Origin of the sequence: Janthinobacterium sp. GMG1 (assembly GCF_034427795.1) — a bacterium.
Taxonomy (GTDB): Bacteria; Pseudomonadota; Gammaproteobacteria; order Burkholderiales; family Burkholderiaceae_D; genus Janthinobacterium.
Genome location: NZ_JAXQNT010000003.1, coordinates 399,685 through 457,355, shown reverse-complemented (window position 1 = coordinate 457,355; position 57,671 = coordinate 399,685). Strand labels below are relative to the sequence as shown.

Annotated in this window: 42 protein-coding genes (2 of these 42 only partly in view); 27 read left to right on the top strand and 15 right to left on the bottom strand. The window is 65.6% G+C overall.

Annotated elements, in window-relative coordinates; all coding sequences use genetic code 11:
• A protein-coding gene (locus SJI03_RS10765) for a LysR substrate-binding domain-containing protein (RefSeq protein WP_322427174.1) crosses the window boundary here: on the bottom strand, positions 1 to 71 show its 5' portion. The gene continues 790 nt to the left of window position 1, outside the view; only the first 71 of its 861 coding nucleotides appear in the window; its start codon is at positions 69 to 71; its stop codon lies off the left edge, out of view.
• A gap of 142 nt (positions 72 to 213) precedes the next feature.
• On the opposite strand from SJI03_RS10765, the gene SJI03_RS10760 reads away from it, so the two are divergent.
• From SJI03_RS10760 to SJI03_RS10745, 4 genes are all read left to right on the top strand, one after another.
• Positions 214 to 1,731, top strand: coding sequence for an MFS transporter (locus SJI03_RS10760; RefSeq protein WP_322427173.1), 1,518 nt, complete (start codon positions 214 to 216; stop codon positions 1,729 to 1,731).
• Positions 1,732 to 1,792: 61 nt separating this feature from the next.
• Positions 1,793 to 2,587: a TOTE conflict system archaeo-eukaryotic primase domain-containing protein gene (locus tag SJI03_RS10755; protein WP_322427172.1), complete on the top strand. Its 795-nt coding sequence runs from the start codon at positions 1,793 to 1,795 to the stop codon at positions 2,585 to 2,587.
• A gap of 53 nt (positions 2,588 to 2,640) precedes the next feature.
• Entirely contained in the window at positions 2,641 to 3,090 is a 450-nt protein-coding gene (locus SJI03_RS10750; RefSeq protein ID WP_322427171.1) for a VOC family protein, read from the top strand.
• A gap of 109 nt (positions 3,091 to 3,199) precedes the next feature.
• The gene (locus SJI03_RS10745; RefSeq protein ID WP_225241018.1) at positions 3,200 to 3,640 is read left to right on the top strand and encodes a PDGLE domain-containing protein; all 441 of its coding nucleotides are present in this window, start codon (positions 3,200 to 3,202) and stop codon (positions 3,638 to 3,640) included.
• Between the two features lie 148 nt (positions 3,641 to 3,788).
• Here SJI03_RS10745 and SJI03_RS10740 read toward each other — a convergent pair whose 3' ends face one another.
• Positions 3,789 to 4,850: a nitronate monooxygenase gene (locus tag SJI03_RS10740; RefSeq protein WP_322427170.1), complete on the bottom strand. Its 1,062-nt coding sequence runs from the start codon at positions 4,848 to 4,850 to the stop codon at positions 3,789 to 3,791.
• Positions 4,851 to 4,937: 87 nt separating this feature from the next.
• On the opposite strand from SJI03_RS10740, the gene SJI03_RS10735 reads away from it, so the two are divergent.
• From SJI03_RS10735 to SJI03_RS10685, 11 genes are all read left to right on the top strand, one after another.
• On the top strand, positions 4,938 to 5,810 hold the full coding sequence (locus SJI03_RS10735) for a LysR family transcriptional regulator (RefSeq protein WP_322427169.1): 873 nt from the start codon (positions 4,938 to 4,940) through the stop codon (positions 5,808 to 5,810).
• Positions 5,807 to 6,946: a YbfB/YjiJ family MFS transporter gene (locus SJI03_RS10730; protein WP_322427168.1), complete on the top strand. Its 1,140-nt coding sequence runs from the start codon at positions 5,807 to 5,809 to the stop codon at positions 6,944 to 6,946. The genes SJI03_RS10735 and SJI03_RS10730 overlap by 4 nt, the downstream gene beginning before the upstream one ends.
• Positions 6,947 to 7,100: 154 nt before the next feature.
• Positions 7,101 to 7,427 (top strand): hypothetical protein, encoded by a 327-nt coding sequence (locus tag SJI03_RS10725; RefSeq protein WP_322427167.1) that lies wholly within the window; start codon positions 7,101 to 7,103, stop codon positions 7,425 to 7,427.
• Positions 7,428 to 7,502: 75 nt separating this feature from the next.
• Positions 7,503 to 8,804 carry an EAL domain-containing protein gene (locus SJI03_RS10720; RefSeq protein WP_322427166.1) on the top strand — a complete coding sequence of 434 codons (1,302 nt, stop codon included), beginning with the start codon at positions 7,503 to 7,505 and terminating at the stop codon, positions 8,802 to 8,804.
• Positions 8,805 to 8,999: 195 nt separating this feature from the next.
• Positions 9,000 to 9,668: a response regulator transcription factor gene (locus tag SJI03_RS10715; protein WP_322427165.1), complete on the top strand. Its 669-nt coding sequence runs from the start codon at positions 9,000 to 9,002 to the stop codon at positions 9,666 to 9,668.
• Positions 9,665 to 12,037 (top strand): ATP-binding protein, encoded by a 2,373-nt coding sequence (locus SJI03_RS10710; protein ID WP_322427164.1) that lies wholly within the window; start codon positions 9,665 to 9,667, stop codon positions 12,035 to 12,037. Before SJI03_RS10715 ends, SJI03_RS10710 begins: the two co-directional genes overlap by 4 nt.
• Positions 12,038 to 12,057: 20 nt before the next feature.
• On the top strand, positions 12,058 to 13,302 hold the full coding sequence (locus SJI03_RS10705) for an MFS transporter (RefSeq protein WP_322427163.1): 1,245 nt from the start codon (positions 12,058 to 12,060) through the stop codon (positions 13,300 to 13,302).
• A gap of 305 nt (positions 13,303 to 13,607) precedes the next feature.
• Positions 13,608 to 14,162 (top strand): fimbrial protein, encoded by a 555-nt coding sequence (locus SJI03_RS10700; RefSeq protein ID WP_225241027.1) that lies wholly within the window; start codon positions 13,608 to 13,610, stop codon positions 14,160 to 14,162.
• A 102-nt stretch (positions 14,163 to 14,264) separates the two neighbouring features.
• A complete protein-coding gene (locus SJI03_RS10695) occupies positions 14,265 to 14,999 on the top strand; it encodes a molecular chaperone (protein WP_322427162.1) in 735 nt (244 codons plus the stop codon).
• A 124-nt stretch (positions 15,000 to 15,123) separates the two neighbouring features.
• The gene (locus SJI03_RS10690) at positions 15,124 to 17,958 is read left to right on the top strand and encodes a fimbria/pilus outer membrane usher protein (RefSeq protein WP_322427337.1); all 2,835 of its coding nucleotides are present in this window, start codon (positions 15,124 to 15,126) and stop codon (positions 17,956 to 17,958) included.
• Positions 17,955 to 19,106 (top strand): fimbrial protein, encoded by a 1,152-nt coding sequence (locus SJI03_RS10685; protein WP_322427161.1) that lies wholly within the window; start codon positions 17,955 to 17,957, stop codon positions 19,104 to 19,106. The genes SJI03_RS10690 and SJI03_RS10685 overlap by 4 nt, the downstream gene beginning before the upstream one ends.
• Positions 19,107 to 19,170: 64 nt before the next feature.
• Here the strand turns inward: SJI03_RS10685 and SJI03_RS10680 are convergent, their stop codons facing one another.
• The 5 genes from SJI03_RS10680 to SJI03_RS10660 form a co-directional block, all read right to left on the bottom strand.
• Complete coding sequence (locus tag SJI03_RS10680; protein WP_322427160.1) at positions 19,171 to 19,449, bottom strand: hypothetical protein; 279 nt, start codon at positions 19,447 to 19,449, stop codon at positions 19,171 to 19,173.
• Between the two features lie 10 nt (positions 19,450 to 19,459).
• The gene (locus SJI03_RS10675) at positions 19,460 to 20,383 is read right to left on the bottom strand and encodes an EAL domain-containing protein (protein WP_322427159.1); all 924 of its coding nucleotides are present in this window, start codon (positions 20,381 to 20,383) and stop codon (positions 19,460 to 19,462) included.
• An 88-nt stretch (positions 20,384 to 20,471) separates the two neighbouring features.
• Complete coding sequence (locus SJI03_RS10670; RefSeq protein WP_322427158.1) at positions 20,472 to 21,509, bottom strand: serine hydrolase domain-containing protein; 1,038 nt, start codon at positions 21,507 to 21,509, stop codon at positions 20,472 to 20,474.
• Positions 21,500 to 22,306, bottom strand: coding sequence for an alpha/beta hydrolase (locus SJI03_RS10665; protein ID WP_322427157.1), 807 nt, complete (start codon positions 22,304 to 22,306; stop codon positions 21,500 to 21,502). Before SJI03_RS10665 ends, SJI03_RS10670 begins: the two co-directional genes overlap by 10 nt.
• Positions 22,303 to 23,319, bottom strand: a complete 1,017-nt coding sequence (locus tag SJI03_RS10660; RefSeq protein ID WP_322427156.1) for a M14 family zinc carboxypeptidase — start codon at positions 23,317 to 23,319, stop codon at positions 22,303 to 22,305. The genes SJI03_RS10665 and SJI03_RS10660 overlap by 4 nt, the downstream gene beginning before the upstream one ends.
• Before the next feature lie 209 nt (positions 23,320 to 23,528).
• On the opposite strand from SJI03_RS10660, the gene SJI03_RS10655 reads away from it, so the two are divergent.
• From SJI03_RS10655 to SJI03_RS10605, 11 genes are all read left to right on the top strand, one after another.
• Entirely contained in the window at positions 23,529 to 24,251 is a 723-nt protein-coding gene (locus tag SJI03_RS10655; protein ID WP_322427155.1) for a hypothetical protein, read from the top strand.
• Positions 24,248 to 24,823, top strand: a complete 576-nt coding sequence (locus SJI03_RS10650) for an RNA polymerase sigma factor (protein ID WP_322427154.1) — start codon at positions 24,248 to 24,250, stop codon at positions 24,821 to 24,823. The genes SJI03_RS10655 and SJI03_RS10650 overlap by 4 nt, the downstream gene beginning before the upstream one ends.
• A gap of 8 nt (positions 24,824 to 24,831) precedes the next feature.
• Positions 24,832 to 25,806, top strand: a complete 975-nt coding sequence (locus tag SJI03_RS10645) for a FecR family protein (RefSeq protein WP_322427153.1) — start codon at positions 24,832 to 24,834, stop codon at positions 25,804 to 25,806.
• A gap of 157 nt (positions 25,807 to 25,963) precedes the next feature.
• Positions 25,964 to 38,572: a filamentous haemagglutinin family protein gene (locus tag SJI03_RS10640; RefSeq protein WP_322427152.1), complete on the top strand. Its 12,609-nt coding sequence runs from the start codon at positions 25,964 to 25,966 to the stop codon at positions 38,570 to 38,572.
• Positions 38,569 to 39,291, top strand: coding sequence for a sigma-70 family RNA polymerase sigma factor (locus SJI03_RS10635; protein ID WP_322427151.1), 723 nt, complete (start codon positions 38,569 to 38,571; stop codon positions 39,289 to 39,291). Before SJI03_RS10640 ends, SJI03_RS10635 begins: the two co-directional genes overlap by 4 nt.
• A gap of 76 nt (positions 39,292 to 39,367) precedes the next feature.
• Positions 39,368 to 40,027 carry an aldehyde dehydrogenase iron-sulfur subunit PaoA gene (gene paoA, locus SJI03_RS10630; protein ID WP_322427150.1) on the top strand — a complete coding sequence of 220 codons (660 nt, stop codon included), beginning with the start codon at positions 39,368 to 39,370 and terminating at the stop codon, positions 40,025 to 40,027.
• On the top strand, positions 40,024 to 40,983 hold the full coding sequence (locus tag SJI03_RS10625; RefSeq protein ID WP_322427149.1) for a xanthine dehydrogenase family protein subunit M: 960 nt from the start codon (positions 40,024 to 40,026) through the stop codon (positions 40,981 to 40,983). The genes paoA and SJI03_RS10625 overlap by 4 nt, the downstream gene beginning before the upstream one ends.
• Before the next feature lie 4 nt (positions 40,984 to 40,987).
• On the top strand, positions 40,988 to 43,186 hold the full coding sequence (paoC, locus tag SJI03_RS10620) for an aldehyde oxidoreductase molybdenum-binding subunit PaoC (protein ID WP_322427148.1): 2,199 nt from the start codon (positions 40,988 to 40,990) through the stop codon (positions 43,184 to 43,186).
• Positions 43,187 to 43,331: 145 nt separating this feature from the next.
• Positions 43,332 to 44,969: a response regulator gene (locus tag SJI03_RS10615; protein WP_322427147.1), complete on the top strand. Its 1,638-nt coding sequence runs from the start codon at positions 43,332 to 43,334 to the stop codon at positions 44,967 to 44,969.
• A complete protein-coding gene (locus SJI03_RS10610) occupies positions 44,966 to 45,994 on the top strand; it encodes an NrtA/SsuA/CpmA family ABC transporter substrate-binding protein (RefSeq protein ID WP_322427146.1) in 1,029 nt (342 codons plus the stop codon). Before SJI03_RS10615 ends, SJI03_RS10610 begins: the two co-directional genes overlap by 4 nt.
• A 10-nt stretch (positions 45,995 to 46,004) precedes the next feature.
• Entirely contained in the window at positions 46,005 to 48,521 is a 2,517-nt protein-coding gene (locus SJI03_RS10605; RefSeq protein ID WP_322427145.1) for an ATP-binding protein, read from the top strand.
• A gap of 62 nt (positions 48,522 to 48,583) precedes the next feature.
• Here the strand turns inward: SJI03_RS10605 and SJI03_RS10600 are convergent, their stop codons facing one another.
• The 4 genes from SJI03_RS10600 to SJI03_RS10585 form a co-directional block, all read right to left on the bottom strand.
• Positions 48,584 to 49,138: a hypothetical protein gene (locus SJI03_RS10600; RefSeq protein ID WP_322427144.1), complete on the bottom strand. Its 555-nt coding sequence runs from the start codon at positions 49,136 to 49,138 to the stop codon at positions 48,584 to 48,586.
• A 161-nt stretch (positions 49,139 to 49,299) separates the two neighbouring features.
• Positions 49,300 to 51,720: a TonB-dependent siderophore receptor gene (locus SJI03_RS10595; protein ID WP_322427143.1), complete on the bottom strand. Its 2,421-nt coding sequence runs from the start codon at positions 51,718 to 51,720 to the stop codon at positions 49,300 to 49,302.
• Between the two features lie 62 nt (positions 51,721 to 51,782).
• Complete coding sequence (locus tag SJI03_RS10590) at positions 51,783 to 52,739, bottom strand: FecR domain-containing protein (protein WP_322427142.1); 957 nt, start codon at positions 52,737 to 52,739, stop codon at positions 51,783 to 51,785.
• Positions 52,736 to 53,248, bottom strand: a complete 513-nt coding sequence (locus SJI03_RS10585; protein ID WP_322427141.1) for a sigma-70 family RNA polymerase sigma factor — start codon at positions 53,246 to 53,248, stop codon at positions 52,736 to 52,738. The genes SJI03_RS10590 and SJI03_RS10585 overlap by 4 nt, the downstream gene beginning before the upstream one ends.
• Before the next feature lie 188 nt (positions 53,249 to 53,436).
• Here SJI03_RS10585 and SJI03_RS10580 point away from each other — a divergent pair, with 188 nt between their 5' ends.
• On the top strand, positions 53,437 to 54,423 hold the full coding sequence (locus SJI03_RS10580) for a magnesium and cobalt transport protein CorA (protein WP_099377023.1): 987 nt from the start codon (positions 53,437 to 53,439) through the stop codon (positions 54,421 to 54,423).
• 9 nt (positions 54,424 to 54,432) lie between these two features.
• Here SJI03_RS10580 and SJI03_RS10575 read toward each other — a convergent pair whose 3' ends face one another.
• From SJI03_RS10575 to SJI03_RS10560, 4 genes are all read right to left on the bottom strand, one after another.
• Entirely contained in the window at positions 54,433 to 55,131 is a 699-nt protein-coding gene (locus SJI03_RS10575; protein ID WP_322427140.1) for an alpha/beta hydrolase, read from the bottom strand.
• 80 nt (positions 55,132 to 55,211) lie between these two features.
• Positions 55,212 to 56,279 (bottom strand): alpha/beta fold hydrolase, encoded by a 1,068-nt coding sequence (locus tag SJI03_RS10570; protein ID WP_322427139.1) that lies wholly within the window; start codon positions 56,277 to 56,279, stop codon positions 55,212 to 55,214.
• Positions 56,280 to 56,380: 101 nt separating this feature from the next.
• Positions 56,381 to 57,226 (bottom strand): universal stress protein, encoded by an 846-nt coding sequence (locus tag SJI03_RS10565; RefSeq protein WP_322427138.1) that lies wholly within the window; start codon positions 57,224 to 57,226, stop codon positions 56,381 to 56,383.
• Between the two features lie 24 nt (positions 57,227 to 57,250).
• Positions 57,251 to 57,671, bottom strand: partial view of a PHA/PHB synthase family protein gene (locus SJI03_RS10560; RefSeq protein WP_322427137.1) — the end only. Its footprint extends 1,382 nt past the window's final position; 421 of the gene's 1,803 nt are visible here — the last part of the coding sequence; its start codon lies off the right edge, out of view; the stop codon is at positions 57,251 to 57,253.

The following is a 57,671-nucleotide window of genomic DNA, read 5'->3' as shown; positions in this document are numbered from 1 at the left end:
GCGGCGCGCGTAAAGCCGCCCGTGTCCTGCACCGCCACAAAGGCGCGCAGCAGGGCGGTATCGAAGTCCATGGGGTTCCTGTGATTCATGATGAAAATGAATGAATTGTACAAAATTTTATCATTTCCCTCATGAGTCCACGTTTTCTAGAATGGTCGCTTGCAGTGCTCCGGCACTACGCATCCCTCCATGACTACCGAAAGCAAAGCTTCGATGCACCTGACTACTTCGCAACAAAACGCACTGACCCTGGCCGCCGTCTGCCTGGCCTCGCTCATGTTTGGCCTGGAAATTTCCAGCGTGCCCGTGATCCTGCCCACCCTGGAAACCGTGCTGCATGGCGACTTCAAGGACTTGCAATGGATCATGAACGCCTACACCTTGGCTTGCACCACCGTGCTGATGGCAACCGGCACCCTGGCCGACCGCTATGGCCGCAAGCGCTTGCTGCTCGCCAGCCTGATCCTGTTCGGCCTCAGTTCGCTGGCATGCGGCTGGGCCGGCAGCACGGGCGTGCTGATCGCCGCGCGCGCGCTGCAGGGCATGGCTGGCGGCGCCATGCTGATTTGCCAGGTGGCCGTGCTGTCGCAGCAGTTTCCGGACGGCGCCGCGCGGGGGCGGGCGTTTGGCGCCTGGGGCATCGTGTTTGGCCTGGGCCTGGGCTTCGGTCCCATCATCGGCGCTGCCATCGTCGCGCTGTCAAACTGGCAGTGGGTATTTCTCGTGCACGGACCGCTGGGGCTGGCGGCGTTGCTGCTGGTGGCGCTGGGCGTGAGCGAATCGCGCGACCCGCAGCGGCGCAAGCTGGACGTGGCCGGCATCGCCACCCTGTCGCTGGGCGTGTTCAGCCTGGCCTGGTGCCTGACGCAGGGGCCGGCGCTGGGGTTCAGTGATCCGCGCAGCGTGGCCAGCCTGGCCGTGGCGCTGATCAGTCTGATGCTGTTTGTCATGATCGAACGGCGCCAGGCCGAACCGATGATCGACTTTTCCGTGTTCCGCATCCGCCGTTTCTCGGGAGCGCTGCTCGGTTCGGCGGGCATGAACTGCAGTTTCTGGCCGTTCATGATTTATCTGCCCCTGTACGTGCAGTATGGCCTCGGCTACAGCAGCCTGGACACGGGCCTGACCTTGCTGGCCTACACCTTGCCCACCTTGCTCGTGCCGCCGCTGGCCGAGCGCCTGGCGCTGCGCTACCGGGCCGATGCCGTCATTCCTGCCGGCTTGCTGGTCATCGGCGTGGGTTTTTTGCTGATGCTGTGGGGCAGCCGTGTGGATGCCGCCAGCTGGCTGACGATCCTGCCCGGCTGCCTGCTGGCGGGCACGGGCCTGGGCCTGACCAACACGCCCGTCACCAATACGACGACGGGCGCCGTACCGGGCGAACGGGCCGGCATGGCTTCCAGCATCGACATCAGCGCGCGCATGATCAGCCTGTCGGTGAATATCGCGCTGATGGGCTGTATTCTCGTCGCAGCCATCCAGTCCGCCTTGCGGATGCAGTTGCCCGGCGGACTGGACGCGGCCACCTTGCGCGCCATGGCGGAAGGTTTGTCGGCAGGCAAGGGCGCCGGCGCGCTGCCGGACGGCGTGGCGAAGCTGGTGCTGGCGCAGGGATTTGGCGCCGTGATGCTGTACGGCGGCGTGGCTGCCTGCCTGTTCGCCGTGGCCAGCTGGCTGGTGTTTGGCGCCGGGCGGGCGCGGCAGGCAGCCGGGTTGCCAGTGAGGGAATAGCCAGGAGGCTATAATCTGGGCACGTTGACAAGTCTTGCTCAACGTTATTACGAGGCCGCCCATGCATAAACTGATTTCCGAACTCACCCGCCTGTACCTGTTCGAAGAACAGCAGCAATACGTCGATGCGGAGGGCGGCGCGCAGCCGCTGACGCCAGCCGTGCTGGCGCGCCATCTGTCGGGCGAGCAGACGGTGGCGGTGCAACTCGTGACCGGGAGCGGCCTGACGCGCGCCTTGGTGCTGGAGTTTGGCGGCAAGGGTGGCGGCGAGGCGCACTGGGGCGCGTTGTGCACGATCGCCAATGCCGTGCAGCACGAGCTGGACTTGCCGGCGCCCGCCGTCAGCATCTCGGGCAGTGCATTCCAGCTGTGGCTGTCGCTGGCCACGCCCGTGCCCGTCGCGCAGGCGCGCCAATTCGTCCAATTGCTGCGCTCGACTTTCCTGCCAGCATCGACCGACATCCTCGCTATCGCGCCGCCAGACTACGTGGAGCAGGCGGCGCTGCCGCCGTGCCTGCAGCCGACGGGCAAGTGGGCCGCCTTCATCCACCCCAGCATGGGCGCCGCCTTTGTCGATGAGCCGGGCCTGGACATGCCGCCGCCGCCCGCCGCCCAGCTGGGTTTCCTGGAAAGCTTGCGCAGCATCAATCCGGGACAATTCGCGCAAGCGCTGGCGAAGCTGCAGGGACATGCGGGCCTGCTTGACGCCGTGCCCGCTCCAGTCGCCGCCGTATTGCCGGTGGCAACATCCGCCGCTGCGCCGGGCTTGCTGCTGCAGGACGCCAGCCTGGAAGACATCGTGCGCTGGCTGCATGCGCGTAATATCGAACCGACTTTCCGGCACCGGCTGCCGTAGCGGGGCGCTCGTTCTCCCTGATTGCAGACTACGTTAGACACCCAGGAGGCAACATGACAGTCAAGCGCATGGACAACGTCGGCATCGTGGTAGAAGACATCGATGCCGCCATTGCATTCTTCACCGAACTTGGTCTCGTTCTCGAAGGGCGCGCCCCGGTTGAAGGAGAGTGGGCAGATGGCGTCACCGGACTGCACGGCATGCGCGTCGAGATTGCCATGATGCGTACGCCGGACGGTCACAGTCGTCTGGAGTTATCCCGCTTCCTCGCGCCGCCCGTGGTCGCCGATCACCGCAACACCCCAGTGAACGCGCTCGGCTACCTGCGCGTCATGTTTACCGTCGAGAATATCGACGATACGCTCGTCCGGCTCGTCAAACGCGGCGCGAAGCTGGTCGGCGAAGTAGTCCAGTACGAAAACATGTACCGGCTCTGCTATATTCGTGGTCCGGAAGGAATCCTCATCGGGCTTGCCGAACAGCTTGTGCAGAAAACGGCCTGAGGGGATCCCACCGGATTGGCGTCTAGCCCGTTAGTGAAACGACGGCAGCCGGCCAGCAGCAGTCGTTGAATATCCAATCAATCTTGTGCAAAAAACTGGGAGAACTACATTGGGAGTAATTGCAGACTTCTTTATCGCCGGTCCAGCCGAGGCCATCCGATATGCAAATCGGATTGAAGAGCCTGACGAAGGCGAGGAAATTGCGCTTTTGTTGAATCCGGTCCAATTCAATGGCATCACAGACCTGGAAATCGGTACTCTTTGGGCCATCTTGGAAAGCAGGGAGTGGGATATAGAAAAACACATGCCTGAAGACATTTACGTTGAGGAGGACGGCGAGTCCTGGCTGCACCGATTTCCGGACGAGCTGACAAGCCTTCTTGCAAATTCAAATGCGGACGGGTTGGAGAGCGCATCGGAGCAATGGGCAAAAACTGAAGAGATGGAGTGCGATGCAGCAGATTTGCGGCCGCTATTAAAGGATTTGCAATCGCTCGCACGGCAAGCCGCCACCACGGGACAGTCCATTTATCTTTGGGGCTGTCTCTAAGGCTACTTCGTGGCAAGCGTATCATCGCTGAAAGGTCCGCTTCGCGCCTGAAGCGGATACTGCAATGCCGTCGCAGCGTCTAGCCAAGACGGCATGCGACCAAGGGCTTCCTTGTCCTGGCCGCCCGCATGTCAGCGGCGTGCTGAAATCAGCGCGCCATTCCCCTGGCCAAAGTCAACATCAATTCCTCCGCCCCCATTTCCCGCGCCAGCGGCGCGCCTTGGCCAGCCCATTGCGCGGCAAATTCGCTGTTGCCGTGCTGGCTGGCCAGCGCGTTCAATTGTTTGGCGGCATCGTAGGCGACGGGATAATCGGCCGGTGGCGGGCTGCCTGGCGCTTCGCCGTAGTCGATCAAGCGGTTCACCATGCCGCGCGCCAGGCGGCCCGACAGCACGCTGGTCAGGCGCGTGGCCGATGCCCGCTCGCTTTTCAGGTTGGCGCGGTAGCCTGCATTGGCCGACGATTCCGGGCATAGCACGAATGCCGTGCCCAGCTGCGCGGCCGCCGCGCCCAGGTCCAGCGCGGCGCGGATGCCTTGCCCATCCATGATGCCGCCGGCGGCGATCAGGGGCAGGGCGGTGCGGCCCGCCAGCAGGCGCAGCAGCACGCCCGTGCTGTGGCGCTCGTCCGGCGCTTGCGGGTCGAAGACGCCGCGATGGCCGCCCGCTTCCACGCCTTGCGCCACGATGGCGTCGACGCCGGCCTGTTCGATCAGGGCCGCCTCGCGCAGATTGGTGGCCGTGGCCATGGTGTAGATGCCGGCCTGACGCAGGGCCTGGACTTGCTGCGGCGTCGGCAAGCCGAAATGGAAGCTGACGACGGCGGGCCGCTGTTCCAGCAACAGATCGAATGCCGCGTCATTGCCGATGAACGTTGCATAGATTTCGTCCAGTTCCACGGGCACGCTTGCCCCCAGCTCCGCAAACAGGGGCGCAAGATGGGCCAGCCAGGCCGCTTCGCGCCGCGCATCCCGCACGGCCGGCGCATGGCAAAACACATTCACATTGAAGGGACGATCCGTCAGCGCACGGGTGTCCATGATCACCTGACGCGCCTGCGCCACCGTGCCCGCGCCGATGGCCAGCGAACCGAGGCCGCCCGCGTTCGAGACGGCGGCGGCCAAGCGCGGCGTGGAGACGCCGGCCATCGGCGCCTGGATGATGGGCAGTTGCAAGCCGAGACGGTCGAGGAAGGGCTGGATTGAAGTCATGATGTTTCCTTCATGAAGTTGAGGATACTGCATTCAATTCGTATTTTGAGAATATAATAGCATAATCATTTTCAAATGGAGAATACGATGGAGTTGGAATCATTGCGGATTTTTTGCTCTGTCGCCAGTGAGCTGAGCGTCACCCAGGCCGCAGCCAGGTTGGGCCGCGCGCCATCCAGCGTCACCACGCGCCTCCAGCAGCTGGAAGCCGATATCGGCGCCGAATTGTTCGTGCGCACCAATAAACGCATGGCCCTGACGGCGGCCGGCGAGCGCTTTCTCGAGTATGCGCAGCGTTTGCTGGCGCTGGCGGAAGAAGCGCGGCACGTCGTCACGGGCGGGCGCGAGGGCGGCACCTTGCGCGTCGGCAGCATGGAAAGCACGGCGGCCAGCCGCTTGCCGGCCCTGCTGGCCGCATATCACGCCCGCCATCCGGCCACGCGCCTGGCGCTGAGCACGGGGCCGTCGCGCCCCCTGATCGAGCAGGTGCGCACGGGCTTGCTCGACTGCGCTTTCGTCGCCTTGCCGCCCGCGTTCGGAGGCGCCGCCGCATTGGAAGAGCTGGGCCTGGCATCGATGCCCGTGTGGCGCGAGGAACTGTGTTTGCTGCTGCCGGCCAGCGAAGGGCAGGCGCGCCGCGCTGCGGACGTGCGTACGCGCTCGCTGGCGGCGTTCCCGCAGGGCTGCACCTATCGCGGCATCGCCGAAGAGCTGCTGGGCGTGGCCGGCAGCACGCAGTGGCGGGTGCAGGAGCTGAGTTCGTATCACACCATGATCGCCTGCGTGGCGGCCGGCGCCTGCGTGACCCTGCTGCCGGCCAGCGTGCTGGCGCTGTCGGATGCGCCTGCCACCTTGACCACCTTGCCCGCAGGGCAGATTGACACCGTGCTGGTGTGGCGCGCCGGATTCGACGTGCCTGCCTTTCAGCATTTGCTGGCGCAGCTCGGCGAGGCGCCGTGAACGCGCCTGCCAGGCTGCACGCGGCCATCGCCGCGGCGGTCATCCTCGCCATCGGCATGGGTTTCGGCCGCTTCGCCTTCACGGCCATCTACCCGCACATGGTGGGGGAAGGCGTCTTGAGCTTGCGCGACGGCAGCCTGGCCGCCTCGGCCAACTATGCCGGTTACTTGCTGGGCGCCATCCTGGCCATGCGCGCGCGGGCGCACAACGCGCACCGGCTGTGCCTGTGGTCGGTGGCCGGCACGGCCATCTGCCTGGGCGTGCTGGCCTTGACTATGCCCGTCTGGCTCATCGTCACGGTGCGCGGCGTGGCGGGCGTCTTCAGCGCCCTGGCCATGGTGGCCGCCTCATTATGGTTGCTGGTGCAGCGCCGGCAGGCGCGCGGCGCGCCGCTGCTGTACGCGGGCGTGGGCGCCGGCATCGCCGTGTCGGCCGAATTGCTGGTGCTGGCGTCGCACCTGGGCTGGCACAGCGCCGGCATGTGGTTGCTGCTGGCCGGCGTCACCGTGCTGGCGGGGCTGGCGGCCGCGCCCGCCATTGCCGCCAGCGGCCAGCCGGCGCCGGATGCGCCGGCGCAAGTTGGCGCAACCGCGCTGGCGCCCGTGGCGCCGTGGCCGCTGGTGCTGATTTACGGACTGGCGGGACTCGGCTACATCGTCACGGCCACGTATTTGCCCGTGCTGGTCGGCGCGGCCTTGCCCGGACTCAACTCCGCCCACGTGTGGGCCGTGTTCGGCCTCGGTGCGGCGCCCTCGTGTTTCCTGTGGCACCGGCTGCACGAGAGACTTGGCACGCGCCAGGCGCTGAGGCTCAATTTGCTGCTGCAGGCGCTGGGCGTGGCCTTGCCCGTGCTGGTGCCCACGGTCGCCGGCTATCTGCTCAGCGCCATCCTCGTCGGCGGCACGTTTGTCGGCACGGTAACCATCGCCATGCCGGCCGCGCAGCGGGCCGCCGGCAAGGCGGGCAAGTTTGGCGCCAACATGATGGCCATCATGACGGTGGTGTATGGCATCGGCCAGATCATCGGCCCCGTGCTGGCCGGCAGCCTGTATGCGCAGTCACACAGTTTCAACAGCGCATTATTGGCGGCGGCCGGCGCGCTGCTGCTGGCGATTGTCGTCAGCCTGCGGCTGTAGGCCGTCGCTTTAAATGCTCACTGGGAATTTTTAGGACTGTTCTGATTTCGGTCAAGAAAGTCTGTCGCTACACTTCAAGTCATCACCGGTACGCGCCAGCCGCCATGCGCATGGCGTGGCCGGTTCCTGATCTTCCTTATTGAAAGTAGCGGCTATGACAAAGCAAATACAGCAGCATTCCCCACGCGTGACGGGATTACGCAACCGGCTTCCTCAGAATGCTGCAAGCGGTTTTCGCAACGCCGACCTGCTCGACGTGCTCATCGATTTCCTGGGCTTGAAGAACGATGCGGCCCTGGGGCGGGAACTGCAGGTATCGGCTCCCATCCTGTCCAAAATCCGACATGGCTCGCTGCCAGTCAGCGCCGCCATCCTCATACGCATGCACGAGGTAAGCCGGCTGAGTATTCATGAGCTGCGGGCATGCATGGGCGATCATCGCACGCGTTTCGGCATGCCCGATGACGAGGATAGCAAGTAAGAAGTTTGCCGCCCGTCATTTCTGGCGCCCCCAAGTCTTTGTCCACCCATGCGTCTTAACCCAAGGAAAACTTCCGTGAAAACTCTCAGCTCCCCTGTGCGTAGCGAATTTCATTCCCTGCGTGTGCTGACCTTGACGCCTGACGCGGACAAGGGCGGTGCGCGATGGCTGGGCACGATGCTGGGTGCCATCGATATCGCCAATGTGAAAAGCATCAATTCCTTGAGCCTGATCCCCTCGCTCCTGCGCGAAGGGGAGGTCGATGTGATCGTCGCGGATGTCGAACACGGTGGCTTGATGGTACCGACCATGCTCAAGACGCTCGATGCGGCCAGTCCGCTGACGCGTTTCCCGCATGTGCTGTGGGTGGGCCAGCCAACGCTGCTCAATTTGCTGCATGGGCAAGCGGCGGCGATGCTGGAAAGGCCGGCGGTGCCCCGCATCGGCGGCCTGTCCGTGACGGCGTTATTGGCGCATGCCCGCCTGGCGCATCGCGTCGGCATCAATGTCGGCATGGTCTACGGTGGCGGCAATGCCGCGTTTACCGAGGCCTTGCGGGCCTTGCTGCTGGTCCCGTCGATCAAGCGGCAGGCATCCTGTTGCGCGCCAGCCGATGGTCCGACGGAAGCCGATGTGATCGAGGCGTTGACGACAGGCAAGAATCTGCGCGTGATGCTGCAGCCGCAGTACGATTTGCGTACCCGGCGCATCATCGGCGCCGAGGCGCTGCTGCGCTGGCGTCATCCCGGCGTTGGCGAAGTGCCGCCATCGGTGCTGATTCCGATGGTCAATCGCCTCGGCCTGCACCTGCTGCTGTTCAGCTTTATCGAGACGCGCGTGATCGACGTCCTGCTGGTGCTCAAGAGCCGCCAGGTGACGTTGCCCATCGCCCTGAATGCTTCCGCCGAAACGGTGTGTACGCCTGGTCTCGCGCAGCGGCTGGCTGAAAAAATGCGGCGGGCAGGCGTGCCGCCGCAGTTGCTGAAAATTGAATTGACTGGCGATCTGCCGGTCGCTGATGAGCTGTTGCTGTCCGCTTCGCTCAATACGCTGCGGGCGAAAGGGTTTCCCGTTTCGCTTGATGATTTTGGGCAAGGTTCATCGACCCTGAATCTGCTGGCAAAGATGACCTTTGACGAGGTCAAGATCGATGGCGCGTTTGTGCGCGACATGAAAACCAGTGCTTCCGCGCAGGCCGTGATTACCGCCACGGTGAACCTGGCACGGCTGATGAATCTGAAAGTGGTGGCGGAAGGGATCGAAGACGCGTCGTGCATCGAGGCGCTGTGCCAGCTTGGCTGCCCCACGGGGCAAGGCTATGCACTGGCGCGCCCTCTGGAGCTGCGCGATTTTTTTGCCAGCGTCAGCAATAAATAAGGCGTATCTTTGGATGATGCATTGTAGGCAACTTCATGGCGATGTGCGTCTGCAGCAGGGCGTAGTGAAGCATTTTTGTTGCACAGGAGCACCTATGTTAATAAACTGCATCTCGTATGGCGGTCGTGGCATAAATAGGAGTAATCTCATCAAAAGAAACTTTTTTCATACAGCGTCCGGTCCTTGCCCATGCCTATGAAACGCTTACGTATTGCCTTGCTCGACGATCACGCCGTGGTGCGGCACGGTCTCGTCGCCCGCCTCACGGCCGAACAGGATATTGACGTGGTGGGTGCCTACAGTACCAGCCGCGAGCTGATCGCGGGCTTGCTCGCGGCACCGGCCGACGTCATTTTGCTCGACTATGCGCTGGGCCCGGACGAGCTCGATGGCGTGTCGCTGATCCGCGCACTGCGGGCCAAATTCCCCGATTGTCCCATCCTCGTGTTGTCCACGCATCATGAACCTGCCACGGTGGCGCTGGCCTTGCGCGTCGGCGCCCGCGGTTTTGTCGGCAAGGGCGAGGAAATGGCGGAGCTGGTCAAGGCGCTGCGCAAGGTGGTGTCGGGCGCCGTGTACCTGAGCGCCGAGATGTCCTACCGGGTGGCGGAAGCGAGCACCACCTTCGATGCGCGAGAGGGCGAAGACGGCGCGGATGCGCTGCTGCTGGGGGCGGCGCTGTCGGCGCGCGAGCGCGAGGTGATCCGTTGTTATCTGGCGGGGATGACGGTGACGGAAATCGCCGAAAAATTCAAGCGCAGCATCAAGACCATCAGCTCGCAAAAGACCACCGCCTTCCGCAAGCTCGGCGTCACGTCGAACAATGAACTGTTCAAGATCAGGCATACCATAGGGGAAGCATGAGGCGCTGGCGCGCCGGCATCGCCGCTTTCCTGCTGGCCGTCTGCTGCATGGCGGCGCAGGGAGAGGAAAGGGCGCACGCGCTCAGCGTCGCGGAGCAAGCCTGGGTGCGCGCGCATCCCGTGTTGAAGCTGGGCCTGCTGCAAAACCGGCCACCATTTGAAATCGTCCAGCGTGGCGCGACCGGGGTTGGCATCGCCGCCGATTACATCAAAGTCATTCAACGGCATAGCGGCCTGGACTTTGACATCGTGACCTTGGCCGACACGGACAACGGCCTGGCTGCGCTGCGTGAAGGCAGGGTCGATTGCCTGCCCGCGGTGCGCAGCATCGGCACGCCGGAGCAGGTGCCCGGCATCAGCTACAGCTTGCCCTACCTGTCGACTGCGGCCATCGCCGCCACGCGTGAACAGAGTGAACCTGGTGCCGATGGCATCGCATTCGATGGCAAGACCGTGGCGCTGCCGGCCGCGGAAGCTGGCCTGTTCGGTCCCTTCCTGCGTGAACGCCACGACGGCATGCGCATCGTTGTCAGCCCCACCATGCGTCAGGCGCTGGCGCTGCTGTCGAAAGGCGGCGCCGACGTCGCCATCGGCAGCAAGGCGCAGTTATTACCAGGATTGATGCGCGAGGAAGGCGCGGACCTGCATTTTACGGAACTGCCCGTGGCGATGACGTCGGACGTGCGCATGGCGCTGCGCGATAGCGATCCCTTGCTGGTATCGATCGTGAACAAGTCGCTGGCCGCGATGACCCCGGCCCAGATCCGGCTGGTACGCCAGGATTGGCTGGGAGCGCCGGACGATGATCACTCGGGCATGCTGTTCTCGGCGGACCACTTTGGCGAGCATGTGGGCCTGGCTGTGGCCTTGCTGCTGATCCTGGCGGGCCTGGCGTACCAGGCCTACAGCGCGCACCGGCGTGCCTTGCGCAACGAGCGCCGGGCGGCCATGTTCCTTGCCGTGATGAGCCATGAAATCCGCTCGCCCATGAATGCCGTGCTGGCCGCCGTGGAATTGCTGCGCTCCACGCCCATGAATGCGGAGCAGCGTCACTTTGTCGACCTGGCCAGCAACGGCGGAAATATCCTGCTGCGCTTGCTCGACGACGTGCTCGATGTTTCCAAGCTGGAGGCGGGGCAACTCACGCTCAGCCTCGATGCCGTCGATGTCGCGGCCCTGGCCAACGACGTAGCGGCCCTGCAGCAGCTGCGGGCGCGGGAGAAGGGCATTGCGCTCGATGTGGTGCTGCCCATGGCGGTGCCGCTGCTGATGCTGGACGAGGCCAGACTGTTGCAGGTGCTGCACAACCTGGTCTCGAACGCCATCAAGTTTACGGCGACAGGCGGCGTCGAGATACAGATCGCCATGCTGGACGACGGGCAGGGGCAGGCGCGGCTGGAAATTGCCGTTGCCGATACGGGCATCGGCATCGGTGCCGCCATGCAGGCGACCCTGTTCCGGCCGTATGTGCAGGTGGAGGGCACCTACAAGCGTTCGGGCGGCACAGGTCTGGGTCTCGTCATTTGCCGCGAATTGGTGACACTGATGCAGGGCACGATCACCATCGACAGCGAGATGGGGAGGGGCACGCGCATGCTGATTTCCTTGCCTGCGCAGATAGCGTCCGGGGCCGCTCCGGCGATAGACGCGGTCGTTGCGCGGCCCGTCCCGGTAGGTGGCACGGCGGCGCAGCGCCTGTCGATCCTGGTGGTTGAGGATGTGCCGGCCAACCAGGCCGTGTTGCGGGCCCAGCTCGCCAGCCTGGGCTGCGATGCCGACATTGCCGAGAATGGCGCCAGGGCATTGGCCTGTTTCCAGCTGCGCGAATATGACCTGGTGCTGATGGATTGCGACTTGCCCGACATCGACGGCTACAGCCTGACGGCCGAATGGCGCAGGCGCGAAGCGGATCTGGAACAGGCGCGCTGTCCGGTCATCGCGATTTCCGCTTCGACGGGCGAAGATCATGCGGAACGCTGCTTCGAGGCAGGCATGGATGGCATATTGAGCAAGCCGATCCGGTTGGCGAAACTGCAGGATATCGTCGAACTGTGGTGCGACGTGACCTTGGCGCTGCATGCGCCGCCGATGGAAACCCTGGCGGTATTCGATATGCCGCAAGTGCGCGCAGCGTTCGCCAACGATATGGGCGAGTTGCTGCAGGCCATGGTCATGCACGAACGGGATGGTGCGGTGCGCGCCGCGCATCGCCTGCATGGCGCGGCGCTGGCCATGCAATGGACGGATCTGGCGCAGCCGGCAGGGCGGTTGGAGAGCCTGTTGCGCGGTGAGGCAGTGCTCGCCGATGCGCGTTGCGAGCAGCTTTTGCAGGACGTCGTGGCCGCCTGGCGCAGCCGCGGCCAGCATTGATTTCAATTTGAAGGAGCATCATGTTGCGCACGATGAACAAGAATAAAAAAGAGGCCATGGGGATGCTGGCGTTGATGTTGCCGACCACCTTGCTATTCCTGGTACTGTCCGGCATGGATCCGACGAAGTTGCCGTTGGCATCCCAGCCTCTGCCATTTGGCCTGCCTGCGGCGCTGGGCAATTTCCCCATAGCGGCCGTGATCTTTTACATCAGCATGGGGTTGACTGGGCTGGTGCTGGCACTGCTACCGGAAACCCTGTCGCGCAAGAAAACCTTGCTGGCGGGCTTCCTGTTGCTGGCGGTCGCTGCGTTGATGGGCATGTTTTCCCGCTCGCTATTTGAACTGTGCTGCTGGAGCTTGCTGGGCGGCATCGGATGCACGATGAATATCTGTGCCTGGATCAGTATCGGGGCCACGTATTTCCCCCGCCATTGCGCCTTGGTCGTGGGACTCATGATTTGCCTTACCGCAGCCAGTAACATAGTCGCGAACAAACTCAGCGCCATTCAGCATGCCATCAATGAACAGGGGAAACTGCCCCTGTTGCCCGCCCTGGCGGGCATGCTCATCCTGATCCTGCTGTATATCCTGATCTGGCATTTTTTCCAGCAGATCAGCGCCGCCGGCGAGCGGCGTTTTATCCGTCCTGAAGCCAGGAGCCAGGTGGGGTCGGTCTGGTCCCGTGGCCCGTTGCTGCTGTTTCTGGCAGCCGTATGCCTGCCATTGAGTGCGGGTAATTTCGACTACCTGTATAGCGTGTACATGCGCGAGATACTGGGATTTCCCCTCAGGACGGTAGAGATGGCGATCGGCATGGCCATGAGTGCAACCTTGCTATCGCCACTGGGCGGCTGGCTGGGGGACCGCCACGGCGCCATGAAAATACTGTTGATCACGCTCCCCATCACGGCGGCTATCGGCGGCCTGATCGCGTTGGAATGGCATCTGCCCGTGGATATCCTCATGTTGCTGGTATTCCTCCTGGGCTTTGGCTTGAGCGCCGTGTTTTATATCAACATCCTGGCGGCCCTGATCCAATCGGTGCCGCCCATGCAGAGCATGCGGGCGGCGGGCTTGTTCTATGTCGCGTTCAACCTGGGTATTCCTGCCGCGGATGTGCTTTTCACCCATCTGAAAGAGAGGGTGGGCTGGACGACACTGGTGTTATTGCAGCTTGTCTTGCCCCTGGTGCTGGCGGCCGTTCTGGTCTGGCTGGCGCAGCGCATCTTGACGCCTGCCGATCAGGCGGTGCTGCCCGGCTGACCGGCAGGCCTTTACCTTGCCTGCAAGCGCCGCCTTGCAGGTTTTCCCATCGCTTTCATCCCCGCACTGCCTCCCCATTCTCTCCAGCCACGCCGCAACGCCAGCTTGCCAGGCCGCTTGCATCCTGTGCGTGTTGTTGTCGATGTGTGCATCTATTTGTACATGTCTCATCCGGCGGCACGGATTTTTAAGACCATTCTCATATCGACAAGTATCGCGGCTCTGTAAAGTACGAATCTGCATCAACAGCCGCGTTCCTACATTAACTGGTGCGCATTTACCTTTATCTTTCAGGAGTAGTCTCAATGAAATCCCAAGTCCGTATCCTCGCCGTTCTGCTGGCCGCCGCTGCAACCCAATCCGCTTTCGCTTCCGATGGCACGATCAATTTTGAAGGCCAACTGCTCGATTCGACTTGTACCGTGAATGTTAACGGCACGGTTGGCCCTGCTGCTGCGACCGTGACATTGCCGAAAGTCTCGGCTGCCCAGCTGAAAACGGCTGGCACCATTGCAGGTCAGACAGGTTTTAACATTACGTTGAGTGCTTGTAGCGGTACGACCACCAAGGCCGCTGCATTTTTCGAAGCGGGTGCCAACGTTGACCCACTGACCCATAATCTGAAAAATAACGACAAGACTAAAGACGGCGCCCAGAATGTTCAGCTGCAGCTGGTCGATGCCAATAACGGTCAGGTGATCAAGGCTGGTGATTTCTCGCAAGTTGCGAATACCAGCAAGGTCACGAAAGATGCCAGCGGCGGTGCGGTTCTGCCGTATGCCGTGCAATATATTTCCACCGGCGTTGCCGCTGCCGGTCTGGTGAAGGGTGCCGTTACCTACTCCATCACTTACGAGTAATCCACTCGCCAGGGAAGCACGTCCTCGCCGCATAGGCGGGACGCGCTTCCGGTCTACATTCTGAGGTCTTCCATGCTCCCCTATCATTCATTGCAAAGTTCGTTGTTGCTCAGTCTCGCCTTGCTGTTTTGTTCTTCCTCCATGGCCAGCGTCGTGATCACGGGCACGCGACAGATTTATCCGGCGAAGCAAAAAGAAATCACGGTCAAGCTCAATAACGATGGCGCAGTGCCGGCGCTGGTGCAGGCATGGGTCGATGCTGGCGATGTCGCATCGACACCGGCTGCGGCCCAAGTGCCTTTTGTGCTGACGCCGCCGCTGGCCCGCATCGATCCGGGCAAGGGCCAGAGCCTGCGCCTGATGTTTGTCGGTCCGGCCCTGCCGGCGACGAAGGAATCGGTGTTCTGGCTGAATGTACTGGAGATTCCGCCCAAGTCGCAAGACGCTGATGTGAACAGCCTGCAGATGGCGTTCCGCTCACGCGTCAAGATTTTTTACCGCCCCGAGGGACTCGCTGGCAATCCTGTCGACGCGATCGAACAAGTGCAATGGCGTGCCGTTTCTGCCAGCAGTGGCAAGGGCTTTGCCCTGGAAGCATATAACCCGTCCGCCTTTCACGTGTCGGTGGCGTCGCTGTCGCTGGTGGCCGGCGCTCAGCGCAGTGAGAGTGATGGCGGCATGGTGGCGCCAGGCGAGACGAAACAATTTGCGCTGCCCTCCCTGAAGGCCTTGCCTGCCGCAGGCGCACAGGTGGAGTTTAGCGCCATCAATGATTACGGTGTCCCGATGCCGGCACGGCGTAGCCTTTCTGCGCCGGCCGCCCGGCCCGCTCCTTAAGGTTTGAATCATGAATAATCATCGCCACGTCTTCTATTATCCTCAAGCAAAGCCTGGTCCAGGCGTCAATGCGCTTGTTGGCAGTATGCTCAAGGCGGTGGCGTTCAGTTCATGTGCCTTGACCGTGCCAGCTGCGCATGCGGACCAGGTCGAGTTTAATAATGTTTTCTTGCCGGAAGGCTCGCGCAGCCTGGATCTCGCCATTTATCAAAAAGGCAATCCTGTCTTGCCGGGCACGTATCGCGCCGATATCGCCCTCAACGGCGAGCTGAGAAATCGTCAGGATATCCGCATCAATGCCAACGATGACGGCAGTAATCCCGTGGTGTGCGTATCGCGCAAACTGCTTGAATTGCTGGGCGTGAATATATCACTGCTGTCGCCGGAAGCCTTGACCTTGCTGGCAGAAGGGCAGTGTGTCGAACTGGGCAAATTGATAGCGAATGCCACGGCCGTGTTTTTGCCGGAGATTCAGCAGGTCAGTATCAGCATTCCCCAGGCGTCGCTGCGGCGCAATGCGCGCGGTTATGTCAGCCCGGAACTGTGGGATAGCGGTGTCACTTCTGGCATGTTGGGTTACAGCTTTAACAGCTATCACAACAAGAGTGGCGGTACGTCATTCGACTCCGCTTATCTGGGCCTCAACGGCGGCTTCAATATGGGCAGCTGGCGTTTTCGCCATAATGGCGCACTTAGCTGGCAGCAACAGGGAGGCAGTCGTTATCAGGTGCTCGATACCTATGCGCGGCGCGACATGACGGCGCTGAAAAGCCAGCTGACCCTGGGCGATGCCAATACCAGCGGGGAGATTTTCGATACCTTATCCTTCCGGGGTGTGCAACTGGCCAGCGATGACCGCATGTTACCCAATTCCTTGCGCGGCTATGCGCCCGTGGTGCGCGGCATTGCCCGCACCAACGCTCGCGTGAGCATACGCCAGGCGGGCAATCTCCTGCTTGAAACGACGGTGGCGCCAGGCGCCTTCGTCATCGACGACATGTATGCCACGGGTTACGGTGGCGACTTGAACGTGACGGTGTCCGAAGCGGACGGTAGCGAACAGCGCTTTGTCGTGCCGTATGCGGCCGTCAGCCAGTTGCTGCGTCCGGGTTCGCTGCGCTTCAGCGCGGCGGCTGGTGTAACGCGCAATAATTTCTTGAGCAAGCAGGCGCGCGTCCTGCAGGGCACTTTGCAGTATGGTTTGAATAATAGCCTGACCGGTTACGGTGGCTTGCAGGCCAGTGAGGACTATTTGTCCCTGCTCGGCGGCGTGGCCTTAGCATTACCGATAGGTGCCGTATCCATCGATCTGAGTCACGCGCAGACGAAACTTGCCGCGGACACGGCCAAGGGCCAAAGTCTGCGCTTGTCATACAGCAAGAATGTCTTGAGCACCGGCAGTAATTTCTCGATGGCTGCTTACCGTTTTTCCACCAGCGGCTATCTGGATTTTGCCAATGCGACGCAAGTACTCGACGCCGAACGCAATGGTCACGATTCCAATATGCAGTATAGGCCCCGTAACCGCGTGTCCTTGACCGCCGATCAGCACCTGGGTGCGTGGGGCCAGGTCAGTATCAGTGGTTATGCACAGAATTACTGGAACCGGCCTGGCCAGGACTTGCAATACCAGCTCAGTTACAACAAGCAGGTGGGGCGCGTGAGCTACGGCATCAATGCCAATCGCAGCAAGGTATCTTATGGCGGTATGGAAAGCAGGATACAACTGACCTTGAGCATGCCGCTGGGCGGCAATGACAGTCTGTACAGTCCGCAAATGTCGGCCCAGGTATCGCGCGACACGGATGGTCGCTACAGCCAGCTGGCAACGCTGAGCGGCAGCGCGGGAGAAGAACGGCAATTTGGCTATGGCGCATCAGTGAGCCGCAATGGCAGTACCAGTAGCAGCAGCCTCAACGGTCAGTATACCGGGGCGCAGGCGATGGTTGGCGCCAGCGTGGGGCGCGGCACCGGCTATAGCAGTGCCTCGGTCAGCATGAGCGGCAGTGTGGTGGCCCATCCTGCTGGTGTGACCCTGACGCCGCTGCGTGGCGAAACCATGGCCGTCGTGCATGCGCCTGGTGCCGCCGGTGCCAAGGTCGCCGGCTATCCTGGCCTCAGGCTCGACGCCAGCGGCAATGCGGTCCTGCCATTTTTGCGTCCGTATGAATTGAATGAGGTGGCGATTGATCCGCAGGGAACGTCGATGGATGTGGAGCTGAACGAAACAAGCCAGCAGGTGGCACCGCGCGATGGCGCTGTCGTATTTTTGAAGTATGGCACCAGCACGGGCCGCGCAATACTATTCAACGTGAGCTTGGCAAGCGGCGAGGCGTTGACCTTCGGTGCCACCGTGAAAGATGAGCAAGGCTTGCCGGTGGGCGTGGTGGGGCAGGGTGGCCAGCTGTATGCACGCCTGCAGGAAAGCACCCGGCAGTTATCGATTTCCTGGGGCGGAAGGGCGCATGAACGTTGTACCTTGGCCATTCCCGCATCTGTCATGCAAGGTGAGGGCGGCAAGCTGCAGCAAGTTGATGCCGTGTGCGTGCCGGAATTGATCAATGCAAAGGCGGCGCCCGCCGAGGAGCGCCGCGTCGAGCTGCTCGGCGGTACATATCCGGTCGACATCTTCCTCAACGGGCAGCGCATGGAAAGGCGCGACGTGGCCTTCCTGCCGGTGGCCGGAGAACAACGTCCTTCGCCCTGCATGAGTACGGTGGATTTGCAGGAGTATGGCGTGCAGCTGTCCAAAGAACAGTTGCTGCAGCCGTGCCAGCAAGTGCTGGCGTCGATTCCCGGCGCCAGCTGGAGTCATGAGGCTGCCGTCCAGCGCCTCGATCTGCAGGTGCCGGCCGCGTCGCTGGTGGCGCGCGCGCCACGCCAGGGCTTGCAACTGGTCGCTGCAGGCATCCAGAAGGAAGACACCGGCATGAAAATCACGCAAAAGAGAAAACCATGAAAATCCGTATGATGACTGGCTTGATGGCCGGGCTGCTGCTGTGCGCAGCGCCGCAGCTGGCCCAGGCTGCGCCGAACTGTTTCGCCATGAATGGAAGCCTGGGTTTTACTGGCACGATGGCGGTGCAGCTCGGCAGCCTTGCCGTGCCGCGTGACGTGCCGAATGGCAGCATACTGTACTTCCAGTTTTTTAACCTGGCAGGCAATAGCCTGCAGCTGCAATGCGATGTGGCAAGCGCTTTGGCCAAGGTGTCATTCCGCATGCAGGGCGTTGGCCCGAATGCCAACTTCAGCGGAAGGCAGGCATTCGCCGCTAAAGTCTATGCAACGGGGGTGCCCGGCATTGGCGTCGCCTGGTACGCCAACGGCTTGTGGATGGCTGACGGAATTGTCGACAATAGTGTCCCCGAAGAGCCCAACGGCTGTGGCGGCGGTAATAGCGTGCCGCAGGGATCGTGCCGCACCCATCTGATCGCCAGGCTACCCGCCACTACCTCCTTCATGCTCGTCAAGACGGGGCCTGTGGGGACGGGAATCATACGGGCAAGCGATTTGGGCAGACTATCCTATTTCGCGACCATTGGCGGCGTCAGCAGGGAATTCACTATTACTTCAGTTGGCCTGACAGGCAGTATCAGCGTGGTCAGCACCACTTGCCATACGCCCGATGTCAAGGTGGCGCTGGGCAGCAGAAAAATATCTGCCCTGACGGGCGCGGCAGGTGCGTCCACTCCGGCGGTCGGCTTTGTGCTCGACCTGACCGACTGCCCTGGATTTCCCGGCAATATCAGCAGCAGCGGCGCGGCGGCACCGATGTCGTCTGAAAACGGCGTTGTCAGAGCCCCCACTTTTCTGCCCAACAGCGTCAGCGTGCGGATAGATCCTGCCGCCCCGGCAATCGATGCGGCCAAGGGCGTGCTGAGCCTGACGACGGAAAGAGGGGTGGCCACTGGCGTGGGCGTGCAATTGCTCGATAGCGCAGGCGCACCCTGGCCCCTGTCGACAGATGTCAAGTTGAGCAACGTACTCGGTGCCGGCACCCGGTCGCTCGACATCTCCCTGGGCGCGCGTTATCTGAAAACGACGATGGGCACGGTGACGGCAGGCCCGGCCAATGCGGTGGCCACTTACACACTGACGTATCAATAGCACGTGCAAGCTCCCATGCAAAACGGCGCGCCAGTGATGGCGCGCCGTTTTGCGTGATGAGCGGTCAGTGCCGGGGACGCGAAAGTGCCCGCAGTTCGCCGATGGACAGACCCGATGCCTCGTGCATGCGTATCAGCATGTCGGTATCGACTGCGGTGCTTCCTTTTCTCAGCTTGCTGATCGCGAAGGGCGGCACGCCCAGCTCGCGCGCCAGGCAGGCGTCGTTGAGCAGCCCCATGTACGTGAGGAGGCGCTCGACCAGCGCCGCGCCATCGTGCGTGTGGACGGCTGCCTCGCCACCCCTGGTCTCGGCGATCAAGGCATGCGCTGATAATTCGGTCATATTGGTCATGTCACGTTGCCTTCATTGCCATTGCAGGCAGTCTTGCAAGCTGATGTTGAATAAAGTCCTCGCGCTCCATCGGGCGTGCCAGCGCGTAGCCCTGGCCGATATGGCAGCCGATGCCCAGCAAGGCCGCCAGTAGCGATTCGTTCTCGATCCCTTCGGCCACCAGTTTGAGGTTGAGCCCTTTTGCCAGTGAAATGAGGGTGGCGACAATGGCGTGCGAATGGGTATTGGTTTCCATATCGCGAATAAAGGCACCGTCGATCTTGACTTCATCGAAAGGCATCTTGAACAGGACGTTGAAGGTGGCGGAACCGGCGCCGAAATCGTCTAGCGACAGGGGAAATCCTTTCGCCCGCAGGGTGTTGAGGCATCCTGACAGGCACAGTTCATCGAGGACCGGCAAGTCTTCGGTGACTTCGACCTTCAGCAGCCGCGTCGGCAGGCAGGCATCCCACATCTTTGTGGCAAGCAGTTCGGCCATGCCGTGCGTGCACACGGTATCGATCGAGGCGTTGACGGCAACCGGCACGTCGCCACCTTGACGGCGCAGGTGCTGCAGCACATCGATGACTTCCTTGACGACCAGGTTGAACAGCGGCAGATGCAGGCCGAGCCGGTTGACCATGGGAATGAGTACCGTCGGCGGTACGCTGCCATGACGTGGATGGTGCCAGCGCAGCAGTGCTTCCGCGCTGACAACGCGCCGGCTGTGCAAGTTATACTGGGGCTGGTAGACGACACGCAGCCCTTCGCCCGTATGTATGGCGTGAATGACGTCTGCGTCGCTGGGCAGGGAAGATGGATGGTGCCTGGGCGCTTGCGGGATTTTTCTGCTTTCCGTTAGCCCGTTGCCGGGCATGGCGAAGGGGCGCGCCGGCAGGCGCTGTCTCATCATGATGGATGGAAGGGCATACACGGCAGCGCTCATGGCGATTTTCCCGACAGTTTAAGATGGGGAAAGTATAGGAAGTTCGACTGCCAAGCGACATCGGAATGTTCTGAAAAGCGGCCCAGCTTCAGAGGCCGAATGCGCCGCGCATGAAGTCGCGCCGCAGCGCGTTGAGCCTGTCGGAGTCGCGCGTGTAGTACAGCTTGTTCGTCAGCAGCACCGCATAGCGGCCGCGCCGGCGACTGAGCCACATGGCCGTGCCGGTGAAACCCTGGTGGCACCAGACGTCGTCCTGCGGCCCGGTGCCTGCCGCCGGGTGCCAGAACAGGCCGCGCGACGGCTGCAGCTCGCCCGTCCGCACCGTCAGCGAATCGCGTACCCAGCCGGCGTCGAATATCTTGCCGTCCGGAAGCAGCATTGCCAGCAGGAAACGCCGCAGGTCGGGCACGTTGGAAAACAGCCCGGAAATGCCGCACACGCCGCCCAGCAGCCGGGTTGAAAAATCATGCACCACGCCGGCAAGGCGGGCACCTGCCTGCTCGCAATATTCGGTCGGCGCGACCAACTGGCCGGGCCGGGGCGCCACAGGACCGTAGCCCGTGGCGGTCATGCCCAGCGGTTGCAGCACGTACTCGGCCAGCGCCACGTCCAGCGGCAGGCCCAGCAGCCGCTCGATGACAAGGCCGAGGATCAGGGCCGCGCGGTCCGTGTATTCCACGGCCTGGTCTGGCATGCCTTCCAGCGGCTCGCGCAGCACGCCGCGCACGATATCGTCGTACACCTCGCCATAGCTGGCGCGCAGGCGGGCGCGCAGCGGCAAGCCGGCCGTGTGCGTCAGCAGCTGGAAAATCGTGATGGGCGCCAGCGCGTATCCCACTGTGCCGGGCAGCAGTTCCGCCAGCCGGCTATCGAGGCGCAGGCGCTCCTGCTTCACCAGCTGGCCCATCAGCGACCAGACGCTGATGATCTTGGTCAGCGAGGCGATGTCGAACAGGGTGTCGACCTGCGTCGCTGCGCTGGCGGGATCGGGCGTGAGTCGCCCGGCCGCGCCCGTCACGCCGTGGTGAATGGTGCCCATGGCCCAGGCCGCGCCTGGAAAAATGTGGTCGTGCACGCCGGCTTCCACCAGCGCTGTCAGTTGGTCGGTGTGGGTGCTTATTTGCATGATGATGGTGCCGTGCTTGTCTTGTCATGCTCTGCCGCTGCCACCCCGAGCCAGCGCGCCACCGATTGCGCCACCCATTCCCCCTCGTCGAGCGGCAAGTCGTGGCCCGCATCGCGGTGGATCAGGCAATCGGCCTGCCAGGCGCGCGCCAGGCGCTGCGAACAGCGGTGGTCGACCAGCCGGTCTTGCGCGCCGGCCATCACCAGTACGGGCATGGTGGGGCGGCTTGCCGGCGCGCGGTAGCGGGCGGCCGACAGCAGCTGGCGCAGCGCGTTGCGCCGGCTGACCGGATATTGCTGCTGGTAACTGAGCCACTCGGCCAGCAGCGCGGGATTGCCATGTGCGTGGCGACGGCTCGTCAGGCGCAATATCAGCGCTTCCTGGCTGCCTGCATCGCCCAGCAGCAACTGGCGCAGCAGGGCGCCATAGTTCTGCCAGCGCAGGCGCCGGTAAAACGGATTGAACGGCCGCATGCTGGTGTTGACGAGCACGCAGCGGGCGATTTCCTGCGGGTAGCGGTGACTCCATTCGACGGCCACCATGCCGCCCAGCGACAGGGCCAGCACATGGTACGGCGCGGGAATGCCGCGCGCCTGCAGTTGCCGGCGGCAGTCTTCCACCATGGCGGCCACGCGGGTGGCGCTGTCGTGCGCGTGGCGGGGGCCATTGCCGGGCAAGTCGGGCGTGACGATGTGGGCGCCGGGTAGGGCGCGCGCCAGGGTGGCGGGAAAGCCGCCCCAGTGGCGCTGTTCGCGCATCAGGCCGCGCAGCAGGACCCAGGTGTGCGCGCCGCTCATGATTCGTACCATTGCGCCAGGGCGCGCCGGCGCTGCGCCTTGCGCAGCAAGCCTTCCGGCATCCAGCGGCCGTGGCTGCTGGCGGCGCGCATGAGGAAATCGAACCAGACCAGATGCCGCCGCAGCACGCGCTGCAGGCGGTGCGCGGCCGTGGGGTTGAAGATGCTGACCCGATTGAACAGCTGGCGCGGGTTTTTCTTGACCCACAGCCACGAACCCATTTCCAGGGTCAGCGGCAGGAACACGCGCCCGCTGTAGCTGGTGCCGTTCAGGTACAGATAGTCCCACAGGTCGCCGTGCGTGCGGTATTGCCGGCTTTGCGGCTCGAACACATAGTTGTGGTTGGGGTAGCTCTGGCTGAACAGCTCCTCCAGTGCGCCGATCTCGGCCAGGTGCTCGATTGGCACCTTGGTATGCGCATGGGGAAACCAGATGCGGTCGCGCAAGCCGAAGCCGGAATGGCAATCGAGGGCGATGCTGAACTGGCGCGACAGCAGTTCGCGCTCGACGAGGTCGCACACGGCCTGGCTTTCCACCTCCATCGGGCCATCTGCCGCACCTCGGTACCAGGGCAGGCGGGCGCTGTAGCGCTGTCCGCCGAGCATGAACGGCACTTTTTCGCGCGCGCTCAACGGCGCATTGCGCATCAGGTCCACGCCGCGCGGATTGCAGCGCGTGGCTTGCCACATGCCGCCCGGATTGACCAGCGGCATGAACACGAGGCGCATGCTTTCCAGCTGCTGGTGCAGGGTGGCATCCCAGCGCAGGCGCGCGATCAGGCTTTCCAGGAAAGACAGGATGACTTGCGTGCCGATGCGTTCGAGGCCGTGGATGCCGCCGAAAAAGCCCAGCACGGGCACGTCGGGACTCGGATTGCCCAGTGCAATTGTGTACACGGGAAACTCGCGCCCATCCATGGCGATGCTGCAGGGCGCGGCCACTTCCAGGTGGCTGCCGCCCTCGTCGATGAGGCGTTTCAGCATGACCAGCTCGGGCAGATTCTTTTCGATCATCAGGCGTCTGAAAGGGAGAGTAGCAGCCAGTGTAGCCGAAATAAGCGCCGCGCCCGACGTCCTGCATGGCGAAATTTGCGCACGCTGCTGATGTCACGAAGCCGTCATTTTTTCTGTGTAGGCTATTGCAGTTGATGCAAGAACTGTTACTTGGCAATGCCTTGTTTCCACGCGATTTCACCCTCACACGATAGCGACTCGATAGCGATATGACAGGCAGCCCGGCATCCGTCCATGTGCTTGCGCTGGCAGGATACCTGGTTTTGCTGGGGTTCCTGGCCGCGGTGGGACCCGTGCGGGCGCAGCCGGCCGATGGTGCCGTGCTGCAGTTTGATATCGCCGCGCAAAACCTCGGCGACGCGCTCGACCTGTACAGCCGCCGCACGGGCATCGCCGTGCTGATGGACCAGCGCTACGCGCAGCGCCAGTCGGCGGCCGTGCGCGGCGCGTATGCTGCCGGCGCGGCCCTGCAAGCCTTGCTGGAGGGGACAGGGCTGCAATCGCGCCTGTCCGATGCGCAAGCCGTCATCGTGTATGCGCCCGCCGCAGCTGACTTGCCGCAAGTCAGCGTCGTGGCCGCCGCCGACATACCAGGCGCCACGCAGGGCGGCGGCGACCATGCGGCCTATGTCAGCCGCTTGCAGCACGTGCTGCTGGGGCTGCTGTGCCGCGCGGCGCAGACGCGTCCCGGCGGCTACCGGCTGGCGCTGCAACTGTATCTGAACCGTGCCGGCGTGGTGGACCGCGTACACCTGCTCGACAGCACGGGTTTGCGCGCGCGCGACACGGCCATTGCGCGCGTGGTGCTGGGCATGAGAGTGGGCGCCGCGCCGCTGCCGTCGATGCCGCAGCCCGTCTCCATCCTGCTGCTGCCGCAAGGGCCGGGCAGCGAAGTCGATTGCGCCAGCGCGCCGGGTAGAAACGTGCCATGAGCATGCCCGACCTGCGCACCAAGCTGAAACGCCACCTCAGTTCGCGCTACGCCGTGCTGCGCTGGCGCCTGGAGCGCGTGGTCGGCTGCAAGCACCATGCGGCCGATGCGCTGCAGGAAACCTGGCTGCGCCTCGAAGCGATGGTGGCGCCTGGCCCGGCCGCCGCGCCCGTCCACAATCCCGACGCCTATCTGCTGCGCATGGCGGCCAATATCGCCACCGACGCGTACCGGCGCGACCGCATCATCGTCACGGAGCGCGAACGCGAAGAGCTGATGCACATGGCCGACGAGGCCGGCGACGACATCAGCGATCCGGCGCGCATCGTCTCGGCGCGGCTTGACGTGCAGGCGCTCGACGTGGCCCTGGCGGGCCTGTCGCCGCGCCGCCGTGCCATCCTGACGGCGGCGCGCATCGACGGCCTGCTCAATGCGGACATCGCCGAGCGCTTCGGCATTTCCGTGGCGATGGTGAAGAAAGAATTGCAGGCCGCCATGCAACACTGTAAAACGTGCATGGCCGATGCCGATGCCGCACAGCGCAGCGATGTGTCGGGCCGTCGTAAATATTGATGAATCCCATGACTGCTCCTGACCGCGATCCACGCGACGTTTTTGAACATACCGACACGGCCATCGGCCAGCAAGCCGCTGCCTGGTGGGCGCGGCTGCGTGCCGACGACTTTACGCAGGCCGACGCCGACGCCTTGCGCGCCTGGTGCGCGCGCAGCCCCGACCATGCGCGCGCCTGGCGCGAGCTTCAACAAGTGTGGCAGGCGCTCGATCCCGCCTTGACCCGCGCCGCCGCCGCGCCGCAGGGAGCGAACGTGCTGGCGTTCCCGGCGCGCCCCGGACGCCGTGCTTTCCTGGGCGGCGCGCTGGCGGCCGGCGTGGCCGTGCTGGCCTTGCGTCCGCCCTTAGGCGCCTGGCCGTCGCTGCAGGAATTCGCCGCCGACTATCGCACGGGCACGGGCGAGCAGCGGCAAGTGGTCTTGTCGCAACAGATGACGATGCAGATGAATACGCAGACGCGCATCAATGTGCGGGCGCCCGAGTCCATCGAACTGCTGGGCGGCGAGGCGGAAATCCTTGCCAGCGGCGCGCGCCAGCCCGTGTCGGTGCTGGCGGGCGCGGGGCGTTTATTGGCGCAGTCGGCCCGCTTCAATGTGCGCTACACGGACGATGCCGTGTGCGTCACCTGCCTGGCGGGCGCCGTGGACGTCGTCTGGCAACAGCGCCGCCAGACCCTCGATGCGGGACAGCAACTGGTCTACGACGAGCGGGGCGTGCAGGCGGCCACGGCCGCGCCGGTGGAAGAGGCCAGCGCGTGGCGCACGGGCGCGCTGTCGTTTGTCGGCAAACCGCTGGCCGATGTCGTCGATGAAATCAACCGCTACCGGCCCGGCCGGGTGGTGCTGCGCAATGCCGAACTGGGCCGCCGCCTCGTGCGCATGCGTTTTTCTATCGGGCAAACCGATGGCGCGCTGGCGATGATACGCGACCTGTATGGCGCGCAAATGACCAGCCTGCCAGGCGGCATTGTCCTGCTCAGCTGATCCCGTGTTTTCCTTTGGCAGGCTTATTTTGAAAAATATTTAAAAATATTTTTCAAAAAACATTATCCCTTCCGCCATTGAGCTACGTCATGGAGGCATGGACGTCTGCGCTACCGCCAGGCTCCGTTCCCTACTCTCTAGCCAGGAAACCATTGCCATGACCAAGCTTCACACTGCCCAGCGCCCAGTCCCAAACGTTGACACGGACGCGCAGCGTACCTCCACGCTGGGCAGCCGCTTGCGGCTCACGCCGCTCGCTTATGCACTGACCACCATGCTGATGGCGGGCGCCTTCACCACGCCGGCCCGTGCGCAGCAGGCGTTCAGCGGCGGCTGGTTCGCGGCCAAGGGCGCGGCGCAAAATACGGCGGCCAACTCGGGCCGCCTGCCGAATGGCCAGCCGCTGCCCCTGGGCAGCCGTCCCGAGGGCCAGCAACAGCAGGCGAACCAGCAGTTGCAGCGCTCGCTCAACAACCTGAACCTGGCCGCGCGCGCCATCGCCGCGCAGCAAGCGGCCCAGGCGCAGGCGCGCCAGGCGGCCGCCGGCGGCGCCAGCGTGCCAAATGGCCTGGCGCAGGGTGGCTTGCAGGTCGACACCAACAGCCTGACGGCCGGCTGGCTCAATGCCCAGGGACCCGTGCAGACAGTGGCGAACGGCAAGACGGCCGTGGTGGTGCAGCAGACGGCGGACAAGGCCATCCTGAACTGGGAAACCTTCAATGTGGGCAAGGACACGACATTGACGTTCCAGCAGCAAAAGGACTGGGCCGTGCTGAACCGCGTCAACGATCCGCAAGCGCGTCCCAGCCAGATCCAGGGCCAGATCAAGGCCGACGGCACGCTGCTGCTGGTCAACCGCAATGGCATCGTGTTTACGGGCACGAGCCAGGTCGATACGCGCAGCTTGGTGGTGGCCGCGGCCCGCATCAGCGATACGCAATTCCAGAAAAACGGCATCTACAGCTCCGGCACGGCCGGCGCCACGACGTTCACGGATGCGGCCGGCAAAGTCCAGGTGCAGGCCGGTGCGCGCATCGCCAGCAATGCGCCCAAGGGCAGCACGGAAGGCGGCGGTTACGTGATGCTGCTGGGTAAAGAGGTGCACAACGGGGGCGAGATCAGCACGCCCAAGGGCCAGGCCCTGCTGGCCGCCGGCGACAGTTTTTCCATTAAAAAAGGCGTGGGCACGGATGGCAACCCGCTGTCGACCACGCGCGGCAGCGAAGTCACGCCGCAATTCTTGGTCGCCAGCACGGCGGGCAAGGTCGTCAACACGGGCCTGATACAGGCGCGTGAAGGCGATGTCACGCTGGCGGGCCGCGACGTGCGCCAGGAAGGCGTGCTGCTCGCCACCACCACGGCCGCCACGCGCGGCACGGTCCACCTCAACGCTCTGGGCAGCGACGCTGCCGTCACCGTGGGACGCGGCGCCACCACGGCCATCCTCGTCGAGGACGACGGCAAGACGATGGCGCTCGACAGCCAGCGCGACGCCATGCGCGGCCCGGCCGTGGCGGCGGAACAGAATATCTCGCTCGTCAACGACCGCCGCGATCAGTCGCGCATCGAGATCGGCAGCGCCGGTACGGTGGAATTGCTCGGCGATTCGCTGACCTTGGCCACGGGCGGCCAGATCGCCGTCAATGCGGCCAGCCGCAGCCTGTTGCGCGATGGGGCGCAGCTCGACGTTTCCGGCGCCGTGGGCGTGAAGGTGGCCATGGCGGCCAATAATATCGAGATCAATGTGCAGGGCAACGAGCAGCGCGACGCACCCGTCAACCGCGATGGCAAGGCCTTGATCAATAACAATATCTGGGTGGACCGCCGCAAGCTGGTGTTTGTACCGAGGGGCACGAACGGCTACGACAGCGACCGCTGGTACACGGCTGGCGGCTTGCTGGAAGTGGCCGGTTATCTGGGCACGCAGGGTCACTCCGTCAGCGAATGGATGGCGCAGGGCGGCACCGTGAGCTTCGGCGGCAAGGATGTCGTCACGCAGCTTGGCTCCAGCATCAACCTGTCGGGCGGCACCCTGGACGTGCAGACGGGCCTGCTCCGCCAGAGCTGGCTGAAAGGCGCGGATGGCAAGCTGTACGAGGCGGGCAGCGCGCCCGCCGACTTGCCGTATGCGGGCGTGTACAAGGGTTACGAGGAAGAACATGCGCGCTGGGGCAAGGAAGCCAGCGCTTTCTACGCGAATCCCTTGATCGCCGCGCAAAAGCGCCTGGAAAACGGCTACACGGTGGGCCGCGATGCGGGCAAGCTGGTGGTGGCTACCGCTTCGGCCGTGCTGGAAGGGGCGATTGCGGGCGAGGTCTTCCAGGGCGAGCGCCAGAGCCAGGCGCCGCAGGCGCTGCTCGATGGCTACCAGCAGTCGCAACTGGCGGCCGCGCAGCGGGGGCAATTGATCGTCGGCCAGTATCAGGCCATGTTCGACAAGCGCACGGGCGTGCTGCAGCATGCGCTGTCGGCCGTCATGGACGAGGTGCGCCTGACGCGGGTGCAGGACGGCATCGCCGCCGGCCTCGATGTGACAGGCGCGCTGGACTCTGAGCGCGAGGGCAGGCTGCTGATCGATACCAATTTGCTCAACAGCCAGCAACTGGGCGCCATCCGCATCGCGGCCAAGGGCGCGATCACCGTCGACAGCGCGCTGCAAGTGGCCGATGGCGGCAATATTGCCCTGTTCGGCAAGGACGTGGCCATCAATAGCAACCTGCGCAGCCATGGCGGCAGCATCATGGCTGGCAATGTGCTGAACCAGATCGGCGCACTGGGCATGGCTGACACTGTCGTCAATCCGGGCGTGCCGCCGGGCACGTTGGTGCTGGCCGATGGCGTGAGTCTGGACACCAGCGGTTTGCTCAGCAACGTGCTGCGCGATCCGCTGGCCGCCGCCGGCTTGCCGTACCTGAACGGCGGCACGGTATCGTTGCGCGCGTTTGGCGACGTGCGCATCGGCAATGGCAGCCTGATCGACGTCAGCTCGGGCGCGGCCATCCTGTCGCAGGCGAAACAGCAGGGCGGCAAAGGCGGCAACGTGGCCCTGGCCAGCTATGGCGCCAAGGCCGACCTGGTGCTGGGCGAGGGCGCGCAAGTGCGCGGCCATGGCGTGGCCGGCGGCGGCAAGCTGGAATTGCAGGCCAACAAGATACTGGTCGGCCAAGCCGACACCGGACAGAAAGGTACCCTGCAGCTGGATGGCGACTTCTTTGACAAGGGTTTTTCCAGCTACAGTCTGCTCGGCAAGCAGGGCGTGACGGTGGCGGACGGCACGCAGGTCGACGTGCGCATGCCCGTGCTGCGCGTGGTGGACAATGAAAAACTGGCACTGTGGACGCCGGAACAGGTCACGGAAAACACCGTCAAGGGCACGTTGACGCAGCGCAAGGGCGCCAGTCTGGCCCTGCAGGTGGGCGATGTGCAGTCCGATGCGGCCGACATGGCCATCGCCGAACTGCTGGTGGGCAAGAATGCCGTGGTGAATGTCGATGCGGGCCAGTCGATCAAGTTGTCCAGCGTGGGCCAGCTGACGGTGGAAGGGCGCCTGAATGCCTGGGGCGGCAAGATCAGCCTCGGCGGCGTGGGCGTCGGCGTGAATGTGTCTGAAACGGTGGAAGCGGCCGGCCATGGCCGTTCCCTGTGGGTCGGCGAGAACGCTGTGCTCGACGTGGCCGCGCGCGCCGTCAGCGCCACGGATGCGCAGGGCCGGCGCTACGGCAAGGTGGTCGATGGCGGCAGCATCGTCATCGGCGGTGAAATCGACCATGCGCAGGGCAGCACGTCGGCGGCCAGCCTGTTTGTTGTCGTGCGCGACGGCGCCGTGCTGGACGCTTCCGGCGCGCACGCCGTGCTCGACATTAACGGCGCGGCGGTCGACGTGGCCAGTGCGGGCGGCAGCATCGCGCTGGCGTCGAACAATGGCTTGTACCTCGATGGCCAGTTGCTGGCCCGGGCGGGCGGCGCGGGCGCGGCGGGCGGCAGCCTGTCCGTGGCCACGGGCACCCCCGTCTACCTGAAAGTGCTGGCCACGCCCAATGTACTGCAGGGCCGCCAGCTGGCCGTGACGCAGCGCCAGGGCGCCAGCGACCTGACCGAGAACGTGAGCGCCCGCGATGCGGCGGCAACGCTGCAGTATGGCCACGGGCGTTTTTCCGTCGAGCAAGTGGAAACGGGCGGCTTCGGCAGCCTGGCGCTGCTGGGCGCCGCCTCCTTCGATGGCGACGTGTCGCTGCAGCTGCAGCAGAGCTTCCAGCTGTACGGCGCGCCCGTGCTGACACCCGGCAGCAAGCCTGGCGCGAAGGTCGGCATCGCGGCGCCGTACGTGCGCCTGGCCAGCATCAAGCCGGCCGGCAAGGATTTCTATGTCACGCCGGGCACGGCCGGGGAGTCGCCAATGGCTGGCCAGGTCAGCATCGCGGGCGAGCTGATCGACGTGCGCGGCCTGGTCAATATCGTTGCCGACGACGTGCGTCTGAGCAGCCGCGGCGACTTGCGCTTCCTGCTGTCCCCGCTGGGCTGGGGCGGCGCGGAGGCGACGACGGTGCTGTCCTCGCCGGGCGACATGACCCTCAGTGCAGCCCAGCTGTATCCGGAAACGGGCGCCGGCGCCGCCGTACGCGTCGGTTATGGCCGAACGGATGGAACGTTCGGCTACGATCCGGCGCGCAGCCTGCGCATCGCCCGCACGACGGACAGCGTGCCGGCCATGCCGTATTCCGCCTTCGGCTCGCTGGAACTGGAGGCCGCGCATATCGAGCAGGGCGGCGTGGTGCGTGCGCCGCTGGGGCGCCTGGCGATCGGCGCTGCCCGCTATGAAAATGACAAGAGCCTGAGCGTCAATCTGCTGGCCAACAGCATCAGCTCCGTCAGCGGCGCCGGCCTGGTCATGCCGTATGGCGGCACGGTCGATGGCCAGAGCTGGAATGTGGATGGCAAGCTGGCCACCTTCATGGGCGTGGGCGGCTTCAATGCGCAGGGCGGCCTGCGCGTCGGCGTGGAAATGGCCGGCGTGGCCGTGGACGTGCAGCCGGGCGCGCTGCTCGACCTGTCCGGCGGCGGCGAACTGACGGGCGCCGGCTTCATCGCGGGCCGCGGCGGTTCCACCGATGCGCGCTATCATCCGCTGGCGCAAGTGAATGCGAACGGCGGTTTCATCCTGCCGGGCCTGGCGACGAATCCCGTGTACGCCATCGTGCCGGGCGTGCAGGCGCCGCAAGCGCCTTCGGGCGCCTCCGATGCGGCCATCGGCCGGCAAGTGACGATAGGCAACGGCGTGCCTGGCCTGGCGGCCGGCACCTACACCCTGATGCCGTCGACCTACGCTCTGCTGCCGGGCGCCTTCCGCGTGGAACTGAACGGCCTGGCGGGGCAGGGCAGCGCCGGTACGCTGGCGCAGCCGCTGCGCAACGGTTCCTGGGCCGCGCCCGGCACCTTGTCGATCGCCGGCACGGATATCCGCGCGCCGCTGGCCAGCCAGCTGATCATCACGCCGGCCAAGGTCGTGCGCACGTATTCCCAGTACAACGAAATGGGTTATGCCGCGTTCGCCCTGGCCGATGCGCAAACGCGTGGCATTCCCCGCGCGATGCTGCCGGCCGACGCGAAAACGCTCAAGCTGAACCTGGCGCCCGGCGGCGGCCTGGAGACGTTCCAGTTCCACGGCACGGGCAAGTTCGCCGCGGCCGAGGGCGGCTATGGCGGCACCGTGGTGCTGATGTCGAGCAATACCTCCGCTGGCGAGATCGAGGTGCTCGCTGATGGCGCGCCGGCCAGCGGTGACGCGAAACAGGTCAGCATACGCGCTTCCAGCCTGAACAATATCGGCGCGGCCCGCATCGTGGTGGGCAATGCGCCCACCGTGGAATATGGCCAGGGCGGCAATTACGTGAACTTCGGCGTCCAGTCGGCGCGCGCCATCTACCTGCGCGCCGGCGCCGTCCTGTCGGCGCCCGAAGTCTTCCTCGTCGCCCAGGATCCGGGCAATTCTGAACTGGGCGACGGCGTGATCGATATCGCGCCCGGCGCAGGCATCAACACCCTGGGACGCGGCAAGGCGGCCTACGACGCCAACGATGGCTTCATCTACCAGAGCCGTCCGGATGTGCACGTGCTGGCCGCGTCGAACGGCTTGCTCAATGTGGCGCCCGTCAGCGGCGCGACGCGCGGCGGCATCCGCATCGGCATGTGCGCCGACGCTTGCGCGGGCAGCGGCACGGCCAGCCTGTACTCGGAAGGCACCTTGCTGCTGGCGACCAGCGGCAGCTTCCAGCTCCATGATACGGTGCGCTACGGCACGCGCAACCTGAGCCTGGCCGTGGGCGCCATCAATATCGGCTCGAACGAGGCGCTAGCGGCGGCCCAGGCCAGCGGCACGCGTCCCGCCGGACTGACCCTGAACCAGGGTCTGCTGGACCGTTTGCTGCGCGGCGACACCAGCACGGGCGCGCCAGCGCTGCAGGCGCTGATGCTGAACGCGGCCGACAGCGTCAACTTCTATGGCGACGTGGCGCTCGACACCTATGACAAGACGAGCGGAAAATCGAACCTGGAGCGCCTGGTGCTGACCACGCCGGCCATGTATGGACAGGGTGGCGCGGGCACGGTGGCTACCATCCGCACGGCTAACCTGATCTGGGGCGGCGCCCTGTCGGCGCCCGGCAACGTGATCGCGCATGGCGCCGGCACGGGCAGCGGCACCCTGAACCTGGAGACGGAGCGCATCGATTTCGGCTTTGGCCCGTTCACGCAGCCAGCCGGCGTCGCCACCTTCGACCGCCTGGCGCTGGGTTTTGCCAACGTCAACCTGAAAGCGTCGGGCCAGGTCACGGCCAACCACAAGGGCAGCCTGTCCGTCTACCAGGCGCAGGGCGCGTATGAAACGGGCAAGGGCTTCCGGTACAGCGGCGGCAATCTGAACATCAGCACGCCGCTGCTGACGGGCGAGGCCGGTTCGTCGCACAGCTACACGGCGGGCGGCGCGCTGGCCGTGACGGCGCCGGCTGGCCCTGCAGCCGCCATTCCCGCCAAAAATAACGCTGCGCTGGGCGCCCAGCTGGCCTTGAACGGCGACAGCGTGACCGTCGCGACAGCCGTGGTGTTGCCTAGCGGCAAGCTCACCGTCAACGCGCAGCACGACATCAATGTGGCCGATGCTGCGCGCGTCGACATGGCGGGCCGCAAGAGCACCTTCTTCGACGTGGATAAATACAGCTGGGGTGGCGACGTGACCCTCGACAGCCGCGCCGGCGATATCCGCGCAGCGAGCGGCAGCGTGATCGATCTGTCGGCCGAGAACAACCGCGCCGGCAGCCTGAAGGCCGTGGCCCTCGATGGCGCGGCCGGCATGGTGGAGCTGCAAGGCAAGATACTGGGTGGCGCCAGCGGCAGCTACGACGCGGGCGGCACCGTGGTGCCGTACAAGCTGGGCAGCGTGGACGTGCGTGCGCAAACCCTGGGCCCAAGTGGCACCCTGGACAGCCAGTTCGCGTCGCTGAACAAGCGCCTGAGCGAAGGCGGCGTGACGGGCGCACGCAGCTTCCAGCTGAAACAGGGCGACCTGAGCATCGGCAATGAACTCAAGGCGGGCGAAGTGCAGGTATCCGTCGACAATGGCCGCCTGACGGTGGCCGGCACGATCGATGCCAGCGGCGAGAGCGTAGGCAGCATCCGCCTGGCCGGCAAGCAGGGCGTCACTCTGGCCGGCAACGCCGTGCTCGATGCGCACGGCACCGTCTTGCGCGTCGACAGCTATGGCAAGATCATCGATAGCCCGAACCGGGCCACGGTGGAACTGAACGGGGGCGAGGGCACATTGGACCTGGCCGGCGGCGCGCAGATCGACGTGCGCCACGGCACGGCGGCCGTGCTTGGCAAGGGCAAGGGCGAATACGACGGCGCCGCGCGCGGCACGGTGGAACTGAGCGCGCCGCGCCTGGGCAGCGGCGGTTCCCGCACGGACGCAGACGCGGCCACCTTCGGCGACGTCGCCATCGCCAGCGGCAGCGGTTTTACCGTGCGCGGCGCGAAATCCATCGCCATCAACGCCATGCAGCGCTACGACGATGCGGCTTATGCCACGGACCTGTCGGCCAGTGGCCGCCCGTATCAGGTGGTCAACCAGGCATACCTCGACAGCAAGCATGCGGACAGCACGGCCTTTATCGATGCGGCGCTGGCCAACACGAACTTGCGCAATGGCAAGCTGGCGGGCTTGAACACGGCCGCGTATGCCGAGGCGCTGCACCTGCGTCCCGGCGTCGATATCGTCAGCAAGACGCCGGACGGCGACCTGGTGGTGCAGGGCGACCTGGATTTGTCGGGCATGCGCTACGCCAGCCTGAATCCGCGTTTTCAAGTGACGCATGCGCGCGGCTCGGGCGAGGTGGGCAGCCTGCTGCTGCGCGCCGGCGGCGATTTGAATATCTATGGCAGCATCAATGACGGCTTCGCGCCGCCGCCGTCCACGCAGGACGACAAGGGCTGGTTGCTGCTGCCGGGGCGCGACATCAACGGCAGCGACGTCATCGTTCCGGGCACGGGCGTGACCCTGGCCGACGGCACCATTTTCCCGGGCGGCGTCACACTCAATTACGACGTGCCCGTCAAGGCGCTGAGTTTCCGCGCCAACACGCGCCTGCCCGTGGATGTGGTCCTGAACCAGGTGCTCACCTTGCCGGCCGGCACGGTCCTGGCGGCTGCTGTGCGCGACAGCGCCGGCAATATCGTCCACGCGGCGGGTACCTTGCTGGCCACGGAACAGACCTTTACTGCCGGCATGCGGCTCGACGCGGGCAGCGTGGTCGCGCAAATGGTCAAGGTGCGCGCCATGACCTGGCCGAAAGGCGTTGCCTTGCCGGGCTTGCTGGGCGAGCGCAACGTGGTCACCCTCAGTGGCAAAGTGGTGCTGCCCGTCGGCGCGCTGATCCCGAACGGCACCGACGTCAAGCTGCTGCCCGGCGTGACGTCCATCGCATTGCGCCCGGAAGTGGCGGGGCGCCAGGGCGCGCTTTGGGCCATCGCACCGATGCTGGCTGAAGGTTCGCAATCGTGGGGCATGCGCCTGGCGGCCGGCGCCGACCTGGAGGCGGCCGACACGCGCAGCGTGCAGGCGCATCCGGAGCACGGCACCCTGCGCCTGGCCGACAGCCATTACGGCATGTATGGCGTCATGATCCCGCCGAAGGGCGTGCAGCACTGGACGCAGGCGGCGCAGGAGCTGGGCGAGCGCGAGGGCATCGTCGGCATCGTGGCGGGCGAACCGATCACCGAGGAATTCATCAGCCAGTTCGGCCAGACCGTGGCGGAGTTCTGCGCTGGCGACGCCAGCATGTGCGTGCTGAAGCTGGCTTATGTGTGGACCAAGGCCGGCGCCGAAGAATTCGCCGACCCGAGCGTGAAGGCGGGCGACGTGGTCGACCTGGCCGGCCTGGGCTGGCCCACCATGTGCGAGGAAAACCCCACCTGGTGCGGCACCTCCAACCCCACCTTCGACAACAAGGCGTCCAGCCTGCGCTACAGCGTGCTGCGCACGGGCACGGGCGACCTGGACCTGGTCAGCGGCGGCGACTTGCGCATGGATAGCCTGTACGGCGTGTACACGGCCGGCATGTCGTCGGTGGCGACGGCGGCCGGTGACCCGTACAACCTGCCGCGCGCGCGCAATCTGGACGGCACGGTGTTGTCCAACCCCGATGGCGCGCATGAGCGCCTGGTCGATGGCGGCGCAGACAGTCTCTACCGCGCCTGGTATCCGGACCAGGGCGGCAATCTGCTGCTGCGGGTGGCTGGCGACCTGAGCGGCTCGCTGGTCGGCGGGGCTGCCGCCACCAACGGGCGCCCCGTCAGCAAGGATGGCCCCGGCGATTCGGTGGCGGTGGGCAACTGGCTGTGGCGCCAGGGCAGCGGCGGCGTGGCCACGGGCGGTCCGGCCCAGCCGACGGCGTGGTGGATCAATTTCGGCAGCTATGTGGGCCGCGATGCCCTGGCCGATACCGTGCTGGGCTTTACGGGCTTCGGCACCCTGGGCGGCGGCAATGTGCGCGCCGACGTGGCGGGCGATGCGGGCGTGCTGGCGCCGAAGGTTGCCACCGTCTTCAACACCAACATCAATCCGCGCTCGCAGGGCTTGCTGCTGGCCGTGGGCAGCACGGGCCGCGTGCTGGCCGACGGCAGCCTGCAACTGACGGGCGGCGGCGACCTGGACCTGCGCGTGGGCGGCGGCCTCAATCCGTCCAGCCAGTCCGGCGGCGGCCACTTGAATGGCGCGCTGGCCGACTTGCGCGGCCACGTGGAGGTGGCCGCTGCCCAGCTGGGCAAGGTCGCGCTGCAGTACGGCACGCGCTCGACCGACCACGTGCCGCTGGAAACGCGCGCCTTCGACGCCTTCCGCGCCACCCGCGCCACGCCGCAGGGCGGCATGACCCTGGTGCCCGGCGACGCCACTTTCAATGTGGCCACCCTGGGCGACCAGGTGCTGCAGGATGTGGCCGACCCCGGCCGCGTACCGATGTTCAACGCCGCGTCGTATACGAGCGCGGCGGGCGAAGCGGGCGCCGGCTACAGCTGGTTCAGCCTGTGGACGCCGCGCACGGCGCTCGACCTGTTTTCCGCCGGCGGCAACATGACGCCGCTGACCGCGCCGATCGGCACGGCCACCGACCTGGCCGTCGTCTATCCCTCCATCGTGCGGGCCGCGGCCGCGAATGGCAGCTTGTACTATGGCAAGACCATCACGGACTGGGGTGGCGCAACCGCGTATGCCGATCCTTTGCTGCTGGCGCCGTCGCCAAACGCCCAGCTGGAATGGTTGGCCGGCGATTCCATTTATGCGGGCGGCTACGCCGTCAGCCAGTCCGGCGCGGCCGCCGACAGCATGGCGACGCCATTCAAGCCAGCGTTCGCGGCCTGGAACCTCAGGCCCGGCAGCCAGACTGCCCTGGGCGGCAATGTTTCGAGCACGGGCGTGCCGTCGTCGCAGTGGAACGCTCCGCTGTTCGCCTTCGGTCCCGATTCCGCCGCCGGTCCGGCCAACAGCGGCACGCAAGCGGCGCGCATCTACGCCGTGAAGGGCGATCTGATCGGCGTCAATAGCGGCCGCATGGTCGCGTTCTACGATGCCAAACACGCAGGCGTCACCTGGTACGAGGGGGCGCAACCGGTGTGGATGAAGGCGGGCCGCGATATCGTCGGCAGCGGCACGGCGCTGCTGGAAGCCATCGACGGCACTGGCGGTGGCGACATGATGTTCCGCAATTACAGCAACCTGTTCGTGCACAACAACGCGTTCGACGTGTCGGTGGTCTCGGCCGGACGCGATATCCTGGCCAGTTCCTTCAACGTGGCCGGCCCCGGCACGCTCGATATCAGCGCCGGGCGCAATATCTTGATGCAGGATAAGGGCAGCGTCGTCAGCCTCGGCCCCGTCGTCGCGGGAGACAAGCGTCCAGGCGCCAGCATCGCCATGCAGGCCGGCGTGGGCGCGGCCGGTCTCGACTACCTGCGCTTCGTCAAGCCCTATCTTGACCCGGCGAACGTGGCGCAGGCGGGCGTGCCGCTGGCCGACCAGGCCGGCAAGGTGGTGAAATCGTACGACGGCGAACTGGCCACCTGGCTCGGTGAACGCTACGGCTTCAAGGGCACGGTCGCCGAGGCGCTGGCCTACTTCCTGGCCTTGCCGGCACCGCAGCAGCGCGTGTTCGCCCGCGACGTGTATTTTGCGGAACTGAAGGCGGGCGGGCGCGAGTACAACGATGCGGACAGCGCACGCTATGGCAGCTTCCTGCGCAGCCGTAACGCCATCGCTGGCCTGGCGCCGGCCACGGACGCGAATGGCAAGGCGATTGCCTATACGGGCGACATCATCATGTACCGCGGCCTGTATTCCAAGTGGAACGACGGCGAGCAGCGCCGCGACTATTTCCCCCGCAGCGGCTACGTGCACACCAACTTCGGCGGCGATATCGAGCTGCTGACGCCGGGCGGCAAGCAGGTGCTGGGCATTGAAGGCGAGGCGCCGCCGTCGACCTCGGGCGTCATCACCAAGGGCGGCGGCAACATCGACCTGTTTTCGCATGGCAGCATTTTGCTGGGCCAGAGCCGTATCATGACGACGTTTGGCGGCGATATCCTCGGCTGGTCGTCGCAGGGCGACATCAACGCGGGCCGCGGTTCGAAGTCGACCATCGTCTACACGCCGCCCAAGCGCGTGTATGACAACTGGGGCAACGTGACCCTGTCGTCCGATGTGCCGAGCACGGGCGCCGGCATCGCCACCCTGGCGCCGATCGCGGAAGTGCCGGCCGGCGACGTGGACTTGCTGGCCCCGCTGGGCACCATCGATGCGGGCGAGGCGGGCATCCGCGTCTCGGGCAACGTCAACCTGGCCGCGCTGACCGTGATGAACGCGGCGAATATCCAGGTCAAGGGCGAATCCAAGGGCATGCCGACGGTGGCGTCCGTCAACGTGGGCGCCATGACGAACGCCAGCGCGGCCGCTAACCAGGCGACGGCGGCGGCGCAGGACGTGGTGCAGCGTGAACGCGCCGCCACCCGTTCCGCTCAGCCATCGGTGTTCACGGTGCGCGTGCTGGGTTTTGGCAGCGACGCACCGCCCGACAGCGCGCAAGCCGCGCCGCAGGACGGTGCGCGCATCGAGGCGGCCGATTACAACCCGCGCAGCGCCGTGCGCGTGCTGGGCCTGGGCACGCTGCCGGAATCGGCCACGCGCCAGCTGACGGCGCAAGAGCGCAGCAGGTTGTCGCCATGATGGCCGGCGTGGTGAGTATGGCTGCTGCCTTGCCCCTGCACATGACGGGCATGGCCTGGTACCGCCCGGCCATCCGGCCCCGCCTGCAGGCGGCCAACGACATGGCGGCGGCGCCAGGGCAGGGCGCGCAACTGCAGGCTGTACTGGAAGGCAATTACGCGAGCCTGCACCGGCGCCTGGCGCGCCACCTGGGCTGCGCCGAGCTGGCCAGCGACAGCCTGCACGACGCCTGGCTAAGGCTGGGCACCTTGGCTGCCGGGGATGGCGCGGCACTGGCGCATAGCCCCGTCGCCTATGTGTTTCGCGTGGCGTGCAATGCGGCCATGGACAGCCTGCGCCGCAACCGTGCCTGGCTGTATACGGACGAGGGCGATGGAGGTGGAGCTGGCGCTGGCGCCGCCGGCCTCGTCGATTTCCTCGCCGATACGGCGGCCGGGCCGGAACGCCTGGCCGAGCTGCAGGCCGACGTGCGCCGGCTGGCGCAGGCCGTCGAGCTGCTACCACGGCGCCACCGGCAAGTGCTCGAAGCGCTGCGCGTGGACGAGCTGACCCGCCAGGAAGTGGCTGAGCGGCACGACATGTCGCTGCGCAATGTCGATACGGCCTTGCGCCAGGCGCTCGACCATTGCGCCCGCCACACGGGTTACGCGGCGCAGGGCGGCGTCGGCACGACCCGGCGCGGCCTGAGGCTGAACGTTCGTTCGCGTACAGACGCGTAGGAATCCGGCCGTCAGACTGCTGCTTCGGGCCTGCATGCGCCCACCCAGCCAGTCCACAGCCAGGAGGAAGCGCGACATGACAGAGTGTAATCACATCAATGCCGGCAGGCGCGGCGTGCTGATCGCCGGCGCGCTGTCGGCCACGGCGGCGGCCGTGCCCGGCGTGGCAGGGGCGGCCGAGGCCGTCAATGCGGCCAGCCTGGCCGGCGCTTCTCCGCCGCCCGTCCTGATGAAAGTCAGCCTGGACGTCAACGGCCAGCGCCACAGCCTGGAACTCGACACGCGCACCAGCTTGCTCGACGCCTTGCGCGAACAGCTGCACCTGACGGGCACCAAAAAGGGTTGCGACCACGGCCAGTGCGGCGCCTGCACCGTCATGCTCGATGGCCAGCGCATCAATGCCTGTTTAACGCTTGCTGTGATGCATGACGGCGCCAAGGTGACCACCATCGAGGGACTCGGCACGCCCGACAAGCTGCACCCGATGCAGGCCGCCTTCATCGCGCATGACGGTTACCAGTGCGGCTACTGCACGCCGGGGCAGATCTGCTCGGCCGTGGCCGCACTGGGAGAAATCCGCCAGGGCATCCCCAGCCACGTCAGCACCGACTTGAATGCGGCCCCCTCGGTGACGCCGGAAGAATTGCGCGAGCGCATGAGCGGCAACATCTGCCGTTGCGGCGCCTACTCCAACATCATCGAGGCCATCACCGAGGTGGCGGGGAGGCCGGCATGAGAGTATTCAGCTACCAGAAGGCCGCCTCGCCGGCCGAAGCGGCGGCCGCCGCCTTGAACACGCCGGGCGCCCGCTTCATCGCGGGCGGCACGAATCTGCTCGACCTGATGAAACTCGAGATCGAGACGCCCGCGCATTTGATCGACGTCAATGGCCTCGCGCTGGACAAAGTGGAAGCAACAAAGGACGGCGGCTTGCGCATCGGCGCCCTCGTACGCAACACGGCCTTGGCAGCCCACGCCACGGTGCGGCGCGATTATGGCGTGCTGTCGCGCGCCTTGCTGGCCGGCGCGTCCGCGCAGCTGCGCAACAAGGCGACGACGGCGGGCAATCTGCTGCAGCGCACGCGCTGTCCTTACTTTTATGACACGAACCAGGCCTGCAACAAGCGCGTGCCGGGCAGCGGCTGCTCGGCCATAGTCGGCTTCAGCCGGCCGCTGGCGATTCTGGGTGGCAGCGGCGACTGCATCGCCACGCACCCGAGCGACATGGCCGTGGCCATGCGCGTGCTTGACGCCAGCATCGACACGGTGCGGGCCGACGGCGCCGTGCGCAGCATCCCCATCGCCGACTTTTACCGTTTGCCGGGCAACACGCCGCAACTGGAAACCGTGTTGCAGCCGGGCGAACTGATCACCAGCGTGACCTTGCCCCGGCCCGTAGGCGGCATGCATGTCTACCGCAAGGTGCGCGACCGCGCCTCGTACGCGTTCGCGCTGGTGTCCGTGGCGGCCATCATCTTGCCCAATGGCACGGGCAAGCTGGCCCTGGGCGGCGTCGCGCCGCAGCCGTGGCGAGTGCCTGCTGCCGAGCAGGCGATACCGAATGGCGCCGCCGCCGTGAGCCAGCAGTTGCTGGCCGGCGCCAAGCCGACTGACGACAATGCCTTCAAGGTGACCCTGGCGCAGCGCACCGTGGCGTCCGTATTGGCTGAAGCACAAGCGAAGAAAGGCTAGGGCCATGAAATTCACGACACCCGCCACCACCAATCCCATCGACCAGCTGAAAGTCGTCGGCCGCCCCACGGACCGCATCGACGGTCCCCTGAAAACCACGGGCACGGCGCCATACGCGTATGAACAGAACAAGGCCGCGCCGCATGCGGCCTACGGTCATGTCGTCGGCGCGGCGATTGCCAAGGGGCGCATCGCTTCCATCGACACCAGCGCCGCCCGGCGCGCACCCGGCGTGCTGGCCGTGGTGACGGCGGAATCGGCCGGCAAGCTTGGCAAAGGCAAGATGAATACGGCGAAGCTGCTCGGTGGTCCGGACATTGAACATTACCACCAGGCCATCGCGCTGGTGGTGGCGGAAACCTTCGAACAGGCTCGCTCGGCCGCGCAGTTGCTCGATGTTAAGTATGTCGAGCAGAAGGGCGCTTTCGACCTGGCCACGGCCAAGGGCACGGCGAGCAAGCCGAAAGACGGCAAGCCCGACAGCAAGACGGGCAATTTTGCCGGTGCCTATGCTGCTGCCCCCGTGCGCGTGGACGCCACCTACACGACGCCTGACCAGTCGCACGCCATGATGGAGCCGCACGCCTCGATCGCCGCCTGGGACGGCGATACATTGACGGTGTGGACGGCGAACCAGATGGTGGACTGGGGCCGGGGCGATCTGGCCCGCACCCTGGGGCTGTCGAAAGACAAGGTGCGCATCGTTTCGCCGTACATCGGCGGCGGTTTCGGCGGCAAGCTGTTCGTGCGCGCGGAAGCCTTGCTGGCGGCGCTGGGCGCGCGCGCGGTGCAGCGTCCCGTCAAGGTGGCCCTGACGCGGCCTTTGATGTTCAACAACACGACGCACCGGCCCGCCACCATCCAGCGCCTGCGCCTTGGCGCCACGCGCGACGGCAAGATCACGGCCATCGGCCATGAATCGTGGTCCGGCGACCTCAAAGGTGGCCAGCCGGAAACGGCCGTGATGCAGACGCGCTTGCTGTACGCGGGGCCAAACCGCATGACGGCCATGCGTCTGGCCGTTCTCGACCTGCCGGAAGGCAATGCCATGCGCGCGCCGGGCGAGGCGCCGGGGCTGATGGCGCTGGAAATCGCCATGGACGAGATGGCGGACAAGCTGAGAATGGACCCCATCGTGTTCCGCATCCTGAACGACACGAAAGTGGACCCGGAAAAACCGGGCCGGCCGTTTTCCCAGCGCCGGCTGATCGACTGCCTGCGCACGGGCGCCGTGGAATTCGGCTGGAAGGAGAGATCAGCGCAGCCGGGCATGCGGCGCGACGGGCGCTGGCTCGTGGGCATGGGCGTGGCGGCGGCCTTCCGCAACAACCTCGTCATGCAGTCCGCCGCCCGCGTGCGCCTCGATGGCAATGGCGTAATCACGGTGGAAACGGATATGACGGATATCGGCACGGGCAGCTATACCATCATCGCGCAGACGGCGGCGGAAATGCTGGGCGTCACCTTGAACCGTGTCATCGTGCGCCTCGGCGACTCGGATTTTCCCGTTTCGGCCGGGTCGGGCGGGCAGTGGGGCGGCAACAGTTCCACTGCCGGCGTGTACGCGGCCTGCGTGCGCCTGCGCCAGGCCATCGCCGGCAAGCTGGGCTTTGACGAGAAGGACGCGCGCTTTTCCGATGGACAGGTGAGCCAGGGCGAGCGCAGCGTGCCGCTCGCTGCCGCCGCCTACCATGGCGACGTCGTTGCGGAAGACCACATGGAATACGGCGACCTCGATAAGAAATTCCAGCAATCGACGTTCGGCGCGCATTTCGTCGAGGTGGGTGTGGACAGCGATACGGGCGAAGTGCGCGTGCGCCGCATGCTGGCCGTGTGCGCGGCCGGCCGCATCCTGAACCCGAAAGCGGCCCGCAGCCAGGTGATCGGCGCCATGACCATGGGCGTGGGCGCGGCCCTGATGGAAGAACTGGTGGTCGACCAGCGCCGCGGCTTCTTCGTCAACCACGACCTGGCCGGCTACGAAGTGCCCGTGCACGCCGACATCCCGCATCAGGACGTCATCTTCCTCGACGAAACGGACCCCATGTCTTCGCCCATGAAAGCCAAGGGCGTGGGCGAGCTGGGCATTTGCGGCGTGGCGGCCGCTGTGGCCAATGCCGTCTACAACGCCACCGGCGTGCGCGTGCGCGACTATCCGGTAACGTTGGACAAGCTGCTGCGGGGGCTGCCCATAATGGCCTAGACTCGGCTTGGCGTCGGCTTGGCGTCGGCCTCGCGCCGCGCGCGTGACAAAGCGTGTATTTTTGGTAATTTTCAGGTGCTATGCTCGGAACGCATCTTGCGGGGCACATTCGCGGCCCGCAAGCTCAATGCCGCCAGGAGAATGCATGAACAGCTCGCCAATGCCGCCGCGGATACTGATCGTCGATGACGAGCTGGCGCATGTGCGCGCCCTTTGCGAGACCCTGCGCGGCCAGACCTACGACACGACGGGCCTCGCTTCGGGCGAGGCGGCGCTATCGCTGCTGGCCGTCGAATCGTTCGACCTGCTGCTGGTCGACCTGATGATGCCAGGCATGAACGGCATCGCCGTGGTGGAAGCGGCCCGCCGGATCGATCCTGACCTGGCGTGCATCATCATGACGGGCGAAGGCACGATCGCGTCGGCCGTGCAGGCCATGAAGGCGGGGGCACTTGATTATGTCGTCAAGCCGTTCAAGGTCTCGGGTATCCTGCTGATACTGGTGCGGGCGCTGGAAACGCGCCAATTGCGCATCGCCAATGCGCGCCTGGAACTGCTGCTGCGCCAGCACACGGCCGAACTGGACGCCATGAACAAGGATTTGCAGCTGGCCCGCGAGGTGGCCGAGCGGGCAAACCAGGAAAAGACCAATTTCCTGTCCAGCATGAGCCACGAGTTGCGCACGCCGCTCAACGCCATCCTCGGTTTTTCGCAGATGCTGACATCCGATTCCATCCCTTCGACGGCGCAGGAAAGGAAAACCTTTGCCTCGCACATCTTCGGCGCCGGCCGGCACCTGTTGACTTTGATCAACGATATCCTCGATATCGCCAGGATCGAGTCGGGCAATATGTCGCTGTCGATGGAACCCGTGGACCTGGCCGGCATCTACCACGAATGCTGGCAAATGATGGAGCCGCTGGCGCACAAGCGCGGCATCACCCTGACATTCGTCGAAGCGGACGGCGTGCATGTGCTGGCCGACCGCACGCGCCTCAAGCAGGTGCTGATCAACCTGCTGTCGAACGCCGTCAAGTACAACCGCGACCAGGGCGAGATCCACGTCGATTGCCAGCCCGTCGACGTGCGCCAGCTGCGCCTGTCCGTGCGCGACACGGGCGCCGGGCTGAGCGCCGCGCAGCTCGAGGCGCTGTTCCAGCCCTTCAACCGGCTGGGACGCGATGCGCGCGACGAGGAGGGCACGGGATTGGGGCTGGTGGTCAGCAAGCGCCTGGCCGAAGCCATGCAGGCCCGGCTCGGCGTGGCCAGCACGCCCGGACGTGGCAGCACCTTCTGGCTCGATATTGCCAGTTGCCCGGCGCGCCAGCCGTTGCAGGACAGTCCGCACCTGCCCGTCATGGCCCGGCCCGCCGAAACGCCACCATTGCCAGACCGCAAGACGCTGCTGTATGTGGAAGACAATCCCCTGAACGTGACCCTGGTGGCGGGCCTGATCCATTTTCGCCCCGACCTTGACCTGCTGTCGGCCGGCGACGGGCAAACGGGGCTGGACATGGCGCGCCGCCATCTGCCGCAGTTGATACTGATGGATTGCGACCTGCCCGACATCCGCGGCACGCAAGTCATGCAGCTGCTGCGCGCCGATCCGCGTACCGCGCATATCCCCGTCATCGCCCTGACGGCCGTGGCCGGACCCGGCGATATCCGCCAGGGGCTGGCGGCCGGGTTTTACCGCTATCTCACCAAGCCGATCGACGTGCAGGCGTTTTCCGAGGCCATCAACAGCGCGCTGGACTCGGCCACGGCGCAGTGCAGCGCATGAGCGGCCTGGCGCCGGCGCGGCGGGCGGTCTGGCTGGCGGCCGCACTGCTGCTGGCGGCGCTGGCCGCCCTCGCTCTCTGGCGGCTCGCTGCCCGTCCCGCGCCGCCGCCCGCTCCCGTGGAAGTGCTGCGCCTGGCCGTGAATGCGGAATACGTGGGCAGCTGCCCCGTGCTGGCCGCGCATGGGCACGGCTATTTCGCGCGCGAGGGTATCGACGCGCAGCTGCAGCCGTATTCGTCGGGCAAGGCGTCGCTGGAAGCCGTGCTGCAGGGCAAGGCCGACCTGGGCACGGTTTCCGATATTCCCGTGGTACTGGCCAGCCTCAAAAACCAGTCCGTCGTCATCCTCGCCAGCATCTTCGAGGCCGAGCGCGACCACGGCATCGTCGGGCGCCTGGACCGCGGCGTATCCACGCCCGCCAGCCTGAAGGGCAAGCGCATCGGCGTGACCCTGGGCACGTCCGGCCAATTCACGCTGGACGCCTTCTTGAACCGCCAGAAGCTGTTGCCCGCGGAAGTCACCTTGCACAACTACACGCCGGACCAGCTGGCCGGGGCGCTGGCGCGCGGCGAGGTCGATGCGGCGGCCGGCTGGGAGCCGTTCCTGACGGGCATGACGCAGGCCATCGCGGGCAAGGCGGCCATCTTCTATGGCGAGGATGTGTATGCCGGCCTGTTCAATGTGGCCGGCACGGGCGACTATGTGCGTGCCCACCCGGCGACGATGCGCAAGGTGCTGCGCGCGCTGATCGCCGGCGCGCGCTTTTGCCGGGACGAGCCCGATGCCGCGCGGGCCCTGTTTTCCAGCGCGTCGGCCAGCGAGGCGGCGCGCCTGCGGGCGGCCTGGCACCGCTATCAATTTGATATCGTGCTTGATCAGGGCTTGCTGCTGGCGCTGGAAGACGAGGCGCGCTGGGCCATCAAGAACCGGCTGGGCGAGCGCAGCGACATGCCGAACTTCCTCGACGCCGTCTACCTGGACGGCCTGGAAGCCGTGGCGCCATCGGCCGTGACGGTCATTCATTGAGAAGGCCACCGTGAAAATCGTCACGCGCTTCAAGCTGGCCCAACTGTTTTGCGTGGTGCTCGTGGCCATCATCGTCGCCGTGCTGTTTTCCACCACCCTGGCGATGCAGCGCGAACTGGCGAAGAACAAGGCGGCGGCCGATATCCTGCAAGCCGTCACGTCGCTGCGCTACCTGTCGATCGAATACGCGCTGCACCATGGCACGCGCACGCGGGCCCAGTGGCAGCTGCGCAGCGACTCGCTGTCTTCGGGCCTGCTGGCCACGCCCGCCTTCAACGGCGGCGAGGAGCGCGCGCTGCTGCGCGCATTGCAGGCCGACCTGGCCGGCGTGGGCGGCCTGTTCAACCTGTTTGTGGCGAATCACCGCGAGCTGGGACAGGACCCGCAGCGGCGCGAGGTACTGGGCGAACTGGAGTCGCGCCTGTCCGGCCAGATCATGGGCAAGGTGCAGGGCATGATCTCGGATGCGATGCGGCTGTCCGAATTGAGCCGGCAAGGCGTGCTCGATGCCCAGCAGCGGGCCAACGTGGCCGTGATGTTGTTTGGCGGGATGATCATCGCGCTGGTGGCCGGTCTGATCTACTTCACCATGACGAGCGTGACGGGACCGCTGGAAAAGCTGCGCCAGGGTACCCTGATCGTTGGCGCCGGCAAGCTCGATTTTGCGCTCGGCCTCAACACCAGAAATGAGATCGGCGACCTGGCGCGCGCCTTCGACGGCATGACGGACAAGCTGCGGCGCACCACGGTCTCGCGCGACGAGCTGGCGCACACGAATGCCGCCCTGGAAACGCAGATCGCCGAGCGCCAGCTGGCCGAGCGCAAGGTGCACGAGCAGCTCGAGCGCCTGAACCTGCTGCAGCAGATTACGCGCTCGATCGGCGAGCGGCAGGACTTGCGCAGCATTTTCCAGGTGGTGGTGCGCAGCCTGGAAGAGCAGCTGCCCATCGATTTCAGCTGTATCTGCCTGTACGAGCCGTCCCAGCACGCGCTGCAGGTGACGTGCGTGGGCGTGCGCAGCGAGGCGCTGGCGCTGTCGTTCATGATGAGCGAACACGCGCACATTCCCATCGACGAGAATGGCCTGTCGAGCTGCGTGCGCGGCAAGCTCGTGTATGAAGCCGACATCGCCGAGGTGGCGTTTCCGTTTCCGCAGCGGCTGGCGCAAGGAGGGCTGCGCGCTCTCGTCATGGCACCGCTGCTGGCCGAAAACACGGTCTTCGGCATCTTGATTGTGGCGCGCCGTAGCGCACACAGCTTTACCAGCGGCGAGTGCGAATTTCTCAGCCAGCTGAGCGAGCACGTGGCGCTGGCCGCCAACCAGGCGCAGCTCTACGGCGCACTGCAGCGCGCGTATGACGATTTACGCCAGACGCAGCAGTCGGTGATGCAGCAGGAACGCCTGCGCGCGTTGGGGCAGATGGCCAGCGGCATCGCGCACGATATCAATAACGCCATTTCCCCCGTGGCGCTGTACACGGAATCGCTGCTGGAAACGGAAACCAATCTCAGTCCGCAGGGCCGGCATTGCCTGGAAGTGATCGAGCGCGCCATCGACGATGTGGCCGCCACCGTGGCGCGCATGCGCGAATTCTACCGCCAGCGCGAACCGCAACTGGCGTTGTCGCCCATCAATGCCAACCTGGTGGTGCAGCAGGTGCTGGACCTGACGCGCGCGCGCTGGAGCGACATGCCGCAGCAGCGCGGCATCGTCATCGCCCTGCACACGGAGCTGGCGGACGAGCTGCCCATGCTGCCCGGCAGCGTGGGCGAACTGCGCGAAGCGCTGACGAACCTGGTTTTCAACGCCGTCGACGCCATGCCGGAAGGCGGCACCCTGACTGTGCGCACCAGCTGCATCGGCGTGCCCGGCCAGGTGGCGCGCCAGGTGCAGGTCGAAGTGGGCGACACGGGCATCGGCATGGACGAGAATACGCGCCGCCGCTGCCTGGAACCGTTTTTCACCACCAAAGGCGAGCGCGGCACGGGCCTGGGCCTGGCCATGGTGTATGGCATGATGGAGCGCCATGGCGCCAGCATCGACATCGTCACGGCGCCGGGGCAGGGCACGGCGGTGCGCCTGGTTTTTCCTGCCTGCGAGGCGGATGAGGAACATGAAGCCTCCGACACGGCCCACGCCGTGCCGCCGCGCCTGCGCATCCTCGTGGTGGACGACGATCCGATGGTGCTCAAGTCCCTGCGCGACATCCTGGAAATCGATGGCCACGAGGTGGTGTCCGCCGATGGTGGCCAGGCCGGCATCGACAGCTTCCTGGCCGCGCACGACAGGCACGCGCATTTTTCGGTAGTCATCACGGACCTGGGCATGCCTCACGTGGACGGGCGCAAGGTGGCCAGCGCCGTGCGCCAGTGCTCGCCGGCCACGCCCATCATCATGCTCACGGGCTGGGGCCAGCGCCTGGCGGCCGACAGCGACTATCCCGAACACGTCAACTGCGTGCTGGGCAAGCCGCCCCGGCTGAAGGAATTGCGACGCGCCTTGAACAAGGTTATTGCGACAGGGTAGAGCCTGGGAGGGAGCGGCAAGGCAGTCAGTGCCTTGCCGGGTTGCTTGCAGGGGCGGGCGTACTACGCTTTCGTACAAGTCGTTTCGGTAATGTCCAGGTTCGCGGCCTTGCCGCTGGCATCCGAGAAGACCGTGTCATACAGGAATTTTACTGCGTAATCTTTTACCACCAGGTTGCCGCTGGCATTCAGGCGGAATTCCCGGCCTCGTCCAATCGGCGCATCTTGCGTGCTATAGATGCCGGCATAGCCGATTTTGTCGGCAAGATGGATCACCGGATAGATGCGGTCGTTGATCAATTGGCTGGCAAAATTGCCGGCGCCGCCATAATGCGCGGTATCAGGGCCAGTGATGATGCCCTGGTTTAAGGATAGCGTTTGTGCCGATGCCCCCAGGTAAGGGTAGTAGGCGAGGCCCGATATCTGCAAGGTATCGCCGGCGCCGGCGGCAATTTGCCCCAGCGTTTGCGAGCCAGTTGCACACTTCCACTTGCCGTCCAATGTACCGCTGCTGATGGCCGCGATGACCGATGGCGCAGGTGCGGTATCGCCACCACCTCCACCGCCGCCACAGGCGGAGAGCATGGTTGCAAGAATAGTGATAATGATTTTTTTCATAGTAGGATCAGTGATGCACGGCAGGGCGTGCCGTGGCGCGCCGTGATTCTACGGATATTTCCATAAGGAAAACTCACGAATTGTCACGTGGCGCGCTGTCATTCTCTTGCCATGAAGAACGCCGGTACCGGTGCGCCTCGCCTGCGCTCCGGTACCAAGGTTCAGAACCGGTACGTCAAGGTCCCCCGTACGCTGCGCGGCATGCCATACGTGCCTTGTGCATAGGTATTGATGTTGATGTACTTCTTGTCGAGGATGTTTTCCACGTTCAGCTGGGCCGTCAGCTGGCGCGTCAGCTGGTACGTGGCCATCAGGCTCGCCGTGCTGTAGGCCTCCTGCGTCACTCTTTCCTTGCCGTTCGGCCCTTCGTCGTCAAAGTAGAACTTGCTTTGCCAGTTGACGCCGCCGCCCACGGTGAGGTCGGGTTGTACCTTCCAGGTGGCAAACAAGCGCGCCGTCGAGCGGGGCGAGAGGGTGTTGATATCCTGCTGCTCGCGGTCCCTGGCGCGGAAGTGGCTGGCGCTGGCCGTCACGTTCCAGCCCGGCGCCACGCTGCCCGACAATTCCCCCTCGATGCCGCGGCTGGTGGCGCCGCGCGCCGCATAATACGCTTGCGTGGTGGTGCCGGGCACGCGGTGGGCGCCGTCCGGCTGGGCCAGCTTGTCCTGCCTGATTTCAAAGATGCCGATGGCAGCGTTGGCCCGGCCTTCGGCCAGTTCTCCCTTCAAGCCCATTTCCATGCTTCGCCCTGTCAGCGGGTCCAGCCAGGCGCCCGTGCGGTCCTGGTTTTCCTGCGGGCGGAAGATGTCCGTGTAGCTGGCATATGCCGAATACGTGTCGTTCAGGTCCACCACCACGCCTGCGTAGGGCACGAACTTGCTCTTGGCGAAGGCAAAGCGGGCGCTGCCGTCAAAGCCGATGCGGTCCTTGTCCCAGCGCGTCAAACGCCCGCCGAGGATCAGCTTGGTGTGCTCGGCAAGGTTCAGCCGCGCCGCGCCGTAGGCGCCATATTGCTTGGTCGTGTATTTTTCCGACAGCACGAGTTCGCCCCAGGCCGGCTGCGGGTAGCTGCCGTCCCAGGCGAGGAAGTTGCCGATCGGTTCAGGGTCGAGCGCTTCCTTGACGCTGAACTCGGCGTGTTGCAGCGTGTAATTGGCGCCGACGATGACTTCATGCTGGCGTCCGCTCAGGGTGAACGGGCCAGACAGCTTCACGTCCGCGCTGCTCTGCTCGCGCGCGCCGATGTAGCGGTTCGGATAGCCGAGCATGCCGAGACCCGTGATGCGATCCGGCCGTTCGGCCAGGAACACCAGCGGCGTGTCTTCCGTGTGCTTGCTGTACATGGCCTGCGCCTGCGCCTTCCAGCCCTGGCCCAGCGCGTGTTCCACGGTGGCGTGCACGTTCGTCTGTTCCGTGGCCCAGGCGGCCCAGCGGGGCGCCGTCGTGACGGAACGGTCGAAATTGGTGCGCGTACCGTCGCTGTACCACAGGGGGAAGCCGCCCCAGTTGCTGCCTTTCGGATCGTTCTGCTGGTAGCTGGCGCCCAGCGTCGCCACCGTGCCGGGCGCCAGGTCCGCCTCGACGGTGGCGTAGGCGAGCTGGCGCTGGTTCGAATAGCCATTGGTAAACGACTTGCGGTCTTGCCAGGCGCCCGCCACCCGGCCGCGCACGGAGCCGTCCCCGTTCAGCGGCGTGGCCAGGTCGACGGTGCCCCGGTAATCGCTCCACGAGCCGGCCGCCAGCGACCACTGCCCTTCGAATTGCCTGGCGCTGGCCCGTTTGCGCACCAGGTTGATCGAGGCTGACGGGTAGCCGGCGCCCGTCAGCAATCCCGTGGCGCCGCGCGTCACTTCCACGCGGTCGTAAATGAGCGAATCCATTTCCGATTCGCCGCCCGAATACTGCACCTTATAGGTGGTGGGCACGCCGTCGTACTGGAAGTTGTCGACGTCGAAGCCGCGCGCGGAAAAGGTGCTGCGTTCCGTGTCGAACTGGTTGACGGCGATGCCGGGCGTGTTGCGCAGCACGTCGCGCACCGTCAGCAAGTCCTGGTCGTCCATGCGCTGGCGCGTGATGACGCTGACCGATTGCGGTGTTTCGCGCAAGGCCAGCACCAGGCCCGTGGCGCTGGCCGTGGCCGGCGTCGTGTACGAGCCCGTGCCTTCCGTGCTCGTGCTGCGCTCGGCCGTGGCGCGCACGGCGATGCCGGGCAGGGTGGCCGCGTCGGCCGCCGATGGCAGCCTGCGCACGGCGTAGTGGCCGCCGCCCTGGTCGACAGCGTATAGGCCGCTGCCGTCCAGCAGGCGGGCGAAACCGTCGGCCACCTGGTAACTGCCATGCAAGCCCCGGCTGTGCAAGCCCGCATACAGGCTGGCGGCGCCGGAAATGCTGACCCCGGCGTCGGCCGCAAACGCGGACAGGACGGCGCCGAGGGGGCCGGCGGCCACCTGATAGTGGCGCGCGGGCGCCTGCAGCGGTTGCTGCTGGGCGGATGCGGGCGCGCTCAAGGCCAGGCTGCCCAGCAGGGCCAGGGTGATGCTGGTGTGGCGGTAGTGCTTCATTGCTTGTTTCCCTTCGTTCATGTGTTGGTCTTGCCTGGATTGACGGGGCACATGCGCGAAAGGGACATTTTTTTAAAGAATATTTATGCGGGTTCGACGGAAATCCACCAACGGCTGTGGCGCCGCACGCGGATGGGCAGCGACGCTTGCAGCAGGGCCAGCAGGGCGTCCGTGTCGCGCAGCTGGTACACGCCCGACACCCTCAGCCGCGCCACGGCGGGATCGCAGCGCACGACGCCGTGGCGGTAGCGGGCCAGTTGCGCCAGCACGTCGGCCAGCGGCGTGTCGTCCGCATACAGCAAGCCCCTGGTCCAGGCGTCCGCATGGGGCGCCAGCGGCTGCGGCGCGCTGGCGGCCGCCTCGTCGAAACTGGCTTGCCAGCCGGCCTGCACGATGACGGGCCTGCCTTCAGTAGGTCGCACTTCCACGGCGCCCTGCGAGACGGCCACGTGGGTGCGCGCGCCCGGCAAGCTGTCTTCCTGGCGCACCGTGAAGCGCGTGCCGAGGGCGCGGATGCTGCCGTTGCTGGTGCGCACGATGAAGGGACGCCGCAGGGGATCGGGGCTGGTCGCCACGTGCATCTCTCCGCCGCGCAGCTGGACCAGGCGCAGCGCGGCGCCGAAGACGATGTCGGCGGCGCTGGCCGTGTTCAGGCTCAGGCCGCTGCCGTCGGCCAGGGGGAAATGGCGGATTTCACCCGTGGCCGTGCGCAGGTCGGCTGTCCATGCCTGCCATGGCGTCACGCGCAGCATGGCCCAGCCAGCCGGCCCGGCGACGATCAGCACGGTCAGAGTCTTCAGGATGGCGCGGCGCGGCGCGGCGGCCGGGCGGTCGAGCACAGGCATGGCCAGCGGCGGAGGCAGCATGCCGAAGGTACGGCACACCTGCTCGGCTCGCTGCCACGCCGCTTCATGGTCGGGGTGGGCGGCGCGCCAGCGGGCCAACCCCTGTTGCGCGGCAGCGTCCAGTTCGCCGCCTTGCAGGCGCATCATCCAGTGCGCCGCTTCGCGCGCGGCGCGCGCATCGATAGTGGTGCTCATGCCAGCAGCAGGATGCATTGTTCGAACGCCTGCACCATGTAGCGCTTGACGGTGCGCTCGCTGACGTTCAGGCGCGCGGCGATGTCCGCATACGCCAAGCCTTCCAGCTGCGACAGCAGGAAGGCCGTGCGCACTTTCGCGCCCAGGCCGTCGAGCATCGCATCGATCTGGTGCAGGGTTTCCAGGATCAGCAAGCGGTCCTCCACCGACGGCACGGTGGGCGCGGGCAGTTGCGCCAGCGTGGCCAGCCAGGCCTGCTCCAGCGACTGGCGGCGGTAGTGGTCGATCAGCAGGCGGCGCGCCACGGTGGTCAGGTAGGCGCGCGGCTCGCGCAGGGTGACGGCACGTTCGCCGGGCGTGGCCAGCAGCTTGACGAAGGTATCCTGCGCCAGGTCGGCCGCGTGATCGGTACAGGACAATTTGCCGCGCAGCCAGCGCAGCAGCCATTGATGGTGCTGGCCATACAGCAGTGCGACAGGATCGGCGGCGGGGGATACGGCAGACGTCACGATACACTCCAGGTTGGCGCTGAAGTTCCCCCAGGCGGCTGGCAAGTGCAGGCTCTTCTTGAATGCGAATGGTTCTCATTTTACATTGACGTGCCTGAATGTCAATGCGGCAGCTCCGTTGGCAGGGAAATCATGCTCTTTCCGCTATACTGGCCCCCCGATATTGCCGCCCTTAGCCGAAAATCACCATGGACCTGAGTACCCACGCCGCCGTCGTCAATTGCGAAGCGTATCGCGATGGCAAGAAGATTGCCCATTTCGACATCGACAAGGTGGGCGACTTTCTCGGCGACCCCGATTGTTTCGTCTGGATCGGCATGGCCAGCCCCGACGTCACGGCTATGCAGGCGCTGCAATCGGCCTTTGGCTTGCACGAACTGGCCGTCGAGGATGCGCAGGGCGCGCACGAGCGGCCCAAGCTGGAAGAGTACGGCGACACCCTGTTCATGGTGGTGCACACGGCCACGCTGGACGGCGAGGCCATCGTCTACGGCGAAACCCACGTCTTTCTCGGCCCCCGCTTCATCATCACGGTGCGCCACGGCCCCTCGGCCGGCTATGCGAAGTTGCGCGAACGCAAGGAAAGCGTGCCCGAGAAACTGGCCAGCGGCCCTGGCTACGTGCTGTATTCCATCATCGATTTCATCGTCGACCAGTACCAACCCTGCATCGACCATTTGCAGGCGAAGTTTCAGCACTATGAACTGCAGCTGTTCAAGCCCAGTTTGAGTGAGGACAAGTTGCAGGATTTTTACCAGCTCAAGACGGAACTGCTCAAGCTTGATGCGGCCGTCAACCCGCTGCACGACATCTGCACCCAGCTGATCCGCTTCCATGGCGATATCGTGCCCAAGGAAAACCGCATCTATTACCGCGACATTCTCGACCACGTCAAACGGGTCACGCACACGGCGGGGCAGATGCGCGAACTGGTCAATTCGGCCATGCAGGTGGCGCTGGGGCAGATTTCGATCCGCCAGAACGAAGTCGTCAAGCGCCTAGCCGCCTGGGCCGCCATCCTGGCCGTGCCCACCATGGTCTTCAGCCTGTACGGCATGAACTTCGAGTTCATGCCGGAACTGAAGTGGCGCGGCAGCTATCCGGCCGTGATCGTTGTCATCATCGCCGGTTGCTACTGGCTGCACCGGCGCCTGAAGCGCGAAGGGTGGTTGTAGTCGGCAGGCTTACCCGCCCGCCACCGCGCCCGCCGCCTCCAGTATCAGCGCCGCCACTTCCACGGGACGCGAGGCCAGCGAGGCGTGACTGGCGTTCAGGGTGATGACTTTTCTTGCGCCGAGGCGCGCCGCCATGCGCTCCTGGTTGACGGGGGAAATCATGCGGTCGGCAGTGGAAATCTGGTACCAGCTGGGTTTATGCTTCCAGGCCGGGTCGCTGACGGTGTCGCCGAAGGTGCTGGCCAGCGGCGCTTTCTGCACCACGCCCAGCACGGCGCCTTCTTCCGCGTCGAGGTCCTGGCAAAAGCTGTCATGGTATTGCTCGGGCTTGACCCACAGGTAGCCATCGCTGTCGCCTTCCAGGCTGGCCGCGCCCAGGGGCGGGTGTTCCTGCGTGATGCTGCCCGGGCTTTCGCCCGCGTCGGGGGCGAAGGCGGCGATGTACACGAGGCCGACCACATTCGGTGCATTGCCGGCCACGCTGATGACGGCGCCCCCATAGGAGTGTCCCACCAGCAATACCGGACCATGCACCTGGGCCACCATCTTGCGCGTGCGCTCGGCGTCGTCGGCCAATGACGTCAACGGCAGTTCGACGGCGCGGATGGCTGTGTGGCCCTGGCGCCGCAATTCGACAATGACGCGGCTCCAGTGGGCGGCGCCGCCCCAGAAACCGTGGACGAGGATGATCGTGGCTTGCTGGCTCATGCGGGTACTCCTTGATGTAAGGGAAACGGCGAAGAGCGCGCCGGGATCGAGTGCTCACGGCGCGGCGGGCAACTGCATGCCTATTGTAGACCTTCCCGGCGCATGGCCTCGATGGCGTCGACCACCGTGTTCTCGTACTCGATGAAGAAATCGCTGTGGAAGCCGTCGCGTAGCACCAGGTGGCGGCTGCCGGGCAGGGCGGCGGCCAGGCGCTCGCCGTCGGCCAGGCGCAGCGGGCGGATAAAGTCCAGCAGCGCTTGCGCGGCGGCCCGGGTGGCGGGATCTGCTTGCAGCAGCCAGGGAAACAGGTTGCGCAAGGTGCCCGGATCGACGGTGATGACGAGCGCCGGCGCGCGCACGCGGCGGTAGTCGGGCGAAAAATTGTGCGCGGCCATGTCCATGGCCGTGGCGATGGCGGGCGGGGTATTCGGTTGCACGGCACCGCCGGGCAGCACTTCCAGGGCGTCGCGCCAGTTCGCTTCCAGCGCGGGCCACCAGTGCTTGTTGATCCGCCTGGCATAGGCGATCGAGGCCTCCACCGATGCCAGGTCGGCCGGGCCGGGCGGCGGTTCGTCGAAGGGCGTGGGTTCCGGTGCCTCATAGCCGCCGCTGGCCAGGTAATCGAAGGTCGTGTCCAGATAGACGAGTCCCCGCACGCGCCGCGGGTGGCTGCCGGCGAACAGGGTCAGCTCGTTGCCGGCGATGGAATGGCCGGCCAGGATGATGCGTTGAACCTTCAGTGCGTCCAGCACGGCCAGCAGGTCGGCCACCAGGGTGGCGGGGGCATACGTCATATCGTTGGCGTCGTTTGCGGGCAGCGGCTTGCCTGATGCGCCATAGCCGCGCCGCGTGATGGCCAGCACGCGGTGGCGGCGCGCCAGCGCGGGGGCCAGGCTGTCGAAGGCGTGCGCATTGGCGCCCAGGCCGGCCAGCAGCACGATCACGTCATCGCTGTCGCCGCCTGCCGATGGCCAGTCGCGCACATGCAGGCTGACGCCAGGGGCGACGCCGATCTGCCGGTCGATTACCTTTGCGGCGTGCGGCACGCTGCCGCCGCCGCAGGCGGCCAGGGCCGCCATCGCGCCCATGCCGGACAGCAGGCGCCGGCGGGCGTGGAAATGGGGGATGGCATCGGTGATGCTGTTCATGCGGTACTCCTTGCTGTGACGGGGACATGGCCAGTGTCGCCGCCGCGCATGAAGTACAGATGAGGGGCAGATGAGGGGTGGGTGAAGGACCCGCCTGCGCGCTAATGCGACACCAGCACCGGCAACGTCATCTCCTGCAGCACCGTGCGCGTGACGCCGCCCAGCAGCGCTTCGCGCAGGCGCATGTGGCCGTAGCAGCCCATCACGACCAGGTCGCATTGGCGCTGCGCGGCCATGGCCAGCAGGGCCGCGCCCACGTCCTGGCCCGGCGGCGTGTCGTGCTGCAGCACCTCGACGTTGACGCCGTGGCGCGCCAGGTACAGGGCCAGGTCGGCGCCCGGCTGCTCGCCATGCGCGGCCGGTTGGGCGTGCGAATTGACGACGGCCAGGGTCACTTGCCGCGCCCCTTGCAGCAGCGGCAGCGCATCGGTGATGGCGCGCAGCGCTTCGGCGCTGCCGTTCCAGGCCAGCAGCGGGTGCTGCGCGGTATCCGATAGCGTGGCCGCTGGCGCGTGCGGCACCATCAGCACGGGCCGGCCGCAGTGGAGCATCAGGTATTCGGCCGTGCCGGCGATGACGCGCGAGGGCGTATCCTGCGCATCCGTCTGGCCCAGGATCAGCAAGTCGCAATAGCGCGCCTGCAGCAGCAGCGCGCCTTGCGCGTCGTCGTCGACGAAGCGCGTCTCGTAACTGTCCAGGCCTTCCTCGCGGGCGATGCGCTCGAAGTCGTGCAAGGCCTCGCTGGCCTGGGTGCGCAGCGCCTGCATCTGCGCCGGCGCGAACTGCAGCGCGTTGACGCCGCCGCCATACGCGTAGCGCGAGATGCCGCTCATGGCCGACCCGATCAGGTGAGCGCCGTCGGTGACGGCCAGGCGCACGGCCAGGCGGATGCGCTGGGCGCAGTGGCGGGAATTGTCGACGTGGACCAGCAGGGTGGTGTAGGGCATGGCGTTTTCCTCGGTTGTCGGTTATCAGGTTTGCAGCACGTAGCTGCCCGGCGCGTCGCCCAGGTCGGGGCCCATGGCCGGCGGCGCCACTTGCGCGCCCGCTTGCTGCGCCAGCCAGGCTTGCCAGGCGGGCCACCACGAACCGTCGTGGTGCGGCACGTCGCGCTGCCAGCTGTCCGCGTCGATGTAGGGCGCGTCGTGGCGGTGCGTGGCCAGCTGGTAGCTGCGGCGCGGCTGGCCCGGCGGCGAAACGACGCCCGCATTGTGGCCGCCCGAGGTGAGCAAGAAGGTAACGTCCGTGTCGGTCAGCAGCTGCAGTTTATACACGGAGCGCCACGGCGCCACGTGATCCGTCAGGGTGCCGACGGCGAAGATGGGAGCAGCGATGTCGGGCAGGGCGATGTGGCGGCCCGCCGTGCGGTAGCGGCCTTCGGCCAGGTCGTTG

Bases quoted from the DNA above. Each gene is read 5' to 3' on its own strand.
- SJI03_RS10750 (WP_322427171.1), top strand. From the start codon at position 2,641: ATGACAGTCAAGCGCATGGACAACGTCGGCATCGTGGTAGAAGACATC.
- SJI03_RS10665 (WP_322427157.1), bottom strand. From the start codon at position 22,306: ATGAGCGGCGCGCACACCTGGGTCCTGCTGCGCGGCCTGATGCGCGAA.
- SJI03_RS10755 (WP_322427172.1), top strand. From the start codon at position 1,793: ATGCATAAACTGATTTCCGAACTCACCCGCCTGTACCTGTTCGAAGAA.
- SJI03_RS10590 (WP_322427142.1), bottom strand. From the start codon at position 52,739: ATGAGCACCACTATCGATGCGCGCGCCGCGCGCGAAGCGGCGCACTGG.
- SJI03_RS10610 (WP_322427146.1), top strand. From the start codon at position 44,966: ATGAGCGGCCTGGCGCCGGCGCGGCGGGCGGTCTGGCTGGCGGCCGCA.
- SJI03_RS10640 (WP_322427152.1), top strand. From the start codon at position 25,964: ATGACCAAGCTTCACACTGCCCAGCGCCCAGTCCCAAACGTTGACACG.
- SJI03_RS10675 (WP_322427159.1), bottom strand. From the start codon at position 20,383: ATGAGCGCTGCCGTGTATGCCCTTCCATCCATCATGATGAGACAGCGC.
- SJI03_RS10655 (WP_322427155.1), top strand. From the start codon at position 23,529: ATGACAGGCAGCCCGGCATCCGTCCATGTGCTTGCGCTGGCAGGATAC.
- SJI03_RS10670 (WP_322427158.1), bottom strand. From the start codon at position 21,509: ATGCAAATAAGCACCCACACCGACCAACTGACAGCGCTGGTGGAAGCC.
- SJI03_RS10725 (WP_322427167.1), top strand. From the start codon at position 7,101: ATGACAAAGCAAATACAGCAGCATTCCCCACGCGTGACGGGATTACGC.
- SJI03_RS10760 (WP_322427173.1), top strand. From the start codon at position 214: ATGCACCTGACTACTTCGCAACAAAACGCACTGACCCTGGCCGCCGTC.
- SJI03_RS10570 (WP_322427139.1), bottom strand. From the start codon at position 56,279: ATGAACAGCATCACCGATGCCATCCCCCATTTCCACGCCCGCCGGCGC.
- SJI03_RS10575 (WP_322427140.1), bottom strand. From the start codon at position 55,131: ATGAGCCAGCAAGCCACGATCATCCTCGTCCACGGTTTCTGGGGCGGC.
- SJI03_RS10645 (WP_322427153.1), top strand. From the start codon at position 24,832: ATGACTGCTCCTGACCGCGATCCACGCGACGTTTTTGAACATACCGAC.
- SJI03_RS10680 (WP_322427160.1), bottom strand. From the start codon at position 19,449: ATGACCGAATTATCAGCGCATGCCTTGATCGCCGAGACCAGGGGTGGC.
- paoA (WP_322427150.1), top strand. From the start codon at position 39,368: ATGACAGAGTGTAATCACATCAATGCCGGCAGGCGCGGCGTGCTGATC.
- SJI03_RS10740 (WP_322427170.1), bottom strand. From the start codon at position 4,850: ATGACTTCAATCCAGCCCTTCCTCGACCGTCTCGGCTTGCAACTGCCC.
- SJI03_RS10650 (WP_322427154.1), top strand. From the start codon at position 24,248: ATGAGCATGCCCGACCTGCGCACCAAGCTGAAACGCCACCTCAGTTCG.
- SJI03_RS10700 (WP_225241027.1), top strand. From the start codon at position 13,608: ATGAAATCCCAAGTCCGTATCCTCGCCGTTCTGCTGGCCGCCGCTGCA.
- paoC (WP_322427148.1), top strand. From the start codon at position 40,988: ATGAAATTCACGACACCCGCCACCACCAATCCCATCGACCAGCTGAAA.
- SJI03_RS10660 (WP_322427156.1), bottom strand. From the start codon at position 23,319: ATGATCGAAAAGAATCTGCCCGAGCTGGTCATGCTGAAACGCCTCATC.
- SJI03_RS10595 (WP_322427143.1), bottom strand. From the start codon at position 51,720: ATGAACGAAGGGAAACAAGCAATGAAGCACTACCGCCACACCAGCATC.
- SJI03_RS10580 (WP_099377023.1), top strand. From the start codon at position 53,437: ATGGACCTGAGTACCCACGCCGCCGTCGTCAATTGCGAAGCGTATCGC.
- SJI03_RS10615 (WP_322427147.1), top strand. From the start codon at position 43,332: ATGAACAGCTCGCCAATGCCGCCGCGGATACTGATCGTCGATGACGAG.
- SJI03_RS10705 (WP_322427163.1), top strand. From the start codon at position 12,058: ATGTTGCGCACGATGAACAAGAATAAAAAAGAGGCCATGGGGATGCTG.
- SJI03_RS10600 (WP_322427144.1), bottom strand. From the start codon at position 49,138: ATGAAAAAAATCATTATCACTATTCTTGCAACCATGCTCTCCGCCTGT.
- SJI03_RS10625 (WP_322427149.1), top strand. From the start codon at position 40,024: ATGAGAGTATTCAGCTACCAGAAGGCCGCCTCGCCGGCCGAAGCGGCG.
- SJI03_RS10735 (WP_322427169.1), top strand. From the start codon at position 4,938: ATGGAGTTGGAATCATTGCGGATTTTTTGCTCTGTCGCCAGTGAGCTG.
- SJI03_RS10565 (WP_322427138.1), bottom strand. From the start codon at position 57,226: ATGCCCTACACCACCCTGCTGGTCCACGTCGACAATTCCCGCCACTGC.
- SJI03_RS10715 (WP_322427165.1), top strand. From the start codon at position 9,000: ATGAAACGCTTACGTATTGCCTTGCTCGACGATCACGCCGTGGTGCGG.
- SJI03_RS10685 (WP_322427161.1), top strand. From the start codon at position 17,955: ATGAAAATCCGTATGATGACTGGCTTGATGGCCGGGCTGCTGCTGTGC.
- SJI03_RS10635 (WP_322427151.1), top strand. From the start codon at position 38,569: ATGATGGCCGGCGTGGTGAGTATGGCTGCTGCCTTGCCCCTGCACATG.
- SJI03_RS10710 (WP_322427164.1), top strand. From the start codon at position 9,665: ATGAGGCGCTGGCGCGCCGGCATCGCCGCTTTCCTGCTGGCCGTCTGC.